Here is a 55,842-nt window from a genome sequence, read left to right on the forward strand (position 1 = left end):
GGCTGCTGTCGTTCACGCTGTCGATCGACGACCTGGTGCTGTCGGCGTTCCTGTCGGGGCCGGGGTCGACGACGCTGCCGCTGGTGGTGTTCTCGCGCGTGCGGCTGGGGCTGAACCCGGAGATGAATGCGCTGGCGACGCTGTTCATCACGGCCGTAACGATCGGCGTGATCGTCGTGAACCGGATGATGATCGCGCGCGAACGGCGCCGCGTGGCCGACATGAAGGCGGCGTTCGCGGTGGCGTGAGCGCGGGCATGATGGTGTGACGGCACGACGAAAGCGACGGCGGGCGCATGACGGGCCCGCCGTTCGCGTGGGTCGCTTGCTCGCGGGGAGGGAAGCGGGGCGATCGTGTGCGGTGTGCGCGCTCATGACCGAGCGGGTCGGTTACGGTGACTGTGGCGACGCCACGTGCAAGGCGGCGCAGCCGCCGCGATTCGCAACGGTGCCTTCGGCGCCGGGTTTCGGGTTCCCGAAGTGGCGGAACAATGCGTGGGAATGCCACATCGCACGCGATATCGCGCGGTCGCCACGCGGCGGCCGACGCGCTATAGTCGTGCGACGCCCGCCGACGGTGCGATACACCCGGCGGCCCATTCACTGACGCGCTCTGCCGATGACAGCCCTTCCCGACGTTACCCTGCGACTGACCGACACCGAACAGCCGGCGGTACACGATTTCATCAGCCGCAAGCTCGGCGAATTCAACCACGCGATGACGGGGCGCGCCGACGCGGCCACGCTCGACGTGTACGTGACCGATCCCGCGACGGGCGAGATCGTGGGCGGCCTGACGGGGCGCACGTCGCTCGGCCTCTTCTTCATCGATCTGTTCTACCTGCCCGAATCGCTGCGCGGCGGCGGGTTCGGCAGCCGGCTGCTGCGCGAGGCCGAAGCGGAAGCGAAACGACGCGGATGCGCGCGGGCGGTGCTCTACACGATCTCGTTCCAGGCGCCGGATTTCTACCGGAAGCAGGGTTACGAAGCATTCGGCGAAGTGCCGTGCGAACCGGAAGGCACGTCGCGTGTGTTCATGGTGAAGGTGCTTTGAAAACCGGCTCGGCCGGCGCGCGTCGTGCGGTCAGATTGTCGTGGCGATCACCTTTCGCGTGTAGCTGGCGTGAGTGGCCGGATCGGCGAACCGGCCTCTGAAATATCCGTCGCTTTTCGCGTCGGATACGAGCGTGTGATCAGCAACGCTCCAGCGCGTACGACAGGTCGGCGATCAGGTCGTCCGGATGTTCGAGCCCGACCGACACGCGAATCAACCCTTCCGACACACCGGCCGCTGCGCGCGCTTCGGCCGGCACGCCCGAATGCGTCGTCGATGCCGGATGGCAGATCAGCGACTCCGTGCCGCCGAGACTGACCGCGGACTTGAACAGCGTCAGGTGGTTGATGAACCTGAACGCCTGCTCGCGGCCGCCGTCGAGGATGAACGCGAACGTCGAGCCGGGCCCGCTGCACTGGCGTTGGTAGACGGCCTGGTAGGCCGGATCGTCGATGAGTTCGGGATGCAGCACGCGCACCGGCCGATGCGGATTGCCGGCGAGCCAGCGGGCGACGGCGCTGCCGCTGCGCGCGGCCTGCTGCATGCGCAGTACGAGCGTTTCCATCGAGCGCGTGATCATCCACGACGAATGCGGGTCGAGCTGCGAGCCGAGCGTGCTGCGGACCGAGCGGATCTTCGTGATCAGGCTGCGGGTGCCCGTCACGCCGCCGGCGACGAGGTCGCTATGCCCGCCGATGTATTTCGTCAGCGAGTACACGCTCAGGTCGATGCCTTGCCGCGACGGCTTCTGATACAGCGGCCCGAGCAGCGTGTTGTCGCAGACCGACAGCGGGCGATAGCCGTGCCGCGCCTCGAACGCATCGATCTCGCTGCGCAGCCCGTCGAGGTCGAACAGCGCGTTGGTCGGGTTGGCGGGCGTCTCGATGTAGCACATCCGCACGTTGCCCTTTTGCGCGGCCGCTTCGAGCGCGGCGCGGATCGCGCTGGTGGACAGCCCGTCGGCGATCACTTCGGAGCGGATGCCCCACTCGGGCAGGAACTTCGAGATCAGCGTTTCGGTGCCGCCGTACAACGGCACGGACTGGACGACGCAGTCGCCCGGCCGCAGGAACGTCAGCAGGATCGCGGCGATTGCCGACATGCCGCTCGACGTCACGACGGCGGCTTCGGAATCGTCGAGCAGCGCGAGGCGATCCTCGACGATCTCCAGGTTCGGGTGATTGAAACGGCTGTAGACGAGGCCCGCGCCTTCGCCTTCGGGCGAAGGCTTGCGCCCGGCCACGACGTCGAAGAATTCGGCGCCGTCCTCGGCCGTGCGGAACGCGAACGTCGACGTGAGGAACACGGGCGGCTTCACCGATCCTTCCGACAGGAACGGATCGTAGCCGTACGACATCATCTGGGTTTCGGGATGGAGTTCCCGGTCTGCAATCTTGCGCTTGTGGTAGTTGCGATAGGCCATGCGGTGCTCCGTGCAGGGGTGGTGAGGAACGGCCGTTGCAGCGGCGGCATGACGCGTGCGGCGCCGGGTAGGCACCGTTCGTCGCGACCGCGTGACGCGATACTACCCGAAGGCTTGGCCTTCGTGACGCGCGACTGTCACTATCGAGAGGGTGTCGCCTGTTCGACGATCATGTCGTACAGCGCACGGGCGGCCGGCGACAGTTGCGCGCTCCGGCGCGTGACGAGCACGAGCGTGCGCGACACCGCCGGCTCGACGAGTTCGATCGTGCGGATCATCGGGTACGCGTTCTTCTGGATCGCGAGCTTCGGCACCACCGCCGCGCCGAGCCCCTCCGCGACGAGCCCGAGCGCCGTCGAGCTGCGCTGTACTTCGTAGAACGAATGCAGCGACACGCCGCTCGTCTTCAGCGCGCCGTCGAGCAGCCCGCGATTGCCGCTCACTTCGCCGGCGAAGATCAGCGGATGCGGTTGCAGGGCGGCCCAGCGGATGCGCCGCCGCTTCGCGAGCGGATGATCGTCGCGGCACACGAGTACATACGGGTCGCTCGTCAGCGGGACGTTGACCAGTTCGGGATGCTGGTCGCCGGCGATGCCGATGCCGAACTCGGCCTCGCGATGCAGCACGGCCTGCAGCACCGACGCCGACGCGTGATCGAGGATCTTCACGCGATCGTGCGGGCGGTGCGCGGAGAATGCGCGCAGGATGCGGGGCAGGTATTGCACGCCGACCGTCGGCACGCACGCGATCGTGACGTCGCCGCGCTGGCTCAGGCCGGTTTCGCGAATTTCGGTGAGCGCGTCGGACAGCTCGTTCAGCAGCCGGCGCGCTTGCGGCAGGAAGCGCCGGCCGATTTCGGTGAGGGTGGTGCGGCGCGTGGTGCGCTCGACGAGCGCGACGCCGAGAAAGGTTTCGAGCTTGCGCAGCCGCTGCGTGATGGCCGTCTGCGTGACGTGCAGCGTATCGGCCGCCTGCCGGAAGCTGCCGCCGTCGGCGATCGCGACGAAAGCCTGGACACCGAGCGTATCGATCTTCATCAGAATTTTGAATCAATCACGATATTAAATTCATTTTACTGAACTTCACGACGACCGCAGAATGCTTCGCATCGACGGCCCCCGCACCGCGCACGCGGGCAGCGGCACGGCCGTCCACGCCGACCAGGAGGAGAACGACATGACGACCCCACTCGATCGATACGCGGCCCAGTACGTGCAATTCGAGGACGAACGCACGCGGCCGATCCGCGATCTGCTCGCCGCTGTGCCGAACACGCCGATCCGTACCGCGATCGACATCGGCTGCGGGCCCGGCAATTCGACGGAGGCGCTGATCGCGCGTGCGCCGGACGCAACGGTCCACGGAATCGATGCGTCGGCGGACATGATCGACGCCGCGCGCAAGCGCCTGCCGGACCTGCGTTTCGACGTCGTGGATATTTCCACTTGGGACGATCCCGGCGGCTACGACCTGATTCTCGCGAATGCGGTGCTGCAATGGGTGCCCGCGCACGACACGCTGTTTCCGGCGCTCGTCGGCCGGCTCGCGCCGGGTGGCCATCTGGCGGTGCAGATGCCCGACAACCTCGACGAACCCGCGCATCGGCTGATGCGCGAGGTCGCCGCGGCCGGGCCGTGGGCGGACAAGCTGAAAGGCGCGGCGCGCACCGAGCGGTTCGATGCACTTCATTACCACACGCTGCTGTCGCCGCTGTGCTCGCGCGTGGACGTGTGGCGCACGACCTACTACCACCCGCTGCGCGGCGGTGCCGATGCGGTCGTCGAGTGGTTCAAGGGGAGCGCGCTGCGGCCGTTCCTCGCGGCGCTCGACGACGGCGAGCGCGCGGCGTTTCTCGCGCGGTATCGCGACGCGATCGCGGGCCCGGGCGGCTATCAGGCGCTTGCCGACGGCACCGTGCTGCTGCCGTTCCCGCGTCTGTTCATCGTGGCGACGCGGGCATGATCCGGATGTGATGCGCGTTCGGCGGTGCGTCAGCGCGCCGGCCGCATCGATTCCGGGTCGACCGTGCGGATCCGTGCGGTCTGCCCGTCGCGCAGGTCCTTGTACCAGAACAGTGCGACTTCACCGTCGTTCTCGTCGTCCGCGTACAGCAGGCGATCGTGGCCGCCCAGCACGAAGCCCGAGCGGGCATAGGTGCTGCACGCGGCGACGTTGTTTGACTGCGTTTCCAGCCGCATGAAGCCGAATCCGTGGCTGCGCGCCCAGGATTCTGCGGCCGCGAGCAGCAACTGTCCGATGCCTTGCCGTCGGCTGCGGCGGTCGACGGCCAGCTCCGCGATCTCGGCCATCCCGTTCCAGCTCTGGCTGATCGCCACGAACCCGGCGAGCCGGCCGCCGGCCGTCGCGCGAAAGAGTGCCGTTTTGCCGGTCGCCTCGTCCGCCCAGCCGGCCGGATCGAAGCCGTAGTGCTTGCGGCGCGCCGGCAGCGCGCGCAGATCGAGCAAGTCCTGATACGGCGCGTTCAATTCCCACGCGATGTCGAACGAGAAGTCGCATCGATCCAGTTCGTCGGCGGGAATCGCGTTCGTCTGTTCGATGCTGATGTGTTCGGCTCGGTCCATGTGTCGGTGTCCTGTCTTCTGCGGGATGGCGTGGTGTCGTCGGTGATGCGATCGCCGGCATCATGAGGTGCGCCGCATCGAGTGTGCGCGTGCTGCGGATTTTTGCGCCCGCACAATTCGCCGCGCGCGAGACCGGCACAGACTGGCTCCTCCCGTGACGGCAAAACGCGGGCAAACCGTGAACCGGATGGCGACGCAAACGTGTGCGGGATGCGCGCGCCAGCCAGCGCGCACTTTCAACCGCCTGATTATGCTGGATTTCGGGATGAGGCCATCGCCGGCATCGACGCGATGCGGGCCGTCGTGCGTCGCGACTTCGATCCGGGTGACCGCCGGCCGCCTGCGGAGGAAAGACGACAGGATTCCGAATAGTTGTTTACCGTTTCGTGACGACTCGATATATTCCGGAAAATATATCGAAGGGCGTGGCGTCGTCAGGCGCTACGTCGTCCACCCGCTCCACGAAAGCCGGAAGAGATGCTGACCTGCATCGCCGGAGCAACGCGTCGTCGCGGCATGCGCAATCGGTGCGCACGCTCGCCGGCGCTGCAACACAGGCGGCCGCTCGCGGCATGCCACATCAGCAGGCCCATACCGGTACCGAAGCGAAGCATCGTGCGTGCGCATGAGGCGTATGTGCGCGCGGCGATCCGGTGGCTCGCGTTCGTCAATCAGTCGGTGATTCGTCAACACGCCGCGCGTCACGCTGCGACGCAGACGCGCGTCGACCACAACAGGAAGTGAACATGAACAAGACCATCGCGGCCGCAGCCGCACTCGGGATGTTCGGTGCCGCCGCGCACGCGCAAAGCAGCGTCACGCTCTACGGGCTGATCGATGCACCCGTCGCGCGGGCAGGGCGAAGGGAAACGCATTCGGGTGCAACGCGGCACGTCGCGCCCGAATGCGTGCCGGCCCCACGCAGGCGGCCGGCACGGCACGGCCAGGCCGCCGTCAGATGTTGATCGTGACGGGCCCCGCGAGCGGCGTGTAGCCGTCGTCGAACAGATACCACGCGTCGTACTGCCCCGACGCCAGCGTGCTGTTGGCCGTGGACGAGAACAGCAGCGAGCCGGTGCTTTTCGGCAGGTATGCCCACGACTTGTAGCTGCCCTTGGTCGGCTGCGCGCCATGCGCGAAGATGCCCACCCAGTTCTTCGGGCTGTGGCTCCACGGCGGCGCGACGTAGTCGAACCGCAGCGTGCCGAACGTCGAGCCCTGCGACGCGAGCGACGCAACGAACTTCTTGCCGGTATTGCCGATCGCCGAATCCGTGAGCAGGGTGCCGGATTGCGCCTGCACGCAGCCGGCTACGCGGCGCAGGAAGTTCGGATCGTTCGCGTCGCGGATGCTGGCGTCGTACCAGCCGCCGTCGCCGTACCACGTGACGGCTTGCGTCGCGCCGGCGGCAACGGTGACCGACTGCCGCGTGTTCATGCCGTACGCGTTGTCGGTGAGCTGGAACGTCGTCGCGACCGAGCCGGCGGCGTTGTCGAGCGTGATCTGTACGTTGCCGTTGGCCACGTCGTAGCACAGGCTGACTTCGGCGGTCGATCCCGTGTTGCCGGACGAGCCGATGCTGCCGCGGAACGTCTGCAAGAAGCCGTTCGGGCCGTAGACGGAATAGTCGTAGCTGCCGCCGGCATTCAGCGCGAGCGAATCCGACAGGGTCGCGCACTGGCCCGCGCCGGCCGCGATCGTGTAATGCCGGGGGATCGTGCTCGTGCCGTCGACCCACGCCTGCAGGTGGACGCCGGCGGTGCCGGTGTTGGTCATCGTCAGCGACAGCGCGTTGCCGGCGCGGTTGACCTTGCCTTGCACGAAGAACTCGTAGGGCAGGCGGCAGGCGGTGCTGCGGCCGGCCGTCTGCGCCGGCACCGCGGTGGTGGTCGGATAGGGGATCGGGACGGTCGAGCCGTTCGGGTTCATGTTGCTTGCCGGCGGCTGGATCGCGGGAACCGTCTGGTCGGCGTTCGAGAAATCGAAGGCCGATGTCAGGTCGCCGCAGACCGTGCGTCGCCACGGCGTGATGTTGGTCTCCTGTAGCCCGAAGCGCGCTTCCAGAAAGCGGATCACCGATGTGTGATCGAAGACCTGCGAATTGACCTTGCCGCCCTTCGACCACGGCGAGATCACGAACATCGGCACGCGCGGGCCGAGCCCGATCGGCACGTCGCCGCTCGCCGAGCCGTCCGATGCGGCGCCGCTGCCGGAGACGAATTCGGCGGCCGTCGAGACCGTGGAGCGGCCGGTGCCGGCAGCGGAACTGGCCGGGACGGCCGGCGGCATGTGATCGAACAGCCCGTCGTTCTCGTCGTACATGACGAGCAGCACCGTGCTGGCCCACACCGTCGGATTCGACGTCAGCGCATCGAGGACGCTGCTGACGTACCATTCGCCGCCGCTCGCGGCCCACGACGGGTGCTCGCAGTATGCGTAGGGCGCGGCGATCCACGATACCTGCGGCAGCGTGCCGTTGGCGACGTCGGCCCGCAGCTGGCTGAAGAGGTTCGTGTCGTATTCCTTGCCGCCGCCTGACGGGTCGATCTGCGTGCCGTTGAGCGCCGGCGCGAGCGGATCGCCTGCACCGAGGTTCTGGTATTGCCTGAAGTTCAGGATGACGTTGTCGCCGTAATTGCCGTTCCACCAGAGATCGCTTTTGGCGCCGTTGTATTCGCCGTAGCCATGCGCGGCATCCAGGCCGTTGCCCTTGTCCTGGTAGAACTTCCACGTCACGCCGGCCGTGTTCAGGCGCTCCGGCATCGTGGTCCAGCCGGTACCCGTCATCGTGTTCGTCGTGTACGGCGAGTAACCGGCGACGTTGCCGCAGCACCCGGTCCACAGATACAGGCGGTTCGGGTCCGTCGGGCCGAGCATCGAGCAGTGGTACGCGTCGCACACCGTGAACGCGCTCGCCAGCGCGTAGTAGAACGGGATGTCCTTCTGCGTGAAGTAGTACATCGTGCCGCTGGTCTTCGCGTCGGCCCAGTTGTCGTAGCGGCCGTTGTTCCAGGCGCTGTGCGTGCCGTTCCAGCTGTGGTCCAGGTCGCCGTAGTAGGTGTCGCCGTTCGCCGTGCCGGAGGGAGGGGACGGGTTGAACGGAAACACGTAGGACATCAGCCAGGGCTGGCGCCACACCGGATATCCGCTCGAGATCACGACCGGCCGAGGATCGCCGAAGCCGCGTGCGCCGCCCAGCGTGCCGAGGTAGTGGTCGAACGAACGGTTTTCCTGCATCAGGATCACGACGTGCTTCACGTCCTGGATCGTGCCGGTGACGGTGGCTGCCGGAATGGCCTGGGCGCGCGCGATGCTTTCGGGCAGCATGCCCGTGATCGCGGTCGCGCCGGCGAGCTTCAACGCATCGGCGAGGAACTGACGTCGTGTCGTGGGTTTGTTTTGCATGATCGCTCTCTGTCGTGGATGGCCGGCCCCGGGGCCAGCGTCGGTCAGTGGCACGTGCTCGCGCAGTGCAGGACGGGCGTGGATGCCGAACCCGTTGCGGCCGCGCGCGCGGCCGCCACGTTGGCCGCGGTGCCCGAGTCGCCATCGCCGCAAGCGGCCAGCGTGCACAGCAGCGCGATCATGAAAACGCCGCGCCAGTGCGGAAAGCGGCTTTCCGAACGGCGCGACCTGACGACAGGCTTTCTATTCGACTCGAATCGGATTCCTGAATGATCGAGGCCGGTGCTGCGTGTTCCGTATTTCATTACCCCTCCCGACATGAAAATGGACAGCAGAGAATATCGCCCGAATCAGAACAACTTCATGACAGGCCACCCGCGCGTGCCTGCCACCTGCAAAAGCCTCGAATCGGGATTGGTGGCGACCGGATGCGTGACGTAATCCAGCAGCGGCACGTCGTTGATCGAGTCGCTGTAGAAGTAGGTGCGCTCGAAATCCGACGGCGCGTAGCCGAGCGATTCCAGCCACGCGGTCGTGCGCACGATCTTTCCTTCGCGGAAGCTCGGCACGCCGGTGCTGCGGCCGGTAAACGCGCCGTCCGGCGTGCCGTCGTCGGTATCGAGTTCGATGCCGAGCAGATGCTCGATGCCGAATTCGGCCGCGATCGGCCGCGTGACGAAGACGTTGGTCGCCGTCACGATGCAGCAGAGATCGCCGTTTTCGCGATGCCGCCCGACCAGCTCTCGCGCCTGCGGCGTGATCGCCGGACGGATCACTTCGTCCATGAACCGCGCATGCCAGCGCTCGAGCACCTTGCGCGGATAGCGGGTGAGCGGCGCGAGCGTCACGGCGAGATACGCGTTCATGTCGAGCGTGCCGGCCGCGTAATGACCGTAGTGCTCGTCGATCAGCGCGGCGTGCGCGTCGTCCTCGCGCCAGCCGACCCGCGAGATGAAGCGGGCCCAGGCCTGGTCGCTGTCGAGCGGCAGCAGCGTGTGGTCGAGGTCGAACAGCGCGAGATTCTTGTACATGCCGGGTTCCTTGTCTTGCGGGCTTACGCGCCGATCCGCTTCTCGATCGCATCCTTCGCATTCTTTCCGTCGATGGTCGTCACGCCGTCGAGCCACTTCGACAGCACGCCGGGATGCTTCTTCGCCCATTCCCTGGCCACCGCGACCGGGTCCGCGTGATTCATGATCGGCACCATCAGCTGGTTCTCTTCGTCGGTCGTGAACTTCAGGTTGGTCAGCAGCCGGCCGACGTTCGGGCAACGTTCAAGATAGCCCGGCGTGACGAGCGTGTAGACCTTCGCCGACCCGTAGTTCGGGCCGAACACGGTGTCGCCGCCGTCGAGATAGGTGATCCGGTAGTCGATGTTCATCGGATGCGGCTCCCAGGCCAGGAACACGATCATCCGGTGCTCCTGCACGGCGCGCGTCACCTGCACGAGCATGCCGGCCTCGCTCGATTCGACCAGCTTGAAGCCGCCGAGCCCGAACTCGTTCTTGTCGATCATTCGCTGGATCAGCGCGTTGCCGTTGTTGCCGGCGCCGATCCCGTAGATCTTGCCGTCGAGCTGGTCGCGGAACCTGGCGATATCGGCGAAGCGCTTGAGCCCCTGGTCGGATGCGTATTGCGGCACGGCGAGCGTATAGCGCGCGCCGACCAGGTTGGGCTCCGGCAACTGGTGGACGGCGCCGGCGTCCACGAACGGCTTCACCGTCGGCGTCATGCTCGGATCCCAGTAGCCGAGGAACGCGTCGATCTGCGCCTTCTTCACGCCGGCCAGCACGATCGGCGGCGACGCGATCGTCTTGGTCGCCTCGTAGCCGAGCCCGTCGAGCAGCATCATCGCGACGCCGGTGGTGGCCGCGATGTCGCTCCAGCCGACGTCGCCGAGCGTCACCTTTTTACAGACGTCGCCTTCCGATGCGTGAGCGGGGGCCGTCGCCAGCGCCGCCAGCAGGGTTGCGGCCAGCATCCATGCCTTCTTCATCATGTTGGTCTCCTAAGCAAGTGTTCCGGATCGTGTTGCCTGAATGGTCTGACGATTGATCGTGCCGATCGGATGAAACAAACGAACTTGGGTCTGGCTTTGCAGTTTTTCGTACCGTATATTAGAACGCACAAAATCGCAAGATTGCACAAAAATACAACTCGCCGGGTGCCGGGTGCGGCAACGGGCGGGGCAGGCAGGAAGAACCGGACGGCGGCCCCATGCGGGCCGCGCTTCATCGGATGGACCAGGCAAAGCAAGGAGATCTCGAATGATCAGTCAGCTGGAAATCGTGTCCCGCCTGTTGCTGGCGGCATTGCTGGGCAGCCTCGTCGGCATCGAGCGCGAGCGCCTGTCGTGGGCGGCCGGATTGCGCACCCACATGCTGGTGGCGGTGGGCGCCGCGCTCGTGATGGTCGTGTCGGCGTTCGGCTTCGCGGACGTCCAGAACGCGAAAAACGTGTCGCTGGACCCGTCGCGCGTCGCCGCGCAGGTGGTGTCGGGCATCGGCTTCCTCGGCGCCGGTTCGATCATGCTGCGCGGCGAGATCATCCGCGGCCTGACGACCGCGGCGAGCCTGTGGGTCGTGGCGGCGGTCGGGCTGGCCGTGGGCGGCGGGATGTATGTGGCCGCAATTGCCGCGACGGCGATCGTGCTCGCGATCCTGGCCGGCCTGAAGCCGATCGAGAAACGCTTGTTCGCGACGCGGCAGCGCTGGGGCGTGCGTATCCTCGCGAGCCGCGGCGCCGTGAAGCTGACGTCGCTGCAGGCGATGCCCGGCATCGACCAGGCGCGCATCGTCCGGTTCATCATCGAACAGGACGATGCCGCGCCGGACGACGACCGCATCCACGTGGTGTTTTCGAAGATGACGAGCAGCGAGTGCCAGGCGGTGCGTCAATCCCTGCAGACCCTCGTCGGCATCAAAAAACTGGAGGAGAGCGCTGCGTAGTTCGCCGTTCGAATAACATTGACGTTCATTCCGAGGACATTCCATGTGGCAAGAAGAGCGATACCAGAGAATCCGGCTTCTGTTATCGAAGATGCAGCGGGTTTCCACCGACCGGATCATGGCCGACCTGAACGTGTCGCGGGAAACCGTGCGTCGCGATCTCGTCGATCTCGAAGCGCTCGGTGAACTGAAGCGCGTGCACGGCGGTGCGGTGCAGGTGGGCGACGAAGCGCCGATCGCCGAACGCGCGCAGACCCACGTGAAGGCGAAGCTGGCGATCGCGCGTGCGGCGGCCAGGCTGGTCACGGGCTCGCAGACGCTGTTCATCGACGCGGGCACGACCACGACGCTGCTGGCCGAGGAACTGGCGAAGCTGTCGGGCCTCACGATCGTCACGAACTCGATCGACGTCGCGCTGAAGATGCGGTCGAGCGACCCGGGGCAGGCGAGGAACGAGACGATCCTGCTCGGCGGGATGATCGGCACCCGCGCGGCCGCGACCGTCGGCGACGGCACGGTCGCCGAGATCTTCCGCTATCGCGCCGATCTCGCGCTGCTGTCGCCGGTCGGCGTCGATGCCGTCCGCGGCGCGACCAACTACGACCGGATGGAAACCGAAGTGGCGCGCGCGATGGTGAGCAACGCGGCGGACGTCGCGATCCTGGCTGATTTCAGCAAGCTCGGCACGAACAGCCGGATCAGCTTCTGCGAGCCGGCGCGGATCGGCGCACTGGTGACGGATGCAAAGGCGGAATCGGTCGACAGTTTCAAGAGCCTGAAGAAGGTCATCAAGAACATCGTGCTGTCGTAGTGCTGGGCTCGATCGGCCGCCGTTATGCCGCTCATGCGGCGCGCATTCCGCCGGCCGGTTTTTTCCCGGCGTAATATATCCGCCGATACGACGCAGGCCCGCCCACCGGCAGGCCGTCATGGAGGCGGGCGATGGAGAGGGCAGGGACGGCGGCGCTTTCGGCGCAACAGGTGCAACAGGCACAACAGGCGGCGGCAGGCTCGATCGCGCTGACGGGCGCATTCGCGCGGTCGATGACGGTGACGCTCGGCGATCTGCGCCGGCACGCGAGCGCGACGGCCGAGCCGTTCGACCTGCGCTGCTTCACGACGAATCGCTTCATCCGCTCGGTCGCACCGTATCGCGGCGCACGGCTGAAGGACCTGCTCGACGCGGCCGGGCTGCGCAACGACACGCCGGGCGACTTCAAGCGCATGGTGTTCATCGCGCATGCGCACGACGGCTACGCGGTCACGTTTTCCTGGCATGAACTGTTCAACACGCCGGTCGGCGAACACGTGATCGTCGCGTTCGAATGCGGCGACGCGCCGCTGTCGATCGACGACGGCGCGCCGCTGCTGTTCTCGGGTGCCGACCTCCTGCCCGCGCCGCGCCACGTGAAGCGGCTGGCCGGCATCGTCGCCCGCGTGCTCGAGGTCTGAACCGGCGCGCGGGCGGCCGGCATGCGCCGCATCGGCCATCGTGTATGCTTGCCCGCATCGTTCAAAGGGCGGCACAACATGAAGACACCGGCACACTCCAAGCCTGAAGTGCGATTCAGGATGCGTATCCAGCAGGCCGACACGATCGCGCTCGGCCCGGGCAAGGTCGCGCTGCTCGAAGCCGTGCACGAACACGGTTCGATTTCGGCGGCGGCGCGCAGCCTGAAGATGTCGTACCGGCGCGCGTGGCTGCTGATGGACGAGCTGAACCGCTCGCTGAAATCGCCGGCGACGGTGTCCGAGCATGGCGGGCAGAGCGGCGGCGGCAGCGTGCTCACGCCGGTCGGCGAGGAGATCATCCGCCTCTATCGCGGGATCGAGGCGCGTGCCTACGCGGCGTGTGCCGATGAAATCGCCGCGCTCACGAAAATGGTGCGGCGCTGATGCGCGCGCTTGCCCGGGGCGTGTTGATGCCGACGACGCGCTTGCACTGACCCGCTGAAGGGCAGAAGGAGCGCGTCGAAGCGAATCAGGCCTAGCCGTGCCGCAGGCAGAAGCGCGGCGTGCCGCCCGCGGCGGCATCCGGCGCCATGACGTCGCGCGCCTGTGCATCGAGCCGCCCGATCAGTTCGACGAAGCTGGCGACGCTGGCCGTCCGCAGCGGGTAGTACGCGACGTGGTGGCGTTCGCAGATGCGCTTGAGCAGGTTCATCGAATCGTGGTCGATGCAGTCGACCGGAAACACGACTATGTGCGCGCCCGGTAGCGCGGCGGCCAGCAGGCCCTTGCGATCCTCGATACCGCCGTCATGCAGCGTCACGTCACCGCCCGCCGTTTCGACGATCCGCCTGATCGCACGGTTCGAGCCCGGGCGCCCGCCGACGTAGACCAGACGTGTGCCCCGCAGGATCGACAGCGGATCGGCCGCGTGTTCGGCGGGATCGTCCGCCGACGCTTGCACCGCCTGTTCGATCGCACTCGCTTCGGCGCGCAGCGTCTTCACCATCGCCATCAGGTCGTCGAGCCGCGCGCGCATCGCGCGTGCGCTCGCCTGTTCCGCGGCGATCCGCTGCTCGGCCGCCTCGCGGCGGCTCGCGTGCAGCGCGAGTCGTTCATCGCGCGCGGCCAGTGCTTCGCGCAGTTCGTGGACTTCGTCGCGCAATGCGCTTTCAGCCGCCGGCGGCTGTGCATTCCGGCGCGCAACGACGGCATCCCGCTCCTGCAGCGCCGCGTCGCGCTGCGCGCTCATTTCTTGCAGGCGCGCCTGCTGCCGGTCGATCTTCGCGTGCAGCGCCGCATTCTCCTCCTCCAGCGCGACCAGCCGCCGGATATCGGCGCGATTGGCCGCGCCGACCAGGTGCGACAGCATGTGCAGGTCGCCGAACGCGGCCTGGCGCACGGCCATCGTCGTGCGCGGATGCGTCATCAGCGCCCAGTAGGCGGGCGGGATGTCGCCGCTCTTCAGCGCTTCCTTCCAGCGCGCAAGAAGGTCATCCGCGTCCTGTGCACTGTCGAATGCGCGGATCGCGCCGGCGTAACGCTCGTCGAGCGCCTTGTGCAATGCCTTGGCGCCGGCCGTGCCGTCGATCGCGAGCTCGACGGCGGCGTGATGGATGTCGAGGTCGGTCGCGTGCTGGCGATCGAGGTCGGTGTATTTCGGCACGAGCCTGCGCAGCTCGTGCGTGGTCAGGCAGGTGCCGATGATCGAGCAGTGCAGGTTCGCGTCGAGCTCGGACAGGCGCGTGCGGCGCTTCAGCTCGGTCAGTTGCGCGCGCGACGGCGCGCAGCATGCGTCGACCCGCGTGCCGGTTGCCGCAGGCAGATTACCGCCGGGCGACGAGAGATCCGCCGTGCGGGCAAGGCGAAAGGGCGGAGCGTGCATGTTGACCTCTGTCCGGCATGGTCGGGCCGGAGACGGATGCGCGAAAGATTCGCGAAATATACCACGGAATATAACGAACGAAATTCGGGGGAAATCACCGGGTAATGCGGCGTGGTGCGGCGTGGTGCGGCGTGGTGCGGTCAGCAGAGCGCGGTCGGGCGGTCGGTGAGCGGCAGGGCGGCGGAGGGCGATGCCGGGGCGGACGGTGAAACAGGACGCGATGCCGGCGCGTGCCGCTCCATCACGTACTCGACGCACAGCCCGACGAACAGCACGTCGACGCGCTCCAGCGCGGCGACCGCGTCGCGCATCGCGGCCGGGTCGTTGCTGAACGAGTCGGAGAACACATCGTCGCGTGTGCGTTCGAGGCGGCGCGCGTGGCCGATCGCCCGTTCGAGTTCGGGCAGGCGCGTGAAGCGGGCGGTGCGTGCGTCGTCTTCGAGCGTGGACAGCAGTTCACGAAAGCCCATCGCGGACAGCGCATCGTCCTGCGCGTTTTCAGCGTGCGCAGCCGAGAACATCCGGATGAAGCGCACGACGCTGCCGCGCAGGCGCCGGAACGCGTCGACGACATCCGTGACCTGCTGCGCACGCGCGTCGCTCGACAGCGGCCTGAGCGCGCTGATCTTGTGCGCGAGCGGCTGTTCCCGTGCGGGGCGCTGCGGGGCGCGATCCGTCGGCGTGCGGGGCATGGTGAATCTCCGGAAGTGCTGGTTGCGATATATTCTACGGAACATATCGAGTGCGCGAAAAAACGGCACCATGCACGAGACATGGTGCCGTCAGCGGCCCTGGTAACGGCCCTCGTAACAGCCCTCGTAACAGCCCTCGTAACAGCCCTCGCAACGGCCCTCGCAACGGCCCTCGCAACGGCCCTCGCAACGGCCCTCGCAACCGCCCAAACAACCGCCCAAACAACCGCCCAAACAACCGCCCAAACAACCGCCCGAGTCACTCGATGTCGCGCCCGCCCGTTCCGAACGCGACCGTGAAGCCGAGAACCACGCTGTCGCACAAGGGCTGCACGCAGCCCCCGGCCCCATCGCGCACATCCGCCCCGCGTTCGTGAATACGCCCGCGCCTAATGCTGCCGCGTGAGCGCCGCCGGCAGCACGGCGGCCCGGGTGCCGGCCGATTCGTCCACCGTCGTCCTGCCGCCGTCCCGAAAGAACGCCTGCTCGGCGGCGTTGTTCATCACGAGGATGCTGATGCGGCGATTGGTCGGCTCGTCCGCGACGTTGCGGTCGAGCGGCAGGACATCCGCGAGCCCGCGCACCTGGAGCAGCTTTTCTTCCCGCAATCCGCCCGCGACCAGCGCACGCCGCGCGGCGTTCGCGCGATCGCTGGAGAGCTCCCAGTTCGAATAACCCGTGGGGCCGTCGCGATACGGCGTCGAATCGGTATGGCCGGCAATCGACACGCGATTGTCGACATCGTCGAGTGCCGTACCGATCTGGGTGAGGATCGCGGTGGCATACCCTTCGGGATGCGAACTGCCCGACGCGAACATCGGGCGCTTGAGCGAATCGACGATCTCGATGCGCAAGCCCTCGTGAGTGATCGCGATCCGGATCTGGTCCTGGTACGCGCGCAACGACGGGCTCTGTGCAATCGCCGCGGTCAGCTTCGCCTTCAGGCGCTCGAGCTTCTGCGTATCGACGATGTCGGCCGGTGCCGCGGGCGAACTGGCCGGCACCGGTTGCGCTTTCGCGTCGATGGCCGGCGCCGGGTCCGACAGGTCGCGGCCGCCGCCCTGCACGACGCTCGGGCGCGGCGCCTGTGCGTCTTTCCCGCCGGACAGGAGCGTCGACAGCGGCGTGTTGAAGTAATCCTCGATCCCCTGCTTGTCGTACTTGGACACCGAGCCGAGCAGCCACATCAGCAGGAAGAACGCCATCATCGCCGTGACGAAATCGGCGTAGGCGATTTTCCAGGCGCCGCCGTGGTGGGCGTCGTGGTCCTCGCCTTTCTTGCGGCGCACGACGACGAGCGGTGCCGAGGCGGACTGTTTCGACGGGTTGGAGCGATTGTCGGCCATGGCGCCTCCGTTATGCGGGCCTGGGCGACTTCGTCGCGCGGACGGCCTCGTCGAGCTCCTTGAAGCTCGGGCGATCGGCTGTGAACAGCACCTTGCGGCCGAACTCCACCGCCACCGCCGGCGCGTAGCCGCTCATCGACGCGAGCAGCACGGCCTTCACGCACTGGAACGGCTTGGCCGCGGCGCGGCCCTTCGCATTGAGCAGGTCCGCGAGCGGGCCGACGAAGCCGTATGCGAGCAGGATGCCGAGGAACGTGCCGACGAGCGCGCCGGCGATCATCTTGCCGAGCACGGCGGGCGGCGCGCCGACCGAGCCCATCGTATGCACGACACCCATCACCGCCGCGACGATGCCGAACGCCGGCAGGCCGTCTGCCATCTTCTGGATCGCATTCGCCGCGACGGACGCCTCCGCATGGTGCGTATGCAGTTCTTCGTCCATCAGGTCCTGCATCTCCAGCGCATTAACGTTGCCGCCCGACATCATCCGCAGATAGTCGACGATGAAGTCGAGCAGGTGATGGTCTTCGAGCACGTGCGAATACTTCTGGAACAGCGGGCTTTGTTCGGGCGCGTCGACGTCGGCCTCGAGCGCCATCATGCCGTCCTTGCGCGCCTTCTGCAGCAGCTCGTACAGCAGCGCGATCAGTTCGACGTACTGCTGTTTCGTATAGCCGCCGCCCTTGAAACAGGTCGGCAGGCTCTTGATCGTTTTCTTCAGCGTCGCGACCGGATTGCTGACGACGAACGCACCCAGCGCGGCGCCGAAAATGCACAGCAGTTCGAACGGTTGCGGCAAGGCCGGCAAGTGGCCGCCCACGCCGACAAAACTGCCGATCACCGATCCGATCACGACGATCCACCCGATGGCTACAAACATGATTACCTCTTGCGCGGCTCGCGCGGCTGCATCTGTTGTCGAAAAGCGGGCGGGACGTCCGGCCATCCCGCTCCATGCCCGCGACGGCGCCGGATCGTTGCGTGTCGAATGCGATTCCGGCGGCCGTCCCGATGTATCGCGGCGCGATGCCGGTCGGCGGGTGTTGATGCAATAACGGCGGTCGCCGGGGCGACTGAACCCGTGATTCCACGTAGCGCGCACGATTCACGCGTGGCACACGTTTGCGAGCGGCGGTATGCGCGATTTGCTTGATCGAAGTCAAAAATTGCGCGCCTTCGCGTGAATTTCCGTCTGGATGCGGCCCGGAACACGGCGGCGAACGACACACCCATCGCCACGGGAGGCTCCGCGCGGAATGCCGGGGAACGCGGCGCGCGGCGCGTTCCCCGGCCGGCGCGGGTTCGCGCGCCGGCAGGGTTTTCATCAGGACATCCGGGGCGCCGCACGATCCATCATGGAGAAAGCACCGTCGCAGCCAACCGCAGGAGGGCGCACCGTGACGTCCGATCCCACTTCCTCGACCGCCTTCGTGTTCGCCGGCGGCGGCAGTCTCGGCGCGATCGAGGTCGGCATGCTTCGCGAGCTGGTCGCGAGCGGCGAACGGCCCGATTGCGTCGTCGGCGCGTCGGCGGGCGCGATCAACGCCGCCTATTTCGCCGGCCGGCCGGACGAGGACGGCGTCGCGATGCTCGCCGCGCTGTGGTGCCGGATCCGCCGCCAGGACATCATGCCGTTCTCGATGCGCAGCCTCGTCGCGATGCTGCTGCGCAACCGGCCGCATCTGGTCGAGGCCGATGCGCTGCGCCTGCTGCTGGAAAGGAACCTGCCGTACCGGCGGATCGAGCAGGCCGCGTTGCCGCTCCATATCGTCGCGACCGACGTGCTGAACGGCCGGGAAGTCGTGCTGTCCGCCGGCCCGGTCGTGGATGCCGTGCAGGCCAGCGCGGCGATTCCCGGCGTGTTTCCGTCGGTCAGCATCGGCGGCGTGGAACTCGTCGACGGCGGCGTCGCGAACAATACGCCGATCTCCGTTGCGATCGCGCTCGGCGTCAAGCGGATCGTCGTGCTGCCGGCCGGGTTCGCCTGCGCGTTGCGTGTACCGCCGCGCAGCGCGATCGCGCATGCGACGCACGCGCTGACGCTCGTGATCGCACGGCAACTGGTGCGCGATCTGGAGTTGTACGGGGCACGCGCGCAAATCCACGTCGTGCCGCCGCTCTGTCCGCTCGACGTGTCGTCATACGATTACTCGCAGTGCGCGCAACTGATCGACAAGGCCGCGGAACGCACGCGTGCGTGGATCGACGCGGGCGGGCTCGCGCAGTGCGAGATTCCCGGCCAGCTTCGCGAGCACGACCATGCCGCCGTGCTGTCGCACTGAGGGTTGCTCGCGCGCCGTGAAATCCCGTGATCGGCGCACGCCGAACACCCCGGCGCTCTCCCCGGAAATCCGCGAAGAACCAAAAAAAGCGGCACCGTGCACGAGACACGGTGCCGCCAACGGCCTGAACGGCCGCACTGGTCAGTCGATCGAGCGCATCGCGTGGCGCAGTTCCTGATAGCTGCGCAGCCCCGCGACGCCGAGTTCGCGGCCGATTCCGCTGAGCCCGAACCCGCCCCAGCACACGTGCGGATAGATCAGCTGCGGCGCGTTGATCCACACGAGCCCCGCGCGCACGCGCTGCTGGAACTGCTTCGCAATACCGGCATCGCGCGTCACGACGGTCGCGACGAGCCCGTAGCGCGTGTCGTTCGCGAGCGCAATCGCTTCGTCGTCGGTGCGGAACGATTTCACGCACGCGACGGGGCCGAACACTTCGTCGGTCCACAGCGGGTTGTCGGCGGCGGGCTCGGCGATCACGACGGGCGCCATGAAGAAGCCCGCACCGCCGGCATCCGTCACCCGGCCGCTGAAGGCGACGCGTGCGCCCGCATCGATGCCGTGCTGGAGCATCGTTTCGACGCGCGTGCGCTGCGCGGCCGAGATCAGCGGCCCCATCGCGACCTGTTCCGCGGCGGGCGGCGCGACGACGAGCGCACGCACGGCCGTCTCGAACGCGGCCATGAAGCTGCGGTACACGCTGTCGTGCACGAGGATGCGCGCGGTGGCCGAGCACATCTGGCCCGCGTTCGTGAACGCGCCCGCAACCGCGAGCGACACCGCGACGTCGAGATCGGCGTCGTCGCGCACGATCAGCGACGACTTGCCGCCGAGTTCGAGCGTCACGCGCTTCATGTCGACGGCCGCGGCCTGCATGACCTTGCGGCCGGCCGCCGTGCTGCCGGTAAACGAAATCTTGTCGATCAGCGGATGCGCGGTCAGCGCCGCGCCGACCTCGGCGCCGCCGTTCACGACGTTGACGACGCCGGCCGGCAGCCCCGCCTGCTCGACGATCTCGAGCAGCGCGTGCTCGGTCGGCGACGTGAGTTCGGACGGCTTCAGCACGACCGCGCAGCCGGCCGCGAGCGCGGGCGCGAGCTTCCACGCGGTCGTGACCATCGGGAAGTTCCACGGCATGACGAGCGCCGCGACACCGACCGCGTCGTAAAAGCGTTCGGCCGTGACGGCGTCGCTCGGCAGCGCGACCGGTTCGGCCGCGAACAGCGCCGGGTCTTCGCACAGCTTCGCGTAGTACGCGAACGTGGCGGCAACGTCGCCGACATCGGCCTCGGCCTCGAACGGCGGCTTGCCGCTCACCTGCATCTGCAGCGCCGCGAGGCGGTCGCGCGATGCCTCGACGCGCTCGGCGATCGTCGCGAGCATCCGGCCGCGTTCGGCCGGCGGCGTGTCGCGCCAGCCGGCGAATGCGTCGCGCGCGGCACGCACCGCGGCGTCGACGTGCGCGGCCGTCGCGAATTCCTGCCAGCCGATCGCGTCGCCGGTCGACGCGTTGAAGACCGGTGCGCCGGCCTGGTCGGAATGCGTGTGCACGGACTGCCCGGCGATGCGCGCGGCGGGCAGCACGAACGTCGCGGCGGAAGGGGAAAGCTCGGCGGTAGACATGAGGTTCATCCTGTCGAGTTCGGTCGGGTTAGCGGTAGGCGACGCCCGGCATCACGCAGAGCATCTCGAACGCGAGGTTCGCGCCGGTGAGCGCGGTGGTGCCGGTCGGATCGTACGGCGGCGCGACTTCGACGAGATCCGCGCCGACGATGTTCAGGCCTTTCATCCCGCGGATGATTTCCAGGCCCTGCTGCACGGTGAGGCCGCCGATTTCCGGCGTGCCGGTGCCGGGCGCGAACGACGGGTCGAGGCCGTCGATGTCGAAGCTGAGATACACCGGCGTGTCGCCGACGCGTTCGCGCACCTGCGCCATCAGCGGCGCGAGCGACTGGTTCCAGCATTCCTCCGCCTGCACGACGGTGAAGCCCTGCTGGCGGCACCAGTCGAAATCGTCCGCGTGGTAGCCGGTGCCGCGCAGGCCGATCTGCGTGACCTTGTCGCATTGCAGCAGCCCGTCCTCCACCGCGCGGCGGAACGGCGTGCCGTGCGCGATCTTCTCGCCGAACATCGTGTCGTTCACGTCCGCGTGCGCGTCGACGTGGACGACGGCGACCTTGCCGTACTTCTTGTGCAGCGCGCGCAGGATCGGCCACGCGATCGTGTGATCGCCGCCGAGCGTGATCGGCCGGCAGCCGTTCGCGACGATCTCGTCGTATGCCTCTTCGATGCGGCGCACCGAGTCCTTCAGGTCGTACGGGTTGGTCGCGACGTCGCCGATGTCGGCCACCTGCAGCGAATCGAACGGTGCGGCGCGGGTGGCCATGTTGTACGGGCGCAGCAGCACGGATTCGGTGCGGATCTGACGCGGGCCGAAGCGCGAGCCCGAGCGGTTCGACGTGCCGAGGTCGAGCGGCACGCCGACGAAGCACACGTCGAGGCCGTCGGTCGTCTCGGCTTGCGGCAGGCGCATCATCGTGGCGATGCCGCCGAAGCGCGGCATCTCGTTGCCGCCCATCGGTTGATTGAGTTCGCGGGGCATGGGGCCGTCTCCTTTATCTGAGGTCAAGCGATCGGCCGATGGTAGAGGAGAACGCCCGCGCGAAGATTTTGAAGTCGCAACGTTTACATCGACGGGGCTCGATGCAAGTGGCGCCGCCGCATCGACGCGGCGCAACCGAACGCGGCCGCGCGGCCAGGTCAGAACGGATCAGGACGGATCAGGCCGGCGCGAGAGGGCCGGCGGCGCGGCGCCGTCGTGCGGGCCGGACGAAGGGAACGCGGTGGTCGCCGAACCCCACGCGGCGAGTTCGCGCTTCGTGCGCACGCCGAGCTTCGCGAACGCGCGTTTCACGTATGACTCGGCCGACGCGACGCGCACGCCGAGGATCTCCGCCGTTTCCGGCACGGTCTTGCCGGAAAGCAGGTGCTTGCAGGTTTCGTATTCGCGCTTCGACAGCTTCACGCCGTCGGCCGCGATGCGCGCGTCGAACTGCGCGAGCGGGTGGACTTCGGGTGTCGGGTGCGCAATGCGCCGCGCGGCCGTGGTCGACGCGTGCAGTTCGAGCAGCGGGAACAGCACGTCGCTGATGCTGCGAAAGCGGTTCATCTCGGCGAGCGTGAACGGCGGCTGGTCGCGGCCGCGCTCCAGCGCGATCGAATGCTGCGAATAACGCGTGCCGCGTGCGAGCACGCATTCGTGGCCGATCTGCACGTCGTCGAACAGCCGCTGGCGGAATTCGCCGGGCGGGATCGCCGCGATGTCGCGCACGACGAGCATCGTGCCCGTCTTGCCGCGCAGCCCCGCGAACAGCGGGTCGCTGTCGAGAAAACGCTCGTAGTAGAGCGTCATCACGTCGGAGACGTCGGCGCTCGCCGCGCCGATGCCGCTGCTGCCGATCCATTCGCATCGGTAGCCGGTGGGCATCGAGCCGTCGACGCGCGAGCGTTCGACGTGCGCGACGTCGAGCGGCACCACTTCGTTGAGCAGTTGCGTGAGGCGCGGCACGAAATGCGGCGTGCCGACCGTCTCGATCAGCTCGCCCAGCGCCTTGAACGACACGTTGAAGCGGTCGTTGTCGCGGTGGAAGGGGTTCACGTTGAGCAGCATGCGGTTCCCCGGTGAAAAGCCGGCGGATTGTAGCGTCGGCCACGCAAAACGTCATTAGGGGGAAATCCCGGCGGGTGTCCCGGCGACCTGCCCGGCCCCGGAAAACACCGCTTGTCCCCCCCGGAGGGGGGCATACCGGGGCAGTGTAAATGAGTAACTTTGTCTCTGCTTTTTTCAATCAAGAGACGAAAGACTCAGATGACCAAACTGATCAAGGACATCCTGCCGCTCGGCGCAGGCATCGGCGAATTCACGAAGCTCGACTTCGGGATGGACGAAAGCGACTGGCGCGCGGCGGAAGGCAAGAGCGGCAACTACCTCATCGGCTGGTGGGAAGGCAAGGTCGGCTCGGTGGAGTTTCCGGAAACCGCGGCCGACGAAGCGGTGTGGCTCGTCGAGGGCCGGATCGCGCTGACCGACGTCGAAGGCAACCGCAAGGAATTCACGCCGGGCCAGGGCTACCTGCTGCCGGCCGGCTTCGCGGGTCGCTGGGAGACGATCGAGGACGCGAAGAAGTTCTACGTGCTGCTCGAGAAGTCGTGATGGTCGAAGCCGCCGCCGTGGTGTCGTCGTCCGTGTGACGCGCGCCCGGCGGCGGTTTCGTTTCCGCGTGTGATGGCAGGGATCATGGAAATGGAAGTCAAGGCAAGAGAGACTGCACCGGCGCAGGCGCACGCATTGCGTGGCGCGCCGGTCGCATTGGGCGTCGAGGCGGCGCTCGAAAATACGAAGCTGTTCCCGTACTGGCTCGACAACCCGGCCGCGCCGGCCACCGAGCCGGAACTCGTCGGCGACGTGACGGCCGACCTGCTGATCGTCGGCGGCGGCTTCACCGGGCTGTGGTCGGCCGTGCAGGCGAAGGAACAGATGCCGCACCTGAACGTGGTGCTGATCGAGGCCGGCAAGGTCGCGCACGGCGCATCGGGCCGCGCGGGCGGGATCATCTCGACGTCGGTGATGCACGGGCTGCCGAATGCGGTGCGCGTGTTCCCGAACGACATCGCGCAGCTCGAGGCGTTCGGCCATCACAACCTCGACGGCTTCGAGGAAACGCTGAAGCGCTACGACATCGACGCCGACATCGAATGGAACGGCGAGATGACGGTCGCGGTCGATCCCGGGCACATCGCGCACCTGAAGGGCGATTACGACCTGCATCGCGAGTACGGCCACAACGTCGTGCTGCTGAACCGCGACGAAACGCTCGAACAACTGAATTCACCGCTGTTCGCGGGCGCGCTGTGGTCGCGTAACCGCAGCGGCATCGTGCATCCGGCGAAGCTCGCGTGGGGGCTGAAGCGCGCGGCGCTGTCGCTCGGCGTGAAGCTGTACGAGCACACGCCGCTCGTGACCGTGACCGACGAAGGCAGCACCGTGTTCGTGAAGACGCCGAAGGGCAGCGTGCGCGCGCCGCGCGTCGTGTTCGGCAGCGGCACCGCGAAGGTCGGGATTCCCGACATCAACCGCCGCGTGATGCAGGTGCGCGACCACGTGCTCGCCACCGAGCCGCTCACCGACGAACAGCTCGCGCGGATCGGCTGGAAGAATCGCCAGGGCGTGTACGACACGCGCACGCAGCTCAACTATTTCCGGCTGACGAAGCACAACAACATCATCTTCGGCGGCCTGGTGAGCTATCACTTCGACGGCGATCCGGAACCGCATCAGGACGGCCAGCGCGAGACGTATTACCGGCTCGCGGAAGCGTTCTACCGCACCTTCCCGCAATTGAGCGACGTGCGCTTCTCGCATGCGTGGGGCGGCCCGATCGACTATTGCTCGCGCGGCTCGGTGTTCGCGAAGCGCTATCTCGGCGACAAGGCCGTGTTCGTCGCCGGCTATACGGGTTTCGGCGTCGCGGCGAGCCGGTTCGGCGCGTTCATGGGGCTGAACATCCTGTTCGATCGCGACAGCCCCGAGCGCAAGCTCGACATCGCGAACCAGAGCCCGAGCTACATCCCGCCCGAGCCGATGCGCTGGGTCGCCGCGAAGATCACGTTCCATGCGTTCGATGGCGCCGATGCGGAAGGCGGCTGGAAGCGCGCGTGGATCAGCGGCATCAAGGCGATGGGCTTCCCGATGTAAGCGACACGGCGGCCCGGGCCGGGCCGCCGCCATAACCCGCTCCCCCGAGGAGACGGTCCGCGCCGCGGACACGGAGAGAGACACCGAATGAACGTAGTGAACCTGCAGGACGAAGCGCGACAGGAAAGCGCGTCGTTCGTCGTCGTGATGCTGCTGCTCGGCATCCTCGGGCCGACGGTCTTCCTCGGCCTGCCCGCGATCGTCGGGCAGGTCGAACGCCATTGGGGCTTCGGCGAAGCGGCGCTCGGGCTGTCGAGCTTCATCGAGGTGCTCGGCGAATCGACGGGCACGCTGCTCGTCGCGTTCGTGCTAGGCCGCCAGCCGGTGCGGTGGGTGCTCGCCGGTGCGGTGACGCTCGCGGCCGGCGCGAACCTCGGCACGCTCGCGACGCACGGGCTCTTTGCCTATTCCGCGTTGCAGTTCATCGCGGGCGTCGGCTCGGGCGGGCTGAACGGCATCGCGCTGCGCTACCTGTCGTACTCGCGCGCGCCGGAACGCAATCTCGGGATCATGCTGATGGGGCAGGTGACGTGGAGCATGGTGCTGCTGGCCTACATCTTCCCGATGCTGAGCGACGCATGGGGCGCGCACGGCGTGTTCGGTTTCGTCGCATGCGTGCTCGGCGTATTCGTGCTCGCGACGCCGCTGTTTCGCCGGGGCGAGACGCTGGCCGCCCCGGCACCGGCCGGCGTCGCCGGCCGCATCGACCGCCGGGGCGCGATGCTCGTGCTGTGCGCGCAACTCGCGCTGTACGGCGGTGTCGGCGTCGTGTGGACCTTCCTCGAGAAGATCGGCACCGCGGCGGGCCTGAGCGGCAGGTCGGTGTCGCTCGTGCTCGGCGTCGCGAACGTCGCGAGCCTCGTGATCTGCGCGGCGATGCCGAAGCTCGGCGCGGGCGCGGGCCTGCGCCGCTGGGCGCTCGTCAACCTCGGCGGCTGCGCGGTCGCGGCCGTGCTGCTCGCGATGCCGGCATCGGCCATGACGTTCACGCTCGGCGCGGTCGTGTTCATCGGCTGCTGGACCGGCGGCGCGCTGCTGATCTACGCGACGATTCCGCAGTACGACCTGGTCGGCAAGTCGGCCGCGCTGTCGCCGGGCTGCGTCGCGCTCGGCTACGGCGTCGGCTCGGTCGCGGGCGGCTCGCTGATCGAGCGCGCAGGCACGCAGTCGGCGCTGATCGCGGCGATCGTGCTGTGCGCGGTGGCGTTCCTGTGCTACCGGCGGCTGCGGCCGGCCGTGTTCGGCATGGAACGCGCGCTCGCGGTGGTACCTGAATGACGGTTTCGACGCGCGCCGCTGCCGATGGCGGCGCGCGTCCGGTCCGGTTCATCGGCGAAGGCGGCGGGCGTGGCGCGCGATGCGCGTCGTGCCGGCCGGGCAACGCGCACACGCGCAGCGGCTTCAGGCATGTTCTCGAATACTTCCGATCTCGATCTCCGGCTCATCCGGGTCTTTCTGGCCGTCGTCGACGCACGCGGCATCACGGCCGCCGAGGCGTCGCTCGGCGTGCGCCAGTCGACCATCAGCACGCAGCTGTCGGCGCTCGAAGCGCGCGTCGGCTTCAAGCTGTGCGATCGCGGGCGCGGCGGCTTTCGCCTGACGTCGAAGGGCGAACGCTTCGCGGCCACCGCGCGCACGCTCGTCGCGGCGACCTCCGAATTCGTCGCGCGCGTGCGCGACATCGACCGCAAGCTGGTCGGCACGCTGTCGATCGGCCTGATCGGCCAGGCGCCGCTCGTCGAGAACGCGCGCGTGGCCGACGCGATCGGCGCATTCCGCAAGCGCGACCAGGCCGTCACGTTCGCGATGAAGGTCGCGTCGCCGCAGGAACTCGAGGAAAGCCTCGTCAACAACCAGCTCGATCTCGCGATCGGGTATTTCTGGCATCGCGTGCCCGGGCTGCTCTACACGCCGCTGTTCACCGAGCAGCAGGTGATCTACTGCGGGCGCGGGCATCCGCTGTTCCATGCGTCGCGGCCCGTGACGGCGGACGACCTGCAACTGCACGACTGGGTATGGCGCACCTATCCGGTGCCGGAGGAGCAGTATCCGCTGCCCGAGCGGCGCGTGACCGCGAGCGCGGACAGCATCGAGGCCGCGACGATCCTGATCCTGTCGGGCGGCCATCTCGGCTACCTGCCCGCGCACTACGCGGAGCCGTTCGAGCAGCGTGGGCTCGTGAAGGCCGTCGGCCGCGCGACGTTCAGCTTCGACGTGCCGCTGCATCTCGCGATGAAGCGCAGCACGAGCGACAAGCCGATCGTCGACGCGTTCTGCGAGGACCTGCTGCGCGCCTTCAACATCAAGGCGGCCGCGCTGGCCGCGTAAATCCAGGCCGCGCGTTCAGCAGTCGACGAGTACCCAGTCGAACAGCTCGCGGCGCGTGCGCACGCCGAGCTTCGCGAACGCGCGCTTCACGTACGACTCGGCCGTCGACAGCTTCACGTCGAGCTGCTGCGCGGCCTCGGGCACCGAGCGCCCGCACAGCATCAGCCGGCAGATCTCGTGCTCGCGGCGCGACAGCTGCACGTCCTGGCGTTCGAGGCGCGCATCGAAACCCGCCTGCGACGCGGCATTCACCGACACCGCCGCCACGCGCCGCGCCGCACAGGTGCGCGCATGCAGCTCGAACATCGGGAACAGCAGGTCGACCATCTGCCGGAAGTGAAACAGCTCGTCCGTGGTGAACGCGGCGCGCCCGACCGTGCGCGCGAGCCCGAGCGCGTACTGCAGGTGCGCGTTGCCGTGCACGAGCAGGCATTCCTGCCCGATGCCGGGCTCGTCGAAGATCCGGCGGCGGAACTCGCCCTGCGCGATGCCGTCGACATGGCGCTGCACGAGCAGCGTGCCGGGCTTGCCGCGCAGCGGCGCGACCAGCGGATCGGCCTGGCAGTAGTCCTGGTAGTAGATGTCCATCACGCGCAGCGTATCGGCCGCGAAGCGCAGGCTGCCGCTGCCGAGCCATTCGACGACGAAACCCGACGTGCTGCCCGTGTCGGCGCGCCAGCGCTCGAGGTGCACGGCGTCGGCGTCGATGCTGTCGTTGACGAACTCCGTCACCGCGCCGACGAAATCCGGCGTGCCGACCGCGCGCAACGTCGCGCCGAGCGAGTCGGGACGCACGCCGATCAGGTAGTGGCCGCGGGCGGCAGGGTCGGGCTGGAGAAGTCGCATGGTCGGACGAAGGCGGTCGGGGGACAGCGCGACGTTACGCGAACGCCGTGCACGCGTCAGCCGGGAATTCACCGGATCAACCCCACGGATTTCGTGCGTTGTCCCCAAAACGACGACAAGACCGTGCGTGCGGCGGCCGGAATTCGCAGAAGCCCCGGCGGCGGGGGGGCATACCGGCGCGAATCGTCTGCCTATAGTGAAAGCACTTCGAAAACCTGATGACCAGAAAGGACAGGCCATGCAGATGCAACCGACGCACGCCGCCACGACGCCGGCGGATTTCGTTCTGACCAACGCGAAGGTCTATACCGTCGATCCGCACAAGCCCTGGGCGCAGGCCGTCGCCGTGCGCGACGGCCGGATCGTCCATGTCGGCGACACCGCGGCCGTGCAGGCGTTCGTCGGCGCGCAGACGAAGGTCGTCGACGCGGCCGGCCGGCTCGTGCTGCCGGGCTTCGTCGAATCGCACTGGCACTTCGAGACGACCGCGTTCGCGTTCCAGGCGTTCGTGAACTACGAGGATCCGCAGAAGGTGCTCGGCGCGCTGCGCGCGTATGTCGAATCGCATCCGGACGAGCCGGCGATCACCGGGATGGGCTGGGTGCAGGCGACGATTCCGCCCGCGCTGCTGCGCAAGGAGACGCTCGACGCGATCTGCGCGGATCGCCCCGTGTGCCTGCTGTCGACCGATTTCCATACGATGTGGGTGAACTCGAAGGCGCTGGAGATCGCCGGCATCGACGCGTCGACGCCGCCCGTGCAGGAAGGCGCGAGCTGGTTCGAGAAGGACGCGGCGACCGGCGAGCCGACCGGCCTGATCGTCGACGGCGCCGCGTATTCGTTGCTGATGCAGCGGATCAGCGCGGCCGGCCTGCTGCCGACCGGCATCGACCTGTACCTGAAATCGATCCCGCCGTGGCAGAAGAAGCTGTGCGCGGCCGGCGTGACGACCGTGTTCGACGCGGGCTTCTTCGACGCGAGCGGTGACCAGTCGCTGCTGTACGAGACGCTGCAGACGATGGAGCGCGCGGGCGACCTGAAGCTGCGGGTGGTCGGCAGCGTCGCGGTGATCGGCGAGATCGACGATCCGGTCGGCACGCTCGTCCGGTATCGCGAGCAGTACGATTCGCCGCTCGTGAAGGCGCGCGCATTGAAGCTGTTCCTCGACGGCACCGAGGCGAACCACACCGCGTACTTGCTCGAACCGTACGCGGACCGCCCGGACACCTGCGGGGCACCGACGATGCCGGCCGACACGTTCAACCGTTACCTGGTCGAAGCCGATCGCGCGAACGCGAACGTGATGGTCCATTGCGTCGGCGACGCTGCTGTGCGGATGGCGCTCGACGGCTTCGACGCGGTGAACCGCACGAACCCGCCGCGCGACCGCCGCCACGTGATCACGCACGCATTCCTCACGCATCCGGACGACATCCCGCGCTTTCGCCGCGCGGGCGTGATGGCGAACACGCAGCTGCAATGGGGCGTGGTCGACGCGTACACCGAGCAGCTGCGCGACCACTACGGCCACGAGCGCTGGAGCAGCATGTACAAGTTCCGCACGTTCCTCGACGAAGGCGTGACGGTGTCGATCGGCATGGACGGCCTCGCATGCCAGTGCCGCTGCCAGCACAAGCCGCTCGAACACATCGAGTCGGGCCATACGCGCCAGCTCGCGGGCGAGCCCGATGCACCGGTGTTTCCGGACATCGCCGAGCGCCTGAGCATTCCGCAACTGATCGCCGCGTACACGATCCACGGCGCGTACCAGCTCGGGATGGAGCACGAGGTCGGCTCGCTGACGCCCGGCAAGCGCGCGGATCTGGTCGTGCTCGAGAACGACCTGTTCGAGGTCGGCCAGTACGACATCGGCCGCATCGACGTCGGGCTGACGATGATGGGCGGCCGCATCACGCACGTGGGTGACGATTTCGGCGCGCGCACGGGTATGCAGGCGTCCTGAACGGGCATCCCGGCTGACGAAGCGGTGACGGAATCTTTCGGGATGCTTTCGTTTTCGCGGCTCGGCGCATCCGGCCGGAACAGGATGCGCCGATTGTGCGGCGTGTCCCCCTATTGGCAGGGCAGACCGGCCAATTTCCTCTGGCTACATTTTTCCGGACCGAAGCACACACCGTTCATTGCGAACGGATCATGATATCGACGGAGGAAACCATGGCAGGGGATTGGAGCAGGCATCTGGGAACGGCATGCGCGGCGCTCGCGCTGGGCGGCGTGCTGGGGGCAGGTGCGCCGGTTGCGCACGCGGCGGACGTCGTCAACGTGTACAACTGGGGCAACTCGATCGGCAAGGCGACGATCGCGAACTTCGAGAAGGCGACCGGCATCAAGGTCGTCTACCAGGAGTTCGATTCGAACGAGACGTTGCAGGCGAAGCTGCTGTCGGGCACGTCGGGTTACGACGTCGTCGTGCCGTCCGACATCTTCTGGGCGCGGCAGCTGCAGGCCGGCATCTTCCGCAAGATCGACAAGAGCCAGGTGCCGAACTACGGGCTGCTCGATCCGGAAATCCTGAAGGCGCTCGCGAAGGACGATCCGGGCAACCAGTACGGCATTCCGTGGACCTGGGGCACCGACGGGCTCGGGATGAACGTCGAGAAGGTGAAGGCCGCGCTCGGCAACGACGCGCCGCTCGACAGCTGGGCGCTGCTGTTCGACCCGAAGTACGCGCAGAAGCTGAAGCACTGCGGCGTGTCGGTGCTCGATTCGCCGGTCGATGCGTTCGGGATGGCGTTCGTCTACCTGAAGAAGGACCCGAACACGACGAACCCGGCCGACTACCAGGCCGCATACGAGCTGCTGAAGTCGGTGCGCCCGTACATCACGCAGTTCAATTCGAGCAGCTACATCAACGATCTCGCGGGCGGCGACATCTGCCTCGCGCTCGGCTGGTCGGGCGACGTGAACTCCGCGCGGATCGCGGCCGCTTCCGCGAAGAAGCCGTATCACATCAAGTACGTGATCCCGACCGAGGGCAGCGCGATGTGGTTCGACATGATGGCCGTGCCGAAGGATGCACCGCACCCGGACGCCGCGCTGAAGTTCGTCAACTTCGTGCTGTCGGAGAAGGAGAGCGCGAACCTGACCAACGACACGTCGTACCCGTCGGCCGTGCCGTCGTCGAAGCGCCTCGTGCGGGCCGAAGTGACGAGCGATCCGGCCGTGTTCCCGCCCGCCGACGTGATCCGCAAGCTGAGCCTCAGCAAGCCGGTTCCACCTGAGCTGATGCGTCTGCAGAACCGTCTCTGGACGAAGCTGAAGACCGAGTAAGCCGGCCGCCGCTTCCCCGATTCCCGCACACCTTTCGCGCGCCCCGCCGCTGATCGCGGCGGGCGGGGGCGCGCTCGTCCCGACGACCACCCAGAACATGAAACTCAAACACATGACGGCGCTGTGCCTGCTTGCGTTCGACGCGGCCACGGCATTCGCGCACACGCCGCAGGCGACCGATGCGAGCAGGATGAAGGCGCTGCAGGCGCAGGTCACCGCGCTGCAGCAGCAGGTGAACGAGTTGCGCGCGAGCATGCTGGCCGCGCAGGCGCCCGGCGCCGCGACGGCCGCCACCGCAGCCAGCGCCGCCGCCGCGACATCGAGCGGCGCAAGGATCGGTTCGATCAACACGGCCGCCGCCGCCGCGCCGGCCGCCGATTCCGCACCGGCGTTCACGAACGACGACCTGCAGCAGATGCGCGAGCAGATCGCGAACGCGTCGCTGAAGGTCGACTCGCTGCAGGAAGCCGCGACGACCGGCCCGCTCGCGGGCCTGAGCATCACCGGCTACGTCGATCCCGTGTACCTGTTCAACCGCGCGCAGCGCACGTCCGGGTTCCAGTTCCTGAACCACGATCCGGGCGCGTACGACTACTTCAACAGCACGATCGGCGACGTCTATCTCGACATCAAGAAGACCTTCGGCGTCGGCCCGATGGCGCCGTCGGCGGAAGTCGTGATCCAGCCGAACCGAGGCTTCGGCAACGTGTTCAGCAATTCGCACGGCGGCGTCGGCAACAACATCGTCACGCAGGCCGTGGTGACCGTGCCCCTCAGCACGACGCGCACCTTCGAGATCGGGATGATGCCGAGCCTCGCCGGCTACGAGGTGCAGCCGTCGACCCAGATGCTGACGCTCACGCACGGGCTGCTGTACGACTTCAGCGAACCGGGCAACCTGATCGGCGTCGGCCTGAAGGGCTCCAACGCGGCGATGACGCGCTTCTGGCAGGTCGTGATCGGCAACGAGGTGCTGCGCACCGCCGGCGCGATCGCGAACGCGGCGAACAACACGACCAAGACCAACTGGACGCCGACGATCACCGCGCGCTTCGACAACGCGACGTCGACCGCCTTCGACTTCGGCATTTCCGCGATGCTGGGCCGGCAGTCGCTGTTCTCGCCGTGCGCGACGGCGGGCGGTTACGGCTACCAGTGCAACGGCTCGTCGCCGACCGGCCTCTACAAGTACGTGGAAGCCGACGTGACCTATACGCACGACAAGACGCAGGTCAACGCGCAGGTCGACTACGGCGAGCTGCAGAAGGGTGCGTGGAACGGCGGTACCGCACGCTGGTACGGAATGTCGCTGCTCGGCCATACGAAGTGGACGCAGGCATGGGTCGGCCGCATGGGCGCGACGCTGCGTTTCGACTACCTGAACAACACGTCGAACGGCGGCGGCGGCACGAACATCCAGTACGGGCTCGCGGGCGGCAATCCGTCGGTGAACGGGTCGAGCGGCTTCGGCATCGATCCCGCGTGCTTCCAGGGTTCGTCGACGAACGGCACCGAGTGCAAGGGCGCGCAGCGTTACGCGATCACGGCCGACCTGCTGTTCTATCCGACGCAGCAGATCACCGTGAAGCTCGAGTATCGCCACGACGCGGCGAACCATCCGGTGTTCCTGAAGAGCAACGGCACGTACGCGCGCAGCAACGACCTGGCCGGGATGCAGTTCATCTATTCGTTCTGACCGTTCTGACTGGTCTCGCCGTTTCGGCCGGCGCGCATGCCGGTCGACCGGCTGCGCCATGCATCACGTTCCGGGCCGCGCTTGCCCGGAACGCATTCAACCCAGGAGATTTGACCTTGAAGCTACACACCTTCGTGACCGACCTCACCGATCCGCACGAGCGCGGCCGCCTGATCGGCGTGCGTTTCGCCGCCGAGATTCGCGAGACGATCGCGCTTTACCTCGCGTTCTTCCCGAAGCTCGGCATCGAGCCGCAGCGCGCGCGGGAGATCGGCGAAGCGAGCCTGGCCGCGCTCGGTGCGTGGTGCCCGCGCCTGGCCGCCGAAGTCGACGCGATCGCCGACGGCGTCGACCTGCCGCGCTGGCAGCTCGCGTGCCTGAACGCGCGCACCGAGATTCTCGCGACCGCGCCCGCATCGGCCGAAGGCGAGTGCTCGACGACCGTCTACGCGCCGGCCGGCCCGCACGTGCCGCGCACGCTTCAGACGTGGGACTGGCACGACAGCCTCGCGCCGCAGGGGCTGCTGATGCGGTTCGCGACGCCGCACGGCCGCACCGTCAAGCTGTTCTCGGAGTTCGGGATGCTCGCGAAGCTCGGCGTGAACAGCGCGGGGCTCGGGCTGCACTTCAACATCCTGCATCACGCGAGCGACAACGACAGTGCCGGTGTGCCCGTGCACGCGATCGCGCGGCGCCTGCTGGAAGATGCGGCGACGGTGCAGGAGGCGATCGAACTCGCGCGCACCGCGCGCGTGAGCGCGTCCACGGTGCTGACCGTGTTCACGCGGCATGACGCGAACCCGCGCGCGGCGAGCATCGAGCTGAGCCCGTCGGGTGTCGCCGTGGTGGTGCCGCGTCTGGACGGCTGGCTGCTGCATACGAACCACTTCCTCGATCGCGCGCTGAGCGGCGGCGAGTGCATGCCCGACAGCTCGACCACGCGCGAACGCTTCGCGCACCTGAACGAAGTCGTGAACGGCATGACGAGCGCCGATGTGCGCGAGCGCGCGGCGGCAATGTGCGGTGCGGCCGGCGATCAGGCCGTCGTGTGTTTCCACGCCGATCCGTCGATGCCCGACACCGAGCGCTGGGAGACGCTGCTGACCGTCGGCATCGATACCGACGCGTGCGCACTCGACTACGTGGCGGGCAATCCGCACGATCTAGCGCGCGACGGGTTTCAGCGGTTCTGACGCGGTACGCGGGCAGCGGCGAGGCAGGGCGGCACGCGTGTGCCGCCCTCGCGAGGCTCATGCGTCGATGCGTTCGACCTTGCCGACGAGCAAACCGTATGACAGGCTGCCCGCGAGTGCCATCGCGGCGATGTAGGTGATCGCGCGCGAGAAGTCCGCGCCGTTCACGAGCAGCCCGATCACGATCGGCGTCGCGATCGCGGACAGGTTGCCGATCAGGTTGAACACGCCGCCCGTGAGGCCGATCAGCCGCGCGGGCGCGAGCCCCGACACGAGCGACCACGTGATCGACGCGAAGCCGTTGCCGAAGAACGCGATCGTCATGAACGCGATCACCCAGCCGGTCGACGTGACGTAGTTCGCGCCGATGATGCAGGTCGAGATCAGCAGCCCCGAGATGATCGGCAGCTTGCGCGCGAAGCCCTGTGATGCGCCGCGACGCATCAGCCAGTCCGACAGCACGCCCGAGCACAGCACGCCGACGAACGCGGCGAGGAACGGCAGCGACGCGAGGAAGCCCGACTTGATGAAGTCCATTCCGCGGTACTTGACGAGGTAGGTCGGGAACCACGTGAGGAAGAACCACAGCGTCGAGTTCAGCGCGAACTGGCCGAGATAGATGCCCCACAGCTTGCGCCGGCCGAGCACGACGCCGAGGTCGCGCCACGTCGACGGTGCGCGTTCGGTGCGCGCCGCGATGCGGTCTTCGAGATCGACGAGGCCACCGCCGTCGCGGATCAGCGCGATCTCGGCCGCGTTGACGCCGCGAAACGCGCGCGGCTCGCGATACACCGCATACCAGATCGCGGCCCATGCGATGCCGGCGAGGCCGGTCGCGACGAACACCATGTGCCAGCCCAGATGCACCTGCAGCCATGCGAGCACCGGCGTGAGGAACGCGAGGCCGACGAACTGCCCCGACGTGTAGCCGCCGATCGCGCTCGCGCGCTCGCGGGTCGGGAACCACGTCGTCACCACGCGGTTGTTGATCGGGTAGGCCGGCGCTTCGAGCGCGCCCACCGCGAGACGCAGCACGACCAGCCCGACGAACGAACCGGCGAAGCCGAGCAGTAGCGTCGCGACCGACCACAGCGCGAGCGCGCCCGCATACAGCACGCGCGGCGATACCTTGTCGACGAGCCAGCCGCCCGGCACTTGCATCAGCGCGTAGGTCCAGCCGAACGCGGAAAACACGAGGCCCGCTCGCACGGGATCGATGTTCAGTGCCTTGAACAGCGCGGGCGCGGCGATCGACAGGTTGCTGCGGTCGAGATAGTTGATCACGACCGTGACGAACAGCAGCGCGAGGATCAGCAGGCGCTTGCGGCTGGGCGGCGCTGCCTGCGCGGCGGCCGCGCGGGCGGTTGAATCGGATGCGATGCCGGCGTGGGCGGGCAATCGATCCGGCGGGTTCGCGTGGGTGCGCGACGCGGATTGGGCCACGGTTGTCTCCTGTGTTCCATGCCCGGCCGTCGCCCGCGAGCGGGGCGGCCGAATCGAATGGCGTTGAGGAGAACGTTAGAGTCGCGGCGGGAAGCGCGTCAACATTTGGGCAGGTATCCCGATTAATGGGATGTTCGGCGTTCAATATGTGGGAAGCGTGGCGAATACGCGACCGCTTGCATCAGTTGCCCATCGCCTCCTTCGCACTGACCCAGCCCTGCACCGCGCCCGCATGCGGGTTGCGATACCGCACCTTCAGCCACTGGAAATCGGCGCTCGCGTCGATCACCTCCACCGTGTCGCCCGCGACGACATAACGGCGCGTGGGCGCATCGGTCATCGCATCGTGCAGCGGCAGGCGTGCCGGGCGCACCTTGAACGTGACGGTGCCGCCGCCGTAGGCGTCGGGGCGACGCGCGACACGCTTGCCTTGCGCGTCGTAGGTCAGCAGCATCGACGACGGGCCGTTGTCGGTGTCGAGCAGGTCGCGCAGGTCGTCCGGTATCGCTTCGCTCGACTGGTACAGGTACATCCTGCCGCTGCCGTCGAAGCGATACGCATCGGTGTACCAGATCGGGCCGCCGCGGCACGAGCTGTACAGCGTGCGCTCTTTCGGCTTCGCCTGGACGTTGACCAGCCCGTCGCAATTGCCGTGCGGCATGTCGCTCGCCGGCATCCGCAGCGGCTCGAACCGCTGGCGTGCGGTGTCGTACAGGTAGATGCCGTAGCCATCGTTCACCATGCCGAGCGTCGCGTGCATCGCGAGATCGCGGTGGCCGTCGAAGTTGTAGTCGTCCGACGCGAGGTGATAGCGGCCTTCTTCGTCGGCGGCGGTCACGTCGAGCGTCTGCGTCTTGCCGCTCGGCAGGAAGCGCACGGTAACGTGCTCGCTGTCCGCCCGTTCGACGCGGGCCGTGATGGTGTCGTCGACCTTGAACGTGAGTAGCGGTTTGGCCGCCAGCGCGGCGGGCGCGATCGATGCGCAGGCGATGAACAGCATGGAGCCGTGGAGCAGCGAACGCAGTCGTGAAGGGCACGTCATGGTCGGATCAGGCATGAAGGGCGTGAATGAGGATGGAAGCGGCCGGCCCGGACTTCCGTTTGCCGCCAATGTACCGGCAACCGGCTCTTTCCGCGAGCGGAGCCGGCATGGCCGGACATTGCCGGGTAGTCGCGATACCGGTACCTTTGCTTGTCTTGTTCGGGGCCGGCGCGATTGCAAGAATGTCCGTTCCATTCCTGCTTGCTGGTGAGGTGACGATGACGATAGTCAAGCCCGGTTTCGCCCTTTGCGTGGCGATGCTCGCTGCCGGTACGGCACGGGCGGGCGATTTCTCGATCGAAAGCGCGGAGCTTGCCGGCGGCGCGTTTGGTCGCGCGCAGGTATCGGACAGCTTCGGCTGTCACGGTCAAAACATTTCGCCGTCCATACGGTGGAGCGGTGTTCCGGAAGGCACGCAAAGCTACCTGCTGACGATGTTCGATGCCGACGCACCGACGGGCTCCGGATTCTGGCACTGGGTCGTCGCCGACATCCCGGCGTCGGCGCATGGCATCGCGCCCGGTTCGGGCAATGACGTTGCCGGACTGCCGGCGGGTGCCGTCCCGATGAAGAACGACACCGGCCAAGTCGGCTATCTTGGCCCGTGCCCGCCGCAGGGCGACACCCATCGCTACGTCATTACGCTGACCGCGCTCAAGGTGACGAAGCTGCCGGTCGAACCTGACGCGACGCCTGCGGTCGTCGGCTATACCGCTCACTACCAGGCCCTCGCGAAGGCGACGATGACGGTGCGGTTGAGCCGTTAACCGCGCGTGCTGTCGTCCTGAAACCCGCTTTTCCCCGCGAAGATCTCCTTCAGCGCGGCGCGCAGCGTGACCGGATCGTACTGGCCCGGCGCGAGATGGATCACGTAACGCGTCTGGCCGTCGAGTCGCGCGGCGATGCCGGGTTCGATCTCGATGTCGATCGTGTCGTCCGTCAGCGTCACCGACAGATCCTTGACGCGCCAGGTGATCTGGTCGCGCACCATCACTTCGATCAGCGTGTCGTCCGGAAAGCGCGACAGCGCGAAGCAATAGTCCTGCTCGGCGTCGTGACAGTAGATGTTGGCGAAGCTTTCGTCGTCGTCGAGGTCGGACGTCGCCGCGCCGACGGTAGCGTGAAGTTCCATGAACGGGTTCCTGCGTAAGGGTGGTAGGGGTTATCGGTTCGAATGAAGGGCCGTTCCGATCGCTGCCGCCGCGCCGGGCGTCGCGCCGGTGTCGCACGACGCAGCGGCATCGCGCGCCTTCAGCCACAGCCCGAATTCGCGCATGACCTCGACGACGGGCCGCAGCCGGTCGCCGTCGGCGGTCAGGTCGTACTCGACCCGCACCGGCACTTCCGGATAGACGGTGCGCCGCACGAGCCCGGCGTCCTCGAGTGCGCGCAGGTCGAGCGTCAGCATGCGCTGCGAGATGCCGGGCATGTCGCGGCGCAGGTCGCTGAAGCGTCGCGGCCCGTCGAGCAGATACGACACCAGCAGCAGCCGCCAGCGGCCGCCGAGCAGGCGCATCGCTTCTTCGACGGAACATCCGGTCGCACTCGTTTTCATCGTGCTGAATCCTGGTCGGTAAATTTTTTGTGACTACGGCACAAACGACTGCCGTCTTCCCGGCGATGCGCCGATGCGAGATATTAGCGCCCGCGTCGCGGCGAATCGATACATGGACAACCCACGAAGGAAACGCATGAAGCTCTATCACGCTCCCGGAAGCTGTTCGCAGGCCATCTGCATCGTGCTGCGCGAAGGCGGCATCGACGCGGAGGTCATCAAGGTGGACGCACGCAAGCACGTCATTGAAGACGGGCGCAATTACTACGATGTGAACGAACTCGGCTACGTGCCGCTGCTCGAACTCGACGACGGCACGCTGCTGCGCGAAGGCCCGGTGATCGCGCAGTATCTCGCGGATCAGTGCCCGGAAGCCGCGCTCGCGCCTGCGTACGGCACGCTCGCGCGCTACCGGCTGATGGAATGGCTCAATTTTCTCGGCACCGAGATCCACAAGGGGTTCATTCCGCTGCTGTATGCGGTACAGGCGGGGAAATACGTCGATCCGGCGAGAACGAAGCTCGACAGCCGTTTTGCATGGATCGACCGCCAGCTCGACGGCAACGCATACTTGACCGGCGACACGTTCACCGTTGCCGATGCCTACCTGTTCGCGCTGACCGGCTGGGGCAAGGCCGACTGGATGCGGTCGGTGTACAACGCGGATATCGACCTGACCCGGTATGCGCATCTGCGTGCGTGGTACGAGCGGGTGCGTGCGCGGCCGGCGGTGCGCGCCGTGCTGGAGGCCGACGCGCTGGCGCGGTAGCGTGCGATGGGTGCGATGAGCGCGATGGGTACGGCTACGGCGCGTCGTTCCGCCGTATCGATGCGCCGCCACACAGCAAAACCCCGCGCTATAATCGCCCGCATGAAATTTCTCCGGACCGTCATCCTGCTGCTGCTTTGCGCGGTGCTGCCCATCAGCGGGCTGGCAGCCAGCGGCCTGGCCGGGGAATGCCCGATGATGCAACAGGGCATGTCGATGTCGACGGACATGGACGCCGGCATGTCCGCCGACATGCCGGGTTGCGATTCGATGCAGTCGTCGTCCACCGGCAAGGCCCACGCGAAAGCGAAGGGCCTGTCCTGCAAGCTGACGGCGCAATGCCAGTTCGGCAGTCTCTATCATCCGGCCGCTCGCGCCGAAGTCAGTCGTCCCGCTGCATTCGCCAGCATCGTTGCCTTCCACTACGCGCAAATTCTCCCGGTCCGCGATCCGAACGGGTTGTGGCGCCCTCCACGCATCAGCTGATCCCGATCCGATAGGTTCGCCGCATTCGCGGTGAGGTTCGTCCTGTGCGCAGGACGTGGAATCCCCATGGGGTTCCGCCGTTGGGGTTAAACCATGTCATTCCATCCCGGCACGCCGCTTGCGCGGCGTGCGCGCCGGCGCGCGCCCATGCTTTGGGCGGCGCTGCTGGTTGCGGGCGCGGCTCACGCGCAGCAACCGCCTTTTACGCTGGACGCCGCGCTGCAGTCCGCCACCGATCATTCCGCGTCGATGCAGGCCGCCCAGGCTTCGGTGCGCGCGAGCTCGGAGGCGGCCGTGAAGGCCGGCCAGCTGCCCGACCCGATGCTCAAGGCCGGCATCGACAACCTGCCGGTCAATGGCGGCCAGCGCTTCACCGTCGGCCAGGACTTCATGACGATGCGCCGCATCGGCATCGAGCAGGAGTGGGTGTCCGGCGACAAGCGGCGCCTGCGTTCGGCACTGGCCAACGAGCAGGTCGGGCGCGAGCGCGCCGGTTATCTCGCGCAGCTCGCGAGCGTACGCCAGCAAACCGCAACGGCGTGGCTGAACGCCGTCTACGCGAAGCAGGCGCTCGCGTTGCAGCAGGCACTGCTCGATCACATGAACCATGAATTCGACGCGACGAAGGCATCGTATCGCGGCGCGAAGGCGAGTGCGGCCGACGTCGTTCAGGCGCGGGCCATGCTCGCGCAGACGCAGGATCAATGGCTGAAAGCGCAGCAGGTCTACCAGACCGCGCTCATCGCGTTGTCGCGCTGGACCGCCGTGCCGGCGTCGGACGTCACGGGCGCACCGCCCGCGCCGGAATCGTTCGTGTCGTCGTTGCCGCCGGACGAGCTGCGCATATCGCAGCCGGCGCTGATCACGGCCGCCGACGATATCGCCGTCGCCGAAGCCGATACCGCCGTCGCGAACAGCGAACGCCGCCCGAACTGGACGTGGGAAGTCGCGTACCAGCAGCGCGGCGGTGCGTATTCGAACATGGTGTCCGTCGGCGTCACGATTCCATTGCCGCTCGATCGCAGGAATCGCCAGAACCGTGATGTCGCCGAGAAGGCCGAACTGGCGACGAAGGCGCGCCTGATGTACGAGGACACGCTGCGCCAGGTGCAGGCCGATATCCGCACGCAGTCCGAAACGCTCGCGAGCGGCCGCGAACGCATCGCGAACCTGAGTGCATCGCTGTTGCCCGCCGCCGACCAGCGCGTGCAACTGGCCAATGCCGCCTACCGGGCGGGCACGGGTTCACTCGCCGACACGTTCGCCGCGCGGCGCGCGCAACTCGACGCGCAGTTGCAGGTGCTCGATCTCAGGCGCGACGTGTCGCAGACCTGGGCGCAGCTCGAATATCAGGTCGTGCCGTCGACGATGGCCGCCGCGCAGTGAAGGAGAACCTCATGAAAAAGCAATCACTGGCGCGCGCGGTGCTGCTGACGTTTGCCGCCGCGGCACTGCTCGGCGCCGGTTACGTCGCGGGCATGCGCGATGCGGCGGGCGGCGCATCGATCGCATCGTCCGTAGCGCCCGGCGCCGCACCTGCCGGCAAGACCGACCCGAACACGGGCCGCAAGGTGTTGTACTGGCACGACCCGATGGTGCCGAACCAGCATTTCGACAAACCGGGCAAGTCGCCATTCATGGACATGCAGTTGCAGCCTGTCTATGCGGACGAGGGCGGCGGCGCGTCCGGTATCCGGATCGATCCGGGCCTGCAGCAGAATCTCGGCATCCGTTATGCGACGGTCCGACGCCAGCAGACGGCGGCCGGATTCGACGCGGTGGGCACCACGCAGTTCGACGAATCGCGCGCGGAGGTCGTTCAGTCGCGCGTCACCGGCTACATCGATCGCCTTTATGCGCGCGCACCGATGCAGCGCATCGCGAAGGGCGCGCCGGTGGCGTCGCTGTTCGTGCCTGACTGGCTCGCGCCGCAGGAGGAATACCTCGCACTCAAGCGCGACGGAACGGACGGCAGCCTGCTCGATGCGTCGCGTGCACGGATGCGCGCGCTGTCGATTCCCGACGGCATGATCGCGAGCCTCGATCGCACCGGCCGCGCGCAGACGCACGTCGTGCTTAGCGCGCCGGAAACCGGCGTCGTCAGCGAGCTGAACGTGCGGGACGGCGCGATGGTCGCGCCCGGACAGACGCTGGCGAAGATTGCGGGGCTGTCGACGCTGTGGCTCATCGTCGAGGTGCCGGAAGCGCTCGCGCTGAACGTGCAGCCGGGGATGGCCGTCGACGCGACCTTCGCGGGCGATCCTGCGCAGCATTTCACCGGACGCATCCGCGAGGTGCTGCCCGGCATCAGCACGAGCAGCCGCACGCTGCAGGCGCGCGTGGAGATCGACAACGCCGCGCTGAAGCTCACGCCCGGCATGCTGATGCGCGTGCGGGTCGCCGGGAAGGCGAGCGTGTCGCGCCTGCTCGTGCCGTCCGAAGCGGTGATCGCGACCGGCAAGCGCACGATCGTCATCGTGAAGAACGGCGACGGTCGGCTCCAGCCGGTGCAGGTGACGACCGGCAACGACATCGGCGGCGACACGGAAGTGCTCGGCGGGTTGAACGAAGGCGATACGGTCGTTGCATCGGGGCAGTTCCTGATCGATTCGGAGGCGAGCCTGAAGAGCGTGTTGCCGAAGCTGGAGAGCGGCAGCAGCGCAAGCGGGGCGGCGGTGACTTCCGGGCCGGCGCCGAAAGCGGCGGCACCGATCTACGAAACCATCGGCAAGGTCGAACAGGTCACGGCCGACGACATCACGTTCTCGCACCAGCCCGTGCCGGCGCTCGGCTGGGGCGCGATGACGATGACGTTCGGCAAGCCGTCGGCCGCCGCGTTCCCTGGCGTGAAGCCGGGCCAGACGGTGCGTTTCGCGTTCACGCGGGCCGACGACGGTTATCGCCTGACGAAGGTCGAACCGCAGGGAGGCGAACGATGATCGCGCGCATCATTCGCTGGTCGGTCCACAACCGCTTCCTCGTGCTGCTCGCCACCGTGCTGATCGCCGCATGGGGCGTCCACTCCCTCGGGCAGACGCCGCTCGACGCGTTGCCCGACCTGTCGGACACGCAGGTGATCGTCAAGGCGTCGTATCCGGGCAAGGCGCCGCAGATCGTCGAGGACCAGGTGACCTATCCGTTGACGACCACGTTGCTCGGCGTGCCCGGTGCGAAAACCGTCCGCGCGTACTCGTCGTTCGGCGACGCGTTCGTCTACGTGCTGTTCGACGACCGCACCGATCCGTACTGGGCGCGCTCGCGCGTGCTCGAATACCTGAGCCAGGTGCAGAGCCGGCTGCCGGCCGGCGCGACGGTGTCGCTCGGCCCGGATGCGACCGGCGTCGGCTGGGTGTACGAGTACGCGCTCGTCGATCGCACCGGCCGTCACGATCCCGGGCAACTGCGCGCGCTCAACGACTGGTTCCTGAAGTTCGAGCTGAAGGCCGTGCCGGACGTCTCGGAAGTCGCGAGCATCGGCGGCATGGTGCGGCAGTACCAGGTCGTGCTCGATCCGGACAGGCTGCGCGCCTACGGCATCACGCAGGCGGAAATCGCGAACGCGCTCGGCAACGCGAACCAGGCGTCCGGCGGCTCGGTCGTCGAGCTGGCCGAGTCGGAGTACATGGTGCGCTCGACCGGCTACCTGCGCACGCTCGACGATTTCCGGCACGTGGTGCTGCGCACGAACGACGCCGGTACGCCGGTGCTGCTCGGCGACGTCGCGCGCATCCAGGTCGGCCCCGCGATGCGGCGCGGGATCGCCGAGCTGAACGGGCAGGGCGAGGTGACGGGCGGCGTCGTCGTGATGCGCTCGGGCAAGAACGCGCTCACGACGATCGACGCGGTGAAGGCGAAGCTGGCCGACCTGAAGCGTTCGCTGCCGCCCGGCGTCGAGATCGTCACGACCTACGATCGCTCGCAACTGATCGAGCGCGCGGTGGGCAACCTGAAGGACAAGCTGATCGAGGAATTCGTCATCGTCGGCATCGTCTGCGCGGTGTTCCTGTTCCATCTGCGCAGCGCGTTCGTCGCGATCCTGTCGCTGCCGCTCGGCGTGCTGGCCGCGTTCATCGTGATGCGCTACCAGGGCGTCAACGCGAACCTGATGTCGCTCGGCGGGATCGCGATCGCGATCGGCGCGATGATCGACGCGGCGATCGTGATGATCGAGAACGCGCACAAGCATCTCGAGGCGTATGACCACGCGCATCCCGGCGAACCGGTCACGGCCGCGCGACGATGGGAACTCGTCGCGACGTCGGCCGCGGAGGTCGGGCCCGCGCTGTTCTTCTCGCTGCTGATCATCACGTTGTCGTTCATCCCGGTGTTTTCGCTGGAAGGGCAGGAAGGCAAGCTGTTCGCGCCGCTGGCGTTCACGAAGACCTACACGATCGCCGCCGCCGCCGGGCTGTCGGTGACGCTGGTGCCGGTTCTGATGGGCTACCTCGTGCGCGGCCGCATTCCGCACGAGCACGCGAACCCGATCAACCGCGTGCTGATCCGCGTGTACCGGCCGCTGCTCGAAGCGACGCTCCGGCGGCCGTGGGTCGCGATCGGCGTTGCGGTCGTCGCGCTCGGACTGACGGCCGTACCGTTGTCGCGGCTCGGCGGCGAATTCATGCCGCCGCTCGACGAAGGCGACCTGCTGTACATGCCGACCGCGCTGCCGGGCATCTCCGCCGACAAGGCGAGCGAGCTGCTGCAGCAGACCGACCGGCTGATCAAGACCGTGCCCGAGGTCGACACGGTGTTCGGCAAGTCGGGCCGCGCCGATACCGCGACCGATCCCGCGCCGCTCGAGATGTTCGAAACGACGATCCGGTTCAAGCCGCGCAGCGCATGGCGGCCCGGCATGACGCCGGAGAAGCTCGTCGACGAACTCGACCGCACGGTGAAGGTGCCGGGCCTGTCGAACGTATGGGTGCCGCCGATCCGCAACCGGCTCGACATGCTGTCCACCGGGATCAAGACGCCGGTCGGCGTGAAGATTTCCGGGCCGGACCTGGCCGGGATCGACGCGGTCGCGAAGCAGGTCGAGGCCGCGGTGAAGCGCGTGCCGGGCGTGACGTCCGCGCTTGCGGAACGGCTGAACGGCGGCCGCTATATCGACGTCGATATCGACCGGCTTGCCGCCGCGCGCTACGGATTGTCGGTGGCCGACATCCAGTCGGTGGTGTCGTCGGCGGTCGGCGGCGACGATGTCGGCGAAGTGATCGCGGGCCGCGAGCGCTTTCCGATCAACCTCCGCTACCCGCGCGAGGTGCGCGATTCGGTCGAGAACCTGCGGCAGCTGCCGGTCGTCACCGCGCGCGGCGCGCAGATCCGCCTCGGTGATGTCGCGCGCATCGCGATCGCCGACGGGCCGCCGATGATCCGCAGCGAGAACGCGCGACTCTCCGGCTACGTGTACGTCGACATTCGCGGCACCGATCTGCAGCGCGCCGTGCGCGCGATGCAGCAGGCCGTCGCGCAACAGGTCGCGTTGCCGCCCGGCTATTCGATCGCGTGGTCGGGGCAGTTCGAGTATCTCGAACGCGCGGCGGCCAGGCTGCGCACCGTCGTGCCGGTCACGCTCGTGGTGATCTTCGTGCTGCTGTTTCTCACGTTCGGCTCGGCGGCCGATGCACTGCTGCTGATGTCGACGGTGCCGTTCGCGCTGGTCGGCGGCTTCTGGCTCGTGTGGGCGCTCGGCCATGCGGTGTCCGTCGCGACGTCGGTGGGTTTCATCGCGCTCGCGGGCGTGGCCGCCGAATTCGGCGTCGTGATGCTGCTGTACCTGAAGGGCGCGCTGCAGCGCCGGCTCGATGCCGGCGAACCGCTGACCGACGCGCTGCTGCTCGACGCGATCCGCGAAGGCGCGGTGCTGCGCGTGCGGCCGAAGGCGATGACGGTCGCCGTCGTGCTCGCCGGCCTCGTGCCGATCATGGTCGGCCACGGTGCCGGCTCCGAAGTGATGCAGCGCATCGCCGCGCCGATGGTCGGCGGCATGGTCACGGCGCCGCTGCTGTCGATGTTCGTCATTCCCGCCGCCTGGCTCCTGCTGCAGCGCCGTCATGCGCGAAGCACGGGCCGCGTGCGGCATTCCGATGCAGTACCTCACGGCACGAACGTGCCATCCATCCCAACCGGAGAATCACGATGAAGAAGTGGATCACTGTCACCACCACCGCAGCCGTTCTCGCGAGCGGCGCGTTCACCGCGCCGGCCTTCGCCGCCGGCGACATGGCCGGCATGGACATGTCGGGCATGAAGATGTCGTCGGGCGGTGCGGCCGAGTCGAACGCCGCGCTGACCGATGCCGAAGTGAAGAAGGTCGATGCCGCGAGCGGCCGGATCACGCTGAAGCACGGCGAGCTCGACAACGTCGGGATGCCGCCGATGACGATGGCGTTCAAGGCGAAGGACGCGGCGATGCTCGAGCACGCGCATGCGGGCGACAAGGTCAAGGTGCGGATCGAGAAGGTCGACGGCACGCTGACGATCGTCAAGCTCGTGAAGGCGTCCTGACCTGACGGCACGCCGGTGCCTCGCCCGCCCGTGAACCGGGGCGGCGGCCGCACCGGCGCCGCGCATGTCGGGCCGGATGCGGCTCGCGCGGCGGCGTTCGACGATAGGCGGCGGGGCGGGTGCAGCCCGGTCATGCCGTTCGGCAGGAGATGGGCACCTTTATTTCAACAATTCTTGAAATATGGAAATGAAGGCGCTATCCTTCGCGCCATGGACTCCAATCTCGTCGTGCGCGCCCTGGGCGCGCTTGCTCATGAAGCGCGCCTGGCCATCTTTCGCGCGCTGGTCGTCGCCGGGCCGCAAGGGCTGCCGGCCGGAGCGATCGCCCAGCAGATCGGGCTGTCGCCATCGAGCCTGTCGTTCCATCTGAAGGATTTGTCGCATGCGGAGCTGGTCACCGCGCGTCAGGACGGCCGGTTCATCTATTACGCGGCGAACTTCGAATCGATGAGCGGACTCATCGGGTTCCTGACCGAAAACTGCTGCGCCGGCGCTGCGTGCGGCGTGCCGGCGGCGCCGGCCTGCTGCGGGGATCGCACATGAGCGGCTCGCACGCGGCCCCGTCGCAAGCCGCGGCGGCCAGGCCCGCCATCGGATTTTTCGAACGCTACCTGACCGTCTGGGTGGCGCTGTGCATCGTGCTCGGCATCGCGCTGGGCCTGGCACTGCCGGGGCTCTTTCAGCGCATCGGCCGCCTGGAATACGCGCAGGTCAACCTGCCCGTCGGGTTGTTGATCTGGGTGATGATCGTGCCGATGCTCGTCAAGGTCGACTTCGGCGCGTTGCATGAGGTTCGCCAGCACGTGCGGGGGATCGGTGTCACGCTCGTCGTGAACTGGCTCGTCAAGCCGTTCTCGATGGCCTTGCTCGGCTGGCTGTTCATCCGGCAGCTGTTCGCGCCGATGCTGCCGGCCGACCAGATCGACAGTTATATCGCCGGCCTGATCCTGCTGGCCGCCGCGCCGTGCACGGCGATGGTGTTCGTGTGGAGCCGGCTGACCGGCGGCGATCCACTGTTCACGCTGTCGCAGGTCGCGCTGAACGACAGCATCATGGTGATCGCTTTCGCGCCGCTCGTCGGCCTGCTGCTGGGGATGTCCGCCATCACGGTGCCATGGGCGACGCTGCTCACGTCGGTCGTGCTCTACATCGTCATCCCGGTGATCCTCGCGCAAGCGTGGCGCAGGCTGTTGCTCGCCAGGGGGCAGGCGGCGTTCGACCGCGCGATGGCGAAGATCGGCCCCTGGTCCATCGCCGCGCTGCTGGCCACGCTGGTGCTGCTGTTCGCGTTCCAGGGCGAGGCGATCCTGAAGCAGCCGCTGGTGATCGCGCTGCTCGCGGTGCCGATCCTGATCCAGGTGTTCTTCAACGCAGCGCTCGCCTATGGGCTCAATCGCGCCGTTGGCGAGAAACACAGCATCGCGTGCCCGTCGGCGCTGATCGGCGCGTCCAACTTTTTCGAGCTGGCCGTGGCGGCGGCCATCAGCCTGTTCGGCTTCCACTCGGGCGCGGCGCTCGCGACCGTCGTCGGCGTGCTCATCGAGGTGCCGGTCATGCTGCTCGTCGTGCGCGTGGTCAACCGTTCGAAGGGCTGGTACGAGCGCGCGTGAAATCAATCAGGATTCCGGAAATGACCGACATCACGATCTATCACAACCCCGATTGCGGCACGTCGCGCAACACGCTGGCGATGATACGCAACAGCGGCGTCGAACCGCGTGTCGTGCTGTACCTCGACACGCCGCCCGGGAAAGAGGAGTTGCGCGCGCTGATCGCGGCGATGGGCATCCCCGTTCGCGACGTGCTGCGTCGCAAGGGCACACCGTATGACGCGCTCGATCTCGACAATCCGAAATGGAGCGACGACGATCTGATCGGCTTCATGGTCGCGCATCCGCTCCTGATCAATCGCCCGATCGTCGTCACCCCGCTCGGCACGCGGCTGTGCCGCCCGTCCGAACAGGTGCTCGATATCCTGCCCGATCCGCAGAACGGGCCGTTTGCAAAGGAAGACGGCGAAATCGTGATCGATGCGGAGGGCAAGCGTGTCTGACCGCCTGAACGATCTGCCGCAACTCGACGCCGCGCTGTTTCGCGTGCCGGACGCGAGCCTGCTGCAACCCGCGCGCCCGTCGACGCATCCGCCACGCATCGTGCTGCTCTACGGGTCGTTGCGCGCGCGTTCGTTCAGCCGGCTGCTGGTCGAGGAGGCGGCGCGTCTGCTGACGGCCATGGGCGCCGATGTCAGGATCTTCAATCCGGCCGGATTGCCGTTGCCCGACGATGCACCCGAGCATCACCCGAAGGTGGCGGAGTTGCGCGAGCTCGTGCAATGGTCGGAGGGCATGGTGTGGTGCTCTCCCGAGCGGCACGGCGCGATGACCGGCGTGATGAAGGCGCAGATCGACTGGATTCCGCTGTCGGTCGGCGCGGTACGGCCGACGCAGGGCAAGACCTTGGCGGTCATGCAGGTCAGCGGCGGATCGCAATCGTTCAACGCGGTCAACCAGATGCGGGTGCTCGGGCGCTGGATGCGCATGCTGACCATTCCGAACCAGTCGTCCGTCGCGAAGGCGTTCATGGAGTTCGGCGACGACGACAGGATGAAGCCGTCCGCGTATTTCGACCGGGTCGTCGACGTCATGGAGGAACTGGTCAAGTTCACGCTGCTCACGCGCGACGTCGGCGCGTACCTGACGGACCGGTACAGCGAGCGCAAGGAAAGCGCCGAACAGCTGTCGCAGCGTGTGAACCAGAAGCGCATCTGACACGCTTGCGGGCACGCGGCGCGGCGGTGCATCGTTCGCACCGCGGCAGCGTGCCCGTGCCGCGTGAGCCGGGTTACCGGGCCAGTGTCAGGAACAGATAGGCTGCGTAACCCGCGCCGTTCGCCAGCAACGCCCAGATCGCGAGCCCGCGCGTGCGCGCATTGATGCGCAGCCATGCGGCCGCCGCGAGCGTGATGATCACGCCGGTCAGCACTTCGAGGCGCGGCTCCCACGGTGTCAGCATGATGCCGATCGCCGGCAGCAGCGTGCCCTGGAATACCATCGCGCCGGTGATGTTGCCGAACGCGAGCGTGTCCTTCCCGCGGCGGATCCACAGCACGCTGTTGACCTTCTCGGGCAGCTCCGTCGCGATCGGCACGATGATCAGCGACAGCAGCAATGCCGAGACGCCGAGCACGTGCGACACGCCTTCCACGCCGTGAATGAAACCCTTCGCTCCGCCGACCAGCAGCGCGACGCCGATGAGCAGCTGCAGCGCGATGGTCGCCAGGTTGGTCGGCAAGCCCAGGCGCGACAGGAACATCTTGTGCGGCGCCTCGGTGCCATGCCCGGCATCGACGAGCTGGTTCGACGCACGGAACGTCATCACGACATACATCACGTAGATCCCGACCAGCATCGCGGCGAGCAGCGCGCGCACGGCGCCGTTGTGATGCGGGACGAACATCGCGGCGGTGGCCAGCGAGAACGCGGCGAGGAAGTAGTTCAGGTCGCGCACGAAACCCGTCCGTTCGGGCGCGATCGTGCCGCGCGGCCCGCGCGAGCGGATCACCGCGAGCGTCATCAGGAACGTGGTGAGCGTGGCGAGCATCAGCGGCGCGCCGAGAATCGCGCCGACACCGATCTCCTCGTTCACGGCCGGGTTTGCCGTGCCGCCGGCGAGCGCGAGCAGCGGCACCATCGTTTCGGGCAGCGCGGTGCCGACGGCGGCGAACAGTGAACCGGTGACGCCTTCGGAAATCTTCAGGCGTTCGCCAAGATGTTCGAGCGCATTGGTGAAGACCTCGGCGGCGACGAGGATGACGATCAGCATGACCGCCAGTTCGACGAACATGAACGTCATGCGGCACCTCCGCAGGCATGCGTGCGGACGGCGGCGAAACGCGGGGAGAGGGTGGCGGGGAACATGGGGACTCCGTGGTCGGACGTTGACGAACCATGGCACATCCGCCGACGTCCGACCAGGAACGACGCGATGTGCCGATGGTCTCGCCAGGCCGATCAGGCTGAACGCGCCACGGCCGCAGGCCGAGTGTGTTGACGCGTTCGCTTTCCGGAGACGGAAAGCAGGCTACTCCCCAAAGACGAAGGGCAGTCTAGCCGAGCGGGTTGCTTTCGACAAGCATTCATTTCGTACGGCATTGTCGGGTCGGTGGGTATAGGGTGATGCTGAATGACTGGGCACGCAATGACCCGGCCGATGTGATGTGTCGATCGTGGGGCCGATGGAAGTGGTCACAAAAGAGGCGAAAGTGCTCGTTGTCAAAGACGAGGTTGACCGTCCGGCAGAACCCGTCGCTGCAGTACACGCGCATCTCGTCGGTGACGTGCTGCAAATGCCCTTTGAGGGCCGGCAGACTAACCGTGCCGGAGCGACTGGCATGGACCGACAATCTGCGGCGGTATCGATGGGCGGTTGGTGACCATCTTCGTGTGATCGGGGGGCGATTTCGTCGAGGAGGTTCGTGGCGGGATGCGGGACACATGCCACTGCGGCCCGTCGACGCGAATCTGTTCACTCCACGCGCCCGGCCCCCGTGGAGGCTGACACGGTCGCCATAATGGCAGACGAGGGGGCTGCGGAACTCGAGGACGCGATGTTGAGCCGTGTGGCGACGAAACCTTCTGTAACAGTCGTGCCGTCGGAAGACTGCCCGTACCGTTATGTCCTACATAGGTTCGGCTGGATCTGACAAGTTGTCTTCGTTATCGACGTTGGAAATGCCGGGGTTTTGATTACGCTGAGACCGGTTCTCTCGCGAATCGTCATTCAAGCGCTATGCCCGACGTCAAAAAAGTCCCGTATTACCAGCTGGAATCCGGAGTCTTCTATTCCGGCAAACGTTGGAAATGTCACGCTGGAGTGGTCGGATGCATTCCGATCGACACGCAGCAAAAAATCTCGTTCGACAGGCGTGCGCCGAACGAGCCGCCATCGCCGCCCAAGGCACCTGCACCGGTCAAGCCGCATCACACGTCCACCCCTGCGCCAGCGCCCACCGAACCGCCTGCCAAACCGCAGCCGAACGACAAGCCTCGGGACGCGGAGCAGGCCGACAAACTGCCCGAGTTCGATCTGCAGGACATCCCCAAAGCGATGGACAAGATGGGCTGGCCAATCTCGGCCAAGCTGGCGCGGAAATGGTTTGCGAGCCCAAGACATGTCTATGACAACGACCTCAACTCTGTACAGCCGCTCGATGACACGACGGTTTCCCTGGATTGGGCTCTGAAATTTCGCGGTGCAACGGAACGATTCAATCAGCTTGTCCGGCAAGCGATTTACACGCCGAATGCCGCACGCGCAGTAACGAAAGTCCTGGCGCCCGTGGTCGAGCGGAGTTTTTCGGCCGGACAAGTGAGCGCGGCAGGTATTGTTATCGACACCTCCCCGTTTCTGACTGCTCCGCTCCAGTTTCACATCGCCTGGGGATTTCAGTACCAGCCAGTGTCATCCCTCGACACGCTCGACGGTACCGCGATGACGGATTTGACCGGCGCCCTGGCGAACTTCAATTTCTACGCTGCCGTAGGGAAGGCGGCCGTTACCGGCGAACGCTTTTATCAATACGAAGGCGAGAACAAGGTCTTCTGTCTCGAGCCTGTCGCGCGAATTACCCACGTCTATGTCTACATCAAAGACAGCTATTCGTTCAACGACGATTCGCTTTCCAAGAGCCAATACCTCGGCCACTGGAACAGGAACGGGATGGTTCTGTCCTATGCCGCGGCGGTCAACGATTTTTTCAAAAGCAGCAACTTGAACGTCGGGAACTCGACTATTGAAGAATGGCGGTATCTCCCCGCGGGCGAGGAGGTCAACAAGCCGATCGACAAACGCACCAGCCTTTTTCGGAAGTTCCTGGCGAAGGATGTCTACTGGCCAGTTCATAACAAGACGTACCGCGACTGGAGGTCGGCGCATAATCGCGGTGGCGACTTCATGATCTACAGTCGCCCTAAACTCATCAAGCTGGACAAACCGATCATTCTGAAATTCGACACCGTATGCAGAACCGTCCCGGCCGAGCAATGAAGGCGACCGCCGTCATTCTCAAAGCGGTCTCGACCGTTGTCGTCACATGCCTGGTTGTCGCCATTGCATGGATGTTCGTGCCAGTGGACGTCAGGAATGCGATCGTGCTTTTCTCGCTCAAGCATGCGAAGAGCACGATCTTCGCCATCACGTCGATCATCTTCGTGCTCTACTTCTACCGGCTTGTCAGAAATATCGGCCATTTCAGCAGAACGATGCGCGCAGGACTGGCGATCGTCACGCTGAGCTTCCTGGCAATCTTCTATCTCGTCAGCGTTCGCGGGATCACGACCGACGAAACCGACTGCCAGCGATACAACTACAACGCGAAACTGAACGGCGGCATCAAGCAGGTCGATGGCACAACCTATATCGTCAACATCTGCGGAAGTGGCCACCGCGGCAACGTCCTCTTTGCTGACCAAAACGAACAGATCAAAATCGTCGTGGCCGATGAGCACGGATCGACACTTGCTACCCGGCTGTTTTTCGTCTTCTGGGGCGGCCGGCCTGGAAACGATCCGATCGAGATCCACGACGGCAAGCTGATCTACTTCGACGCATCGGATGCGTACGACAGCACGCGGACGATCTCGATGCCGCCGACCACGATAGATTGGGTCGCGGCGAGAATTCCGATTTCGCTGCGCTGATCCGGGGGCTGAAACCCGTCGCAGTCCCTGTGCCACGCGACGGCCCGAGCCACGTATGCCCGCTCGTGTCGGTCGAGACTGCCGATGCGGCGCGTGACGTGCGATTCGACGGTGTTTCCCATGTGATCGCCGAAGTGATGGCGCCTGCGAAGGCGGCCTGATCGTGGCCGTGAAATCGCCGTGCGTCGAGCCGTGTGTGTTCGCCGGCAATCATCGTCCTCATGGTGCCATCGGCGTCGATGCGCCGACGACCAGACTTCCCGCGCCTAGAAACAGCCTTGACGCTTCGCATCTAGCCGAGCGGATACCTTTCGACAAGCCTTCATCCCGAAAAAATATACCCCTCTCCCCTATACGGGAACCCTTCCGGATATATACTCCCCCTCCCTATTCAGGAGCCCGTCGTCGATGAGCCATACCGTTCGTGAAAAACAGAAGCTGCTGAACCGCGTGCGCCGGATCAAGGGTCAGGTCGAGGCCATCGAGCGCGCGCTCGGGGAGGAGCACGGCTGCAACGAGGTCCTGCAATTGATCACGAGTTGTCGCGGCGCGATGAACGGGCTGCTCGCCGTTGTGCTGGAAGACCACATTCGCGAGCATCTGGTCGATGCGCATGAACCTGACGCACACGAAGGCAGCGCGACCGAGCAGCTGATCGACGTGGTGCACAGCTATTTCAAGTAATCGGGGCAGGACATGAACGCTTTCCAGGATGACGCATTCGGCGCCGGGCACGACCATATCTTTCTCGGTGCGGCGCACGAGCAGAACGAACGCAAGACGTGGATGGTCATCGGCCTGTGCTCGGCAATGATGGTGGCCGAGATCGTCGGCGGCACGCTGTTCGGGTCGCTCGCGCTCGTCGCCGACGGGTTGCACATGTCGACGCATGCGGGCGCGATGCTGATCGCCGCGCTGGCCTATACCTATGCGCGCAGGCATGCCGACGATCCGCGCTTCGTGTTCGGCACCGGCAAGCTGGGCGACCTGGCCGGGTTCACGAGCGCGATCGTGCTCGCGATGATCGCGATCCTGATCGGCTACGAGGCGGTTGCGCGTCTGCTGGCGCCCGTGCCCATTCACTTCGGCGAAGCGATTCCGATTGCCGTGCTGGGGCTCGCGGTGAATCTCGCCAGCGTGTGGCTGCTGAGCGGCGGCCATCACCACGGGCATGGTCATGGGCACGGTCATCATCATGGGCACGACCACGACCATGATCACGACGATGACCCTCATGCGCATCACGATCACGGTTCGCACACGGCGGCCCATCGCGACCACAACATCCGGTCGGCCTACGTTCACGTGATCGCCGACGCGGCCGTGTCGGTGCTGGCCATCGTCGGCCTGCTGCTCGCACGTGCATTCGGCTGGGTCTGGATGGACCCCGTTGCGGGCATTGTCGGCGCGCTCGTGATCGCGAACTGGTCGTATGGGCTGATGCGCGATACCGGCGGCATCCTGCTCGACGTCAACGTCGATCGCAAGCTGGCGGCGCGCATACGTGATGCGATCGAGGCGCTGGGCGACAAGGTCAACGATCTTCACGTGTGGCGTGTCGGGCCGGGCCACATGAGTGCGATCGTGTCGGTCGAGACCGTCGAGACGGTGCGCGACGCGCGTTTCTACCATGCGCTGATCGAGGGTTTCGACGGCGTGTCGCACGTGACCGTCGAAGTGATGACGCCTGCGAAGGCGGCCTGACCGTGGCCGTGAAATCACCGTGCATCGAGCTGTGCGCGTTCGATGGCCGGACGGGCTTTTGTGTCGGCTGCCTGCGCACGCGCGACGAGGCGCGTGACTGGAAGAAGCTGACCGACCATCGCCGGCACCAGATACTGAACGACCGCAATCGCCGCCAGGCGAAAATCCGGCGCGAACCGGCGGAGTGAAGGGGCGTCGTCGTCGTGCTTCGCCTGGTGGCGCGCCGGCCGTCATGCCGATGCGACACGCGCGGGAAACGCCTTACCCTTCGACGCCGCGCGGAAAATGAAGCGCAAACGTCGTGCGCCCGTCACGGCTTGCGACTTCGACCTTGCCGCGATGCAGCTCCATGGTCGATTTCACGATCGCGAGCCCGAGGCCCGCGTTGCGCGCCGCGCCGTGCCGCGACGAATCGATGCGGTAGAAGCGCTCGAAGATCCGTTCGACCTGTTCGGGCGGAATCGCGGCACCGCGATTGGTGACTTCGACGACCGCATATCCGCCTTGCGTGGACACCGCCAGCTCGATCGTCGACCCGGCTTGCGCGTGTTCGAGCGCGTTCGACGCGAGATTGCTGACGGCGCGCCGGAACAGCGTCGCATCGGCGACGACGGTCGCTTCGCCTTGCACGTCGATGCGCACGCCGGCTTCATCGGCAAGCGCCTGGAAATACGACGCGAGCCGGCGCAACTCGCCGCCCGCGTCAAGTTCGGTGGTCTTCAGGTGCTGGCGCGCATTGTCGGTGCGTGCGAGAAACAGCATGTTCTCGATCATCCGTTGCAGCCGTTCGCATTCCTCGATGTTCGAATCGATCAGCGCTTCGTATTCCTCGGTCGTGCGCGCGCGCGACAGCGTGACCTGCGACGAACTGATCACGTTGGCGAGCGGCGTGCGCATGTCGTGCGCGAGATCGGACGAGAACTGGGAGAGCCGCACGAACGCGCGTTCGAGGCGGTCGAGCATCCGGTTGACCGACGTCGCGAGTTCACGCAGCTCGACCGGGCCGCCATGTGCGTCGAGCCGCGCGTTCAGGTTGTGCGCCTCGATGCGTGACGTCTGCCGGCCGAGGCTCTCGACCGGGCGCAGGCCGCGCGACGCGACCGCGTAACCGAGCGCGCCGACCAGCAGCGCGCCCGCGGCCGCCGCGAGCCAGATGTCGACGCGATAGCTTTCGAGCAACGACTGGCGATCGGTCGCCGTGCGTGCAAGCGCAACCTGGATCGCATCGCCGGACGGCAGCGTGGCGCGCGCATACACGCAGCGCGACGTGCCGATGCCGGGCGGCGCGCACGTGAACGGCGTGCCGGTTGCGCTGGCCGGATGGGGCGCGGCGATCACCGACGCCAGCGTGTGGCCGGCTTCGTCGGAATGCTCGACGAGCGCGCGGTTCCGCGCGTCGTAGATGCCGAGATAGACGCCCGGATGCGACAGCAGCACTTCATGAAACACGGCCGGATCGGCGCG

At 66.9% G+C, this 55,842-nt stretch carries 53 protein-coding genes, 2 pseudogenes and 1 riboswitch (1 of these 56 only partly in view); of the genes and pseudogenes, 35 read left to right on the plus strand and 20 right to left on the minus strand.

All coding sequences use genetic code 11. From position 1 onward, the window contains the following. Positions 1–248, plus strand: a pseudogene (locus DPV79_RS26395) (putrescine ABC transporter permease PotI); the annotation flags it as partial. Positions 249–618: 370 nt separating this feature from the next. Next, entirely contained in the window at positions 619–1,053 is a 435-nt protein-coding gene (locus DPV79_RS26400) for a GNAT family N-acetyltransferase (protein ID WP_021159945.1), read from the plus strand. 139 nt (positions 1,054–1,192) lie between these two features. On the opposite strand, the gene DPV79_RS26405 is transcribed toward DPV79_RS26400, so the two are convergent. Together DPV79_RS26405 and DPV79_RS26410 are read right to left on the minus strand one after the other, a co-directional pair. Next, complete coding sequence (locus tag DPV79_RS26405) at positions 1,193–2,476, minus strand: cystathionine gamma-synthase family protein (protein WP_059654265.1); 1,284 nt, start codon at positions 2,474–2,476, stop codon at positions 1,193–1,195. 140 nt (positions 2,477–2,616) lie between these two features. Beyond that, entirely contained in the window at positions 2,617–3,513 is an 897-nt protein-coding gene (locus tag DPV79_RS26410) for a LysR family transcriptional regulator (RefSeq protein WP_021159947.1), read from the minus strand. 139 nt (positions 3,514–3,652) lie between these two features. Here DPV79_RS26410 and tam point away from each other — a divergent pair, with 139 nt between their 5' ends. Beyond that, a complete protein-coding gene (tam, locus tag DPV79_RS26415) occupies positions 3,653–4,438 on the plus strand; it encodes a trans-aconitate 2-methyltransferase (RefSeq protein ID WP_113046922.1) in 786 nt (261 codons plus the stop codon). Positions 4,439–4,467: 29 nt separating this feature from the next. Here tam and DPV79_RS26420 read toward each other — a convergent pair whose 3' ends face one another. Continuing rightward, positions 4,468–5,058: a GNAT family N-acetyltransferase gene (locus tag DPV79_RS26420; protein WP_060221286.1), complete on the minus strand. Its 591-nt coding sequence runs from the start codon at positions 5,056–5,058 to the stop codon at positions 4,468–4,470. 746 nt (positions 5,059–5,804) lie between these two features. Here DPV79_RS26420 and DPV79_RS43880 point away from each other — a divergent pair. Continuing rightward, positions 5,805–5,939: pseudogene (locus DPV79_RS43880) on the plus strand (porin); the annotation flags it as partial. Between the two features lie 73 nt (positions 5,940–6,012). Here the strand turns inward: DPV79_RS43880 and DPV79_RS26435 are convergent. Beyond that, on the minus strand, positions 6,013–8,463 hold the full coding sequence (locus DPV79_RS26435; RefSeq protein WP_113046851.1) for a phosphocholine-specific phospholipase C: 2,451 nt from the start codon (positions 8,461–8,463) through the stop codon (positions 6,013–6,015). 78 nt (positions 8,464–8,541) lie between these two features. Here DPV79_RS26435 and DPV79_RS42790 point away from each other — a divergent pair, with 78 nt between their 5' ends. Continuing rightward, positions 8,542–8,736, plus strand: a complete 195-nt coding sequence (locus DPV79_RS42790) for a hypothetical protein (RefSeq protein WP_165843569.1) — start codon at positions 8,542–8,544, stop codon at positions 8,734–8,736. 77 nt (positions 8,737–8,813) lie between these two features. On the opposite strand, the gene DPV79_RS26445 is transcribed toward DPV79_RS42790, so the two are convergent. After that, positions 8,814–9,494, minus strand: a complete 681-nt coding sequence (locus DPV79_RS26445; protein WP_021159955.1) for an HAD family hydrolase — start codon at positions 9,492–9,494, stop codon at positions 8,814–8,816. A gap of 23 nt (positions 9,495–9,517) precedes the next feature. Then, positions 9,518–10,462 (minus strand): choline ABC transporter substrate-binding protein, encoded by a 945-nt coding sequence (locus DPV79_RS26450; protein WP_059556041.1) that lies wholly within the window; start codon positions 10,460–10,462, stop codon positions 9,518–9,520. 268 nt (positions 10,463–10,730) lie between these two features. On the opposite strand from DPV79_RS26450, the gene DPV79_RS26455 reads away from it, so the two are divergent. The 4 genes from DPV79_RS26455 (at position 10,731) to DPV79_RS26470 (ending at position 13,307) form a co-directional block, all read left to right on the plus strand. Further along, positions 10,731–11,411 carry an MgtC/SapB family protein gene (locus DPV79_RS26455; protein WP_027789870.1) on the plus strand — a complete coding sequence of 227 codons (681 nt, stop codon included), beginning with the start codon at positions 10,731–10,733 and terminating at the stop codon, positions 11,409–11,411. A gap of 43 nt (positions 11,412–11,454) precedes the next feature. Beyond that, entirely contained in the window at positions 11,455–12,222 is a 768-nt protein-coding gene (locus DPV79_RS26460; protein WP_027789869.1) for a DeoR/GlpR family DNA-binding transcription regulator, read from the plus strand. A gap of 131 nt (positions 12,223–12,353) precedes the next feature. Next, positions 12,354–12,863 carry a molybdopterin-dependent oxidoreductase gene (locus tag DPV79_RS26465; RefSeq protein ID WP_113046853.1) on the plus strand — a complete coding sequence of 170 codons (510 nt, stop codon included), beginning with the start codon at positions 12,354–12,356 and terminating at the stop codon, positions 12,861–12,863. Between the two features lie 120 nt (positions 12,864–12,983). Then, positions 12,984–13,307, plus strand: a complete 324-nt coding sequence (locus tag DPV79_RS26470; protein WP_021159959.1) for a winged helix-turn-helix domain-containing protein — start codon at positions 12,984–12,986, stop codon at positions 13,305–13,307. A 91-nt stretch (positions 13,308–13,398) separates the two neighbouring features. On the opposite strand, the gene DPV79_RS26475 is transcribed toward DPV79_RS26470, so the two are convergent. The 4 genes from DPV79_RS26475 to motA form a co-directional block, all read right to left on the minus strand. Further along, positions 13,399–14,745 carry a DUF2325 domain-containing protein gene (locus DPV79_RS26475; RefSeq protein WP_113046854.1) on the minus strand — a complete coding sequence of 449 codons (1,347 nt, stop codon included), beginning with the start codon at positions 14,743–14,745 and terminating at the stop codon, positions 13,399–13,401. Positions 14,746–14,885: 140 nt separating this feature from the next. After that, complete coding sequence (locus DPV79_RS26480) at positions 14,886–15,437, minus strand: hypothetical protein (protein WP_113046855.1); 552 nt, start codon at positions 15,435–15,437, stop codon at positions 14,886–14,888. Positions 15,438–15,826: 389 nt separating this feature from the next. After that, positions 15,827–16,783, minus strand: a complete 957-nt coding sequence (motB, locus tag DPV79_RS26485; protein ID WP_021159962.1) for a flagellar motor protein MotB — start codon at positions 16,781–16,783, stop codon at positions 15,827–15,829. Positions 16,784–16,793: 10 nt separating this feature from the next. After that, on the minus strand, positions 16,794–17,663 hold the full coding sequence (gene motA / locus DPV79_RS26490; protein ID WP_113046856.1) for a flagellar motor stator protein MotA: 870 nt from the start codon (positions 17,661–17,663) through the stop codon (positions 16,794–16,796). A gap of 517 nt (positions 17,664–18,180) precedes the next feature. Here motA and DPV79_RS26495 point away from each other — a divergent pair. Then, positions 18,181–19,065: a patatin-like phospholipase family protein gene (locus DPV79_RS26495; RefSeq protein ID WP_021159964.1), complete on the plus strand. Its 885-nt coding sequence runs from the start codon at positions 18,181–18,183 to the stop codon at positions 19,063–19,065. A 141-nt stretch (positions 19,066–19,206) separates the two neighbouring features. Here the strand turns inward: DPV79_RS26495 and DPV79_RS26500 are convergent, their stop codons facing one another. From DPV79_RS26500 to DPV79_RS26510, 3 genes are all read right to left on the minus strand, one after another. After that, positions 19,207–20,688, minus strand: a complete 1,482-nt coding sequence (locus DPV79_RS26500) for an aldehyde dehydrogenase family protein (RefSeq protein WP_113046923.1) — start codon at positions 20,686–20,688, stop codon at positions 19,207–19,209. A 28-nt stretch (positions 20,689–20,716) separates the two neighbouring features. Further along, positions 20,717–21,667 (minus strand): agmatinase, encoded by a 951-nt coding sequence (gene speB, locus DPV79_RS26505; RefSeq protein WP_027789862.1) that lies wholly within the window; start codon positions 21,665–21,667, stop codon positions 20,717–20,719. A gap of 168 nt (positions 21,668–21,835) precedes the next feature. Next, positions 21,836–22,735: a helix-turn-helix transcriptional regulator gene (locus DPV79_RS26510; RefSeq protein ID WP_113046857.1), complete on the minus strand. Its 900-nt coding sequence runs from the start codon at positions 22,733–22,735 to the stop codon at positions 21,836–21,838. A gap of 198 nt (positions 22,736–22,933) precedes the next feature. On the opposite strand from DPV79_RS26510, the gene DPV79_RS26515 reads away from it, so the two are divergent. The 4 genes from DPV79_RS26515 to DPV79_RS26530 all read left to right on the plus strand — a co-directional run bounded on the left by DPV79_RS26515 (position 22,934) and on the right by DPV79_RS26530 (position 27,148). After that, a complete protein-coding gene (locus DPV79_RS26515; RefSeq protein WP_027789860.1) occupies positions 22,934–23,278 on the plus strand; it encodes a cupin domain-containing protein in 345 nt (114 codons plus the stop codon). Between the two features lie 84 nt (positions 23,279–23,362). Further along, positions 23,363–24,820, plus strand: a complete 1,458-nt coding sequence (locus DPV79_RS26520) for an NAD(P)/FAD-dependent oxidoreductase (protein WP_113046858.1) — start codon at positions 23,363–23,365, stop codon at positions 24,818–24,820. 87 nt (positions 24,821–24,907) lie between these two features. Further along, positions 24,908–26,098: an MFS transporter gene (locus DPV79_RS26525; RefSeq protein ID WP_113046859.1), complete on the plus strand. Its 1,191-nt coding sequence runs from the start codon at positions 24,908–24,910 to the stop codon at positions 26,096–26,098. 129 nt (positions 26,099–26,227) lie between these two features. Then, positions 26,228–27,148 carry a LysR family transcriptional regulator gene (locus DPV79_RS26530; RefSeq protein WP_042975417.1) on the plus strand — a complete coding sequence of 307 codons (921 nt, stop codon included), beginning with the start codon at positions 26,228–26,230 and terminating at the stop codon, positions 27,146–27,148. A gap of 15 nt (positions 27,149–27,163) precedes the next feature. On the opposite strand, the gene DPV79_RS26535 is transcribed toward DPV79_RS26530, so the two are convergent. Beyond that, a complete protein-coding gene (locus DPV79_RS26535) occupies positions 27,164–27,994 on the minus strand; it encodes a helix-turn-helix transcriptional regulator (protein WP_042975384.1) in 831 nt (276 codons plus the stop codon). 238 nt (positions 27,995–28,232) lie between these two features. On the opposite strand from DPV79_RS26535, the gene DPV79_RS26540 reads away from it, so the two are divergent. The 4 genes from DPV79_RS26540 to DPV79_RS26555 all read left to right on the plus strand — a co-directional run bounded on the left by DPV79_RS26540 (position 28,233) and on the right by DPV79_RS26555 (position 34,174). Then, positions 28,233–29,957, plus strand: a complete 1,725-nt coding sequence (locus DPV79_RS26540) for an amidohydrolase (RefSeq protein ID WP_113046860.1) — start codon at positions 28,233–28,235, stop codon at positions 29,955–29,957. A gap of 212 nt (positions 29,958–30,169) precedes the next feature. Next, a complete protein-coding gene (locus DPV79_RS26545) occupies positions 30,170–31,285 on the plus strand; it encodes a polyamine ABC transporter substrate-binding protein (RefSeq protein ID WP_048024576.1) in 1,116 nt (371 codons plus the stop codon). Between the two features lie 97 nt (positions 31,286–31,382). Continuing rightward, complete coding sequence (locus tag DPV79_RS26550) at positions 31,383–32,981, plus strand: DUF3138 family protein (RefSeq protein WP_113046861.1); 1,599 nt, start codon at positions 31,383–31,385, stop codon at positions 32,979–32,981. Positions 32,982–33,097: 116 nt separating this feature from the next. Then, complete coding sequence (locus DPV79_RS26555) at positions 33,098–34,174, plus strand: C45 family autoproteolytic acyltransferase/hydrolase (RefSeq protein ID WP_113046862.1); 1,077 nt, start codon at positions 33,098–33,100, stop codon at positions 34,172–34,174. A gap of 57 nt (positions 34,175–34,231) precedes the next feature. Here the strand turns inward: DPV79_RS26555 and DPV79_RS26560 are convergent, their stop codons facing one another. Both DPV79_RS26560 and DPV79_RS26565 read right to left on the minus strand, forming a co-directional pair. Further along, positions 34,232–35,617, minus strand: a complete 1,386-nt coding sequence (locus DPV79_RS26560; protein WP_113046863.1) for an MFS transporter — start codon at positions 35,615–35,617, stop codon at positions 34,232–34,234. A gap of 181 nt (positions 35,618–35,798) precedes the next feature. Continuing rightward, the gene (locus tag DPV79_RS26565) at positions 35,799–36,659 is read right to left on the minus strand and encodes an XAC2610-related protein (protein ID WP_113046864.1); all 861 of its coding nucleotides are present in this window, start codon (positions 36,657–36,659) and stop codon (positions 35,799–35,801) included. Positions 36,660–36,685: 26 nt separating this feature from the next. On the opposite strand from DPV79_RS26565, the gene DPV79_RS26570 reads away from it, so the two are divergent. Next, positions 36,686–37,426: a YbhB/YbcL family Raf kinase inhibitor-like protein gene (locus DPV79_RS26570; protein WP_244321813.1), complete on the plus strand. Its 741-nt coding sequence runs from the start codon at positions 36,686–36,688 to the stop codon at positions 37,424–37,426. Here DPV79_RS26570 and DPV79_RS26575 read toward each other — a convergent pair. Together DPV79_RS26575 and DPV79_RS26580 are read right to left on the minus strand one after the other, a co-directional pair. Next, positions 37,423–37,791, minus strand: coding sequence for a hypothetical protein (locus tag DPV79_RS26575; RefSeq protein ID WP_113046866.1), 369 nt, complete (start codon positions 37,789–37,791; stop codon positions 37,423–37,425). The genes DPV79_RS26570 and DPV79_RS26575 overlap by 4 nt on opposite strands. A 30-nt stretch (positions 37,792–37,821) precedes the next feature. After that, positions 37,822–38,214, minus strand: coding sequence for a winged helix-turn-helix transcriptional regulator (locus DPV79_RS26580; RefSeq protein ID WP_027789847.1), 393 nt, complete (start codon positions 38,212–38,214; stop codon positions 37,822–37,824). Between the two features lie 136 nt (positions 38,215–38,350). On the opposite strand from DPV79_RS26580, the gene gstA reads away from it, so the two are divergent. The 10 genes from gstA (at position 38,351) to arsH (ending at position 48,744) form a co-directional block, all read left to right on the plus strand. Further along, entirely contained in the window at positions 38,351–38,983 is a 633-nt protein-coding gene (gstA, locus tag DPV79_RS26585) for a glutathione transferase GstA (RefSeq protein WP_113046867.1), read from the plus strand. Positions 38,984–39,085: 102 nt separating this feature from the next. Further along, entirely contained in the window at positions 39,086–39,469 is a 384-nt protein-coding gene (locus tag DPV79_RS26590; protein ID WP_027789845.1) for a hypothetical protein, read from the plus strand. Positions 39,470–39,562: 93 nt separating this feature from the next. Beyond that, the gene (locus DPV79_RS26595) at positions 39,563–40,855 is read left to right on the plus strand and encodes a TolC family protein (protein WP_113046868.1); all 1,293 of its coding nucleotides are present in this window, start codon (positions 39,563–39,565) and stop codon (positions 40,853–40,855) included. An 11-nt stretch (positions 40,856–40,866) separates the two neighbouring features. Then, positions 40,867–42,408, plus strand: a complete 1,542-nt coding sequence (locus tag DPV79_RS26600) for an efflux RND transporter periplasmic adaptor subunit (RefSeq protein WP_113046924.1) — start codon at positions 40,867–40,869, stop codon at positions 42,406–42,408. Further along, a complete protein-coding gene (locus DPV79_RS26605; RefSeq protein ID WP_113046869.1) occupies positions 42,405–45,611 on the plus strand; it encodes an efflux RND transporter permease subunit in 3,207 nt (1,068 codons plus the stop codon). The genes DPV79_RS26600 and DPV79_RS26605 overlap by 4 nt, the downstream gene beginning before the upstream one ends. After that, positions 45,608–45,976 (plus strand): copper-binding protein, encoded by a 369-nt coding sequence (locus tag DPV79_RS26610; RefSeq protein WP_113046870.1) that lies wholly within the window; start codon positions 45,608–45,610, stop codon positions 45,974–45,976. The genes DPV79_RS26605 and DPV79_RS26610 overlap by 4 nt, the downstream gene beginning before the upstream one ends. Positions 45,977–46,186: 210 nt before the next feature. Then, positions 46,187–46,519 (plus strand): ArsR/SmtB family transcription factor, encoded by a 333-nt coding sequence (locus DPV79_RS26615; RefSeq protein WP_042975389.1) that lies wholly within the window; start codon positions 46,187–46,189, stop codon positions 46,517–46,519. Beyond that, entirely contained in the window at positions 46,516–47,586 is a 1,071-nt protein-coding gene (gene arsB / locus DPV79_RS26620; protein ID WP_113046925.1) for an ACR3 family arsenite efflux transporter, read from the plus strand. Before DPV79_RS26615 ends, arsB begins: the two co-directional genes overlap by 4 nt. 20 nt (positions 47,587–47,606) lie before the next feature. Beyond that, positions 47,607–48,029, plus strand: coding sequence for an arsenate reductase (glutaredoxin) (arsC, locus tag DPV79_RS26625; protein ID WP_113046871.1), 423 nt, complete (start codon positions 47,607–47,609; stop codon positions 48,027–48,029). Then, positions 48,007–48,744 (plus strand): arsenical resistance protein ArsH, encoded by a 738-nt coding sequence (gene arsH / locus DPV79_RS26630; RefSeq protein ID WP_113046872.1) that lies wholly within the window; start codon positions 48,007–48,009, stop codon positions 48,742–48,744. The genes arsC and arsH overlap by 23 nt, the downstream gene beginning before the upstream one ends. Positions 48,745–48,817: 73 nt before the next feature. Here arsH and DPV79_RS26635 read toward each other — a convergent pair whose 3' ends face one another. After that, positions 48,818–49,828 carry a sodium:calcium antiporter gene (locus tag DPV79_RS26635; protein WP_113046873.1) on the minus strand — a complete coding sequence of 337 codons (1,011 nt, stop codon included), beginning with the start codon at positions 49,826–49,828 and terminating at the stop codon, positions 48,818–48,820. A 74-nt stretch (positions 49,829–49,902) separates the two neighbouring features. Continuing rightward, positions 49,903–50,077: riboswitch (yybP-ykoY riboswitch) on the minus strand. Positions 50,078–50,210: 133 nt separating this feature from the next. Between DPV79_RS26635 and DPV79_RS42795 the strand changes: the two genes are divergently transcribed. The 6 genes from DPV79_RS42795 (at position 50,211) to DPV79_RS26665 (ending at position 54,566) form a co-directional block, all read left to right on the plus strand. Next, positions 50,211–50,408, plus strand: coding sequence for a hypothetical protein (locus DPV79_RS42795; protein ID WP_165843570.1), 198 nt, complete (start codon positions 50,211–50,213; stop codon positions 50,406–50,408). 356 nt (positions 50,409–50,764) lie between these two features. Then, on the plus strand, positions 50,765–52,021 hold the full coding sequence (locus tag DPV79_RS26645; protein WP_113046875.1) for a DUF6402 family protein: 1,257 nt from the start codon (positions 50,765–50,767) through the stop codon (positions 52,019–52,021). Continuing rightward, entirely contained in the window at positions 51,994–52,674 is a 681-nt protein-coding gene (locus tag DPV79_RS26650) for a hypothetical protein (RefSeq protein ID WP_113046876.1), read from the plus strand. Before DPV79_RS26645 ends, DPV79_RS26650 begins: the two co-directional genes overlap by 28 nt. 408 nt (positions 52,675–53,082) lie before the next feature. Continuing rightward, complete coding sequence (locus tag DPV79_RS26655; RefSeq protein WP_048024557.1) at positions 53,083–53,358, plus strand: metal/formaldehyde-sensitive transcriptional repressor; 276 nt, start codon at positions 53,083–53,085, stop codon at positions 53,356–53,358. 12 nt (positions 53,359–53,370) lie between these two features. Beyond that, positions 53,371–54,378, plus strand: coding sequence for a CDF family Co(II)/Ni(II) efflux transporter DmeF (gene dmeF / locus DPV79_RS26660; protein ID WP_113046877.1), 1,008 nt, complete (start codon positions 53,371–53,373; stop codon positions 54,376–54,378). Between the two features lie 2 nt (positions 54,379–54,380). Beyond that, positions 54,381–54,566, plus strand: a complete 186-nt coding sequence (locus tag DPV79_RS26665; protein ID WP_081052750.1) for a DUF1289 domain-containing protein — start codon at positions 54,381–54,383, stop codon at positions 54,564–54,566. Positions 54,567–54,639: 73 nt separating this feature from the next. Here the strand turns inward: DPV79_RS26665 and DPV79_RS26670 are convergent, their stop codons facing one another. Continuing rightward, positions 54,640–55,842, minus strand: the 3' portion of a protein-coding gene (locus tag DPV79_RS26670; protein ID WP_113046878.1) for a heavy metal sensor histidine kinase. 210 nt of this gene lie beyond the right edge of the window; only the last 1,203 of its 1,413 coding nucleotides appear in the window; its start codon lies beyond the right edge, outside the window; the stop codon is at positions 54,640–54,642.

Origin of the sequence: Burkholderia reimsis (assembly GCF_003294055.1) — a bacterium.
Taxonomy (GTDB): Bacteria; Pseudomonadota; Gammaproteobacteria; order Burkholderiales; family Burkholderiaceae; genus Burkholderia; species Burkholderia cepacia.

Excerpts from the sequence above, each read along its gene's own strand:
- DPV79_RS26400 (WP_021159945.1), top strand. The coding sequence starts at position 619 with ATGACAGCCCTTCCCGACGTTACCCTGCGACTGACCGACACCGAACAG.
- DPV79_RS26405 (WP_059654265.1), bottom strand. The coding sequence starts at position 2,476 with ATGGCCTATCGCAACTACCACAAGCGCAAGATTGCAGACCGGGAACTC.
- DPV79_RS26410 (WP_021159947.1), bottom strand. The coding sequence starts at position 3,513 with ATGAAGATCGATACGCTCGGTGTCCAGGCTTTCGTCGCGATCGCCGAC.
- tam (WP_113046922.1), top strand. The coding sequence starts at position 3,653 with ATGACGACCCCACTCGATCGATACGCGGCCCAGTACGTGCAATTCGAG.
- DPV79_RS26420 (WP_060221286.1), bottom strand. The coding sequence starts at position 5,058 with ATGGACCGAGCCGAACACATCAGCATCGAACAGACGAACGCGATTCCC.
- DPV79_RS26435 (WP_113046851.1), bottom strand. The coding sequence starts at position 8,463 with ATGCAAAACAAACCCACGACACGACGTCAGTTCCTCGCCGATGCGTTG.
- DPV79_RS26445 (WP_021159955.1), bottom strand. The coding sequence starts at position 9,494 with ATGTACAAGAATCTCGCGCTGTTCGACCTCGACCACACGCTGCTGCCG.
- DPV79_RS26450 (WP_059556041.1), bottom strand. The coding sequence starts at position 10,462 with ATGATGAAGAAGGCATGGATGCTGGCCGCAACCCTGCTGGCGGCGCTG.
- DPV79_RS26455 (WP_027789870.1), top strand. The coding sequence starts at position 10,731 with ATGATCAGTCAGCTGGAAATCGTGTCCCGCCTGTTGCTGGCGGCATTG.
- DPV79_RS26460 (WP_027789869.1), top strand. The coding sequence starts at position 11,455 with ATGTGGCAAGAAGAGCGATACCAGAGAATCCGGCTTCTGTTATCGAAG.
- DPV79_RS26465 (WP_113046853.1), top strand. The coding sequence starts at position 12,354 with ATGGAGAGGGCAGGGACGGCGGCGCTTTCGGCGCAACAGGTGCAACAG.
- DPV79_RS26470 (WP_021159959.1), top strand. The coding sequence starts at position 12,984 with ATGCGTATCCAGCAGGCCGACACGATCGCGCTCGGCCCGGGCAAGGTC.
- DPV79_RS26475 (WP_113046854.1), bottom strand. The coding sequence starts at position 14,745 with ATGCACGCTCCGCCCTTTCGCCTTGCCCGCACGGCGGATCTCTCGTCG.
- DPV79_RS26480 (WP_113046855.1), bottom strand. The coding sequence starts at position 15,437 with ATGCCCCGCACGCCGACGGATCGCGCCCCGCAGCGCCCCGCACGGGAA.
- motB (WP_021159962.1), bottom strand. The coding sequence starts at position 16,783 with ATGGCCGACAATCGCTCCAACCCGTCGAAACAGTCCGCCTCGGCACCG.
- motA (WP_113046856.1), bottom strand. The coding sequence starts at position 17,663 with ATGTTTGTAGCCATCGGGTGGATCGTCGTGATCGGATCGGTGATCGGC.
- DPV79_RS26500 (WP_113046923.1), bottom strand. The coding sequence starts at position 20,688 with ATGTCTACCGCCGAGCTTTCCCCTTCCGCCGCGACGTTCGTGCTGCCC.
- speB (WP_027789862.1), bottom strand. The coding sequence starts at position 21,667 with ATGCCCCGCGAACTCAATCAACCGATGGGCGGCAACGAGATGCCGCGC.
- DPV79_RS26510 (WP_113046857.1), bottom strand. The coding sequence starts at position 22,735 with ATGCTGCTCAACGTGAACCCCTTCCACCGCGACAACGACCGCTTCAAC.
- DPV79_RS26515 (WP_027789860.1), top strand. The coding sequence starts at position 22,934 with ATGACCAAACTGATCAAGGACATCCTGCCGCTCGGCGCAGGCATCGGC.
- DPV79_RS26520 (WP_113046858.1), top strand. The coding sequence starts at position 23,363 with ATGGAAATGGAAGTCAAGGCAAGAGAGACTGCACCGGCGCAGGCGCAC.
- DPV79_RS26525 (WP_113046859.1), top strand. The coding sequence starts at position 24,908 with ATGAACGTAGTGAACCTGCAGGACGAAGCGCGACAGGAAAGCGCGTCG.
- DPV79_RS26530 (WP_042975417.1), top strand. The coding sequence starts at position 26,228 with ATGTTCTCGAATACTTCCGATCTCGATCTCCGGCTCATCCGGGTCTTT.
- DPV79_RS26535 (WP_042975384.1), bottom strand. The coding sequence starts at position 27,994 with ATGCGACTTCTCCAGCCCGACCCTGCCGCCCGCGGCCACTACCTGATC.
- DPV79_RS26540 (WP_113046860.1), top strand. The coding sequence starts at position 28,233 with ATGCAGATGCAACCGACGCACGCCGCCACGACGCCGGCGGATTTCGTT.
- DPV79_RS26545 (WP_048024576.1), top strand. The coding sequence starts at position 30,170 with ATGGCAGGGGATTGGAGCAGGCATCTGGGAACGGCATGCGCGGCGCTC.
- DPV79_RS26550 (WP_113046861.1), top strand. The coding sequence starts at position 31,383 with ATGAAACTCAAACACATGACGGCGCTGTGCCTGCTTGCGTTCGACGCG.
- DPV79_RS26565 (WP_113046864.1), bottom strand. The coding sequence starts at position 36,659 with ATGACGTGCCCTTCACGACTGCGTTCGCTGCTCCACGGCTCCATGCTG.
- DPV79_RS26570 (WP_244321813.1), top strand. The coding sequence starts at position 36,686 with ATGAGGATGGAAGCGGCCGGCCCGGACTTCCGTTTGCCGCCAATGTAC.
- DPV79_RS26575 (WP_113046866.1), bottom strand. The coding sequence starts at position 37,791 with ATGGAACTTCACGCTACCGTCGGCGCGGCGACGTCCGACCTCGACGAC.
- DPV79_RS26580 (WP_027789847.1), bottom strand. The coding sequence starts at position 38,214 with ATGAAAACGAGTGCGACCGGATGTTCCGTCGAAGAAGCGATGCGCCTG.
- gstA (WP_113046867.1), top strand. The coding sequence starts at position 38,351 with ATGAAGCTCTATCACGCTCCCGGAAGCTGTTCGCAGGCCATCTGCATC.
- DPV79_RS26590 (WP_027789845.1), top strand. The coding sequence starts at position 39,086 with ATGAAATTTCTCCGGACCGTCATCCTGCTGCTGCTTTGCGCGGTGCTG.
- DPV79_RS26595 (WP_113046868.1), top strand. The coding sequence starts at position 39,563 with ATGTCATTCCATCCCGGCACGCCGCTTGCGCGGCGTGCGCGCCGGCGC.
- DPV79_RS26600 (WP_113046924.1), top strand. The coding sequence starts at position 40,867 with ATGAAAAAGCAATCACTGGCGCGCGCGGTGCTGCTGACGTTTGCCGCC.
- DPV79_RS26605 (WP_113046869.1), top strand. The coding sequence starts at position 42,405 with ATGATCGCGCGCATCATTCGCTGGTCGGTCCACAACCGCTTCCTCGTG.
- DPV79_RS26610 (WP_113046870.1), top strand. The coding sequence starts at position 45,608 with ATGAAGAAGTGGATCACTGTCACCACCACCGCAGCCGTTCTCGCGAGC.
- DPV79_RS26615 (WP_042975389.1), top strand. The coding sequence starts at position 46,187 with ATGGACTCCAATCTCGTCGTGCGCGCCCTGGGCGCGCTTGCTCATGAA.
- arsB (WP_113046925.1), top strand. The coding sequence starts at position 46,516 with ATGAGCGGCTCGCACGCGGCCCCGTCGCAAGCCGCGGCGGCCAGGCCC.
- arsC (WP_113046871.1), top strand. The coding sequence starts at position 47,607 with ATGACCGACATCACGATCTATCACAACCCCGATTGCGGCACGTCGCGC.
- arsH (WP_113046872.1), top strand. The coding sequence starts at position 48,007 with ATGCGGAGGGCAAGCGTGTCTGACCGCCTGAACGATCTGCCGCAACTC.
- DPV79_RS26635 (WP_113046873.1), bottom strand. The coding sequence starts at position 49,828 with ATGACGTTCATGTTCGTCGAACTGGCGGTCATGCTGATCGTCATCCTC.
- DPV79_RS42795 (WP_165843570.1), top strand. The coding sequence starts at position 50,211 with ATGGAAGTGGTCACAAAAGAGGCGAAAGTGCTCGTTGTCAAAGACGAG.
- DPV79_RS26645 (WP_113046875.1), top strand. The coding sequence starts at position 50,765 with ATGCCCGACGTCAAAAAAGTCCCGTATTACCAGCTGGAATCCGGAGTC.
- DPV79_RS26650 (WP_113046876.1), top strand. The coding sequence starts at position 51,994 with ATGCAGAACCGTCCCGGCCGAGCAATGAAGGCGACCGCCGTCATTCTC.
- DPV79_RS26655 (WP_048024557.1), top strand. The coding sequence starts at position 53,083 with ATGAGCCATACCGTTCGTGAAAAACAGAAGCTGCTGAACCGCGTGCGC.
- dmeF (WP_113046877.1), top strand. The coding sequence starts at position 53,371 with ATGAACGCTTTCCAGGATGACGCATTCGGCGCCGGGCACGACCATATC.